This window comes from Oceanobacillus indicireducens (assembly GCF_014647195.1).
Taxonomy (GTDB): Bacteria; Bacillota; Bacilli; order Bacillales; family Amphibacillaceae; genus Oceanobacillus; species Oceanobacillus indicireducens.
Window position 1 is genome coordinate 228463 of the sequence record NZ_BMOS01000001.1, and the last position, 57671, is coordinate 286133.

66 protein-coding genes and 1 pseudogene (1 of these 67 running past the window's edge) are annotated in these 57671 nt (G+C 40.1%); 63 read left to right on the forward strand and 4 right to left on the reverse strand.

The features are described 5' to 3' along the window. The 3 genes from IEX94_RS19580 to recG form a co-directional block, all read left to right on the forward strand. Positions 1-356, forward strand: a 356-nt coding sequence (locus tag IEX94_RS19580; protein ID WP_229782518.1) for an ACT domain-containing protein, incomplete at its 5' end; no start/stop codon positions are given. 19 nt (positions 357-375) lie between these two features. Next, positions 376-1251 (forward strand): L-serine ammonia-lyase, iron-sulfur-dependent, subunit alpha, encoded by an 876-nt coding sequence (sdaAA, locus tag IEX94_RS01100; protein WP_188855685.1) that lies wholly within the window; start codon positions 376-378, stop codon positions 1249-1251. A 14-nt stretch (positions 1252-1265) separates the two neighbouring features. Continuing rightward, positions 1266-3299, forward strand: a complete 2034-nt coding sequence (gene recG / locus IEX94_RS01105; RefSeq protein ID WP_188855686.1) for an ATP-dependent DNA helicase RecG — start codon at positions 1266-1268, stop codon at positions 3297-3299. 136 nt (positions 3300-3435) lie between these two features. Here the strand turns inward: recG and IEX94_RS20205 are convergent, their stop codons facing one another. Further along, positions 3436-3768, reverse strand: coding sequence for a tyrosine-type recombinase/integrase (locus IEX94_RS20205; protein WP_188855771.1), 333 nt, complete (start codon positions 3766-3768; stop codon positions 3436-3438). Positions 3769-3783: 15 nt separating this feature from the next. Between IEX94_RS20205 and IEX94_RS01115 the strand changes: the two genes are divergently transcribed. Beyond that, the gene (locus tag IEX94_RS01115) at positions 3784-3921 is read left to right on the forward strand and encodes a hypothetical protein (protein WP_188855687.1); all 138 of its coding nucleotides are present in this window, start codon (positions 3784-3786) and stop codon (positions 3919-3921) included. Here IEX94_RS01115 and IEX94_RS01120 read toward each other — a convergent pair. Beyond that, complete coding sequence (locus IEX94_RS01120; RefSeq protein WP_188855688.1) at positions 3905-4330, reverse strand: ferritin-like domain-containing protein; 426 nt, start codon at positions 4328-4330, stop codon at positions 3905-3907. The genes IEX94_RS01115 and IEX94_RS01120 overlap by 17 nt on opposite strands. 196 nt (positions 4331-4526) lie before the next feature. Further along, complete coding sequence (locus tag IEX94_RS01125) at positions 4527-4832, reverse strand: hypothetical protein (protein WP_188855689.1); 306 nt, start codon at positions 4830-4832, stop codon at positions 4527-4529. 189 nt (positions 4833-5021) lie between these two features. On the opposite strand from IEX94_RS01125, the pseudogene IEX94_RS20375 reads away from it, so the two are divergent. The 7 genes and pseudogenes from IEX94_RS20375 to rnc form a co-directional block, all read left to right on the forward strand. Next, positions 5022-5264, forward strand: a pseudogene (locus IEX94_RS20375) (DDE-type integrase/transposase/recombinase); the annotation flags it as partial. A 302-nt stretch (positions 5265-5566) separates the two neighbouring features. Then, positions 5567-6142: a transcription factor FapR gene (gene fapR, locus IEX94_RS01130; RefSeq protein WP_188855690.1), complete on the forward strand. Its 576-nt coding sequence runs from the start codon at positions 5567-5569 to the stop codon at positions 6140-6142. A 1-nt stretch (position 6143) separates the two neighbouring features. Further along, complete coding sequence (plsX, locus tag IEX94_RS01135) at positions 6144-7139, forward strand: phosphate acyltransferase PlsX (protein ID WP_188855691.1); 996 nt, start codon at positions 6144-6146, stop codon at positions 7137-7139. A 5-nt stretch (positions 7140-7144) separates the two neighbouring features. Continuing rightward, positions 7145-8083 carry an ACP S-malonyltransferase gene (gene fabD / locus IEX94_RS01140; protein WP_188855692.1) on the forward strand — a complete coding sequence of 313 codons (939 nt, stop codon included), beginning with the start codon at positions 7145-7147 and terminating at the stop codon, positions 8081-8083. Then, a complete protein-coding gene (gene fabG / locus IEX94_RS01145; protein ID WP_188855693.1) occupies positions 8084-8824 on the forward strand; it encodes a 3-oxoacyl-[acyl-carrier-protein] reductase in 741 nt (246 codons plus the stop codon). Positions 8825-8973: 149 nt separating this feature from the next. Beyond that, positions 8974-9210, forward strand: coding sequence for an acyl carrier protein (acpP, locus tag IEX94_RS01150; protein ID WP_156855486.1), 237 nt, complete (start codon positions 8974-8976; stop codon positions 9208-9210). An 82-nt stretch (positions 9211-9292) separates the two neighbouring features. Next, on the forward strand, positions 9293-9985 hold the full coding sequence (rnc, locus tag IEX94_RS01155) for a ribonuclease III (RefSeq protein WP_188855694.1): 693 nt from the start codon (positions 9293-9295) through the stop codon (positions 9983-9985). Positions 9986-10007: 22 nt separating this feature from the next. Here the strand turns inward: rnc and IEX94_RS01160 are convergent, their stop codons facing one another. After that, positions 10008-10232 carry a DUF1128 family protein gene (locus IEX94_RS01160; RefSeq protein WP_188855695.1) on the reverse strand — a complete coding sequence of 75 codons (225 nt, stop codon included), beginning with the start codon at positions 10230-10232 and terminating at the stop codon, positions 10008-10010. A 224-nt stretch (positions 10233-10456) separates the two neighbouring features. Here IEX94_RS01160 and smc point away from each other — a divergent pair, with 224 nt between their 5' ends. The 52 genes from smc to IEX94_RS01420 form a co-directional block, all read left to right on the forward strand. Further along, positions 10457-14023 carry a chromosome segregation protein SMC gene (gene smc / locus IEX94_RS01165; RefSeq protein ID WP_188855696.1) on the forward strand — a complete coding sequence of 1189 codons (3567 nt, stop codon included), beginning with the start codon at positions 10457-10459 and terminating at the stop codon, positions 14021-14023. Between the two features lie 15 nt (positions 14024-14038). Further along, positions 14039-15040: a signal recognition particle-docking protein FtsY gene (gene ftsY / locus IEX94_RS01170; RefSeq protein WP_188855697.1), complete on the forward strand. Its 1002-nt coding sequence runs from the start codon at positions 14039-14041 to the stop codon at positions 15038-15040. A gap of 77 nt (positions 15041-15117) precedes the next feature. Then, positions 15118-15435: a putative DNA-binding protein gene (locus IEX94_RS01175; RefSeq protein ID WP_188855698.1), complete on the forward strand. Its 318-nt coding sequence runs from the start codon at positions 15118-15120 to the stop codon at positions 15433-15435. Positions 15436-15448: 13 nt separating this feature from the next. Further along, positions 15449-16798, forward strand: a complete 1350-nt coding sequence (ffh, locus tag IEX94_RS01180; RefSeq protein WP_188855699.1) for a signal recognition particle protein — start codon at positions 15449-15451, stop codon at positions 16796-16798. A 103-nt stretch (positions 16799-16901) separates the two neighbouring features. Further along, entirely contained in the window at positions 16902-17177 is a 276-nt protein-coding gene (gene rpsP, locus IEX94_RS01185; RefSeq protein ID WP_156855479.1) for a 30S ribosomal protein S16, read from the forward strand. Between the two features lie 9 nt (positions 17178-17186). Continuing rightward, complete coding sequence (locus tag IEX94_RS01190) at positions 17187-17414, forward strand: KH domain-containing protein (RefSeq protein ID WP_156855478.1); 228 nt, start codon at positions 17187-17189, stop codon at positions 17412-17414. 124 nt (positions 17415-17538) lie between these two features. Continuing rightward, positions 17539-17928, forward strand: a complete 390-nt coding sequence (locus IEX94_RS01195; protein ID WP_156855477.1) for a YlqD family protein — start codon at positions 17539-17541, stop codon at positions 17926-17928. Positions 17929-17940: 12 nt separating this feature from the next. Beyond that, a complete protein-coding gene (gene rimM / locus IEX94_RS01200) occupies positions 17941-18453 on the forward strand; it encodes a ribosome maturation factor RimM (RefSeq protein WP_188855700.1) in 513 nt (170 codons plus the stop codon). Then, a complete protein-coding gene (gene trmD, locus IEX94_RS01205; RefSeq protein ID WP_188855701.1) occupies positions 18453-19196 on the forward strand; it encodes a tRNA (guanosine(37)-N1)-methyltransferase TrmD in 744 nt (247 codons plus the stop codon). The genes rimM and trmD overlap by 1 nt, the downstream gene beginning before the upstream one ends. A 176-nt stretch (positions 19197-19372) precedes the next feature. Then, a complete protein-coding gene (rplS, locus tag IEX94_RS01210) occupies positions 19373-19717 on the forward strand; it encodes a 50S ribosomal protein L19 (protein WP_156855474.1) in 345 nt (114 codons plus the stop codon). A gap of 146 nt (positions 19718-19863) precedes the next feature. Beyond that, the gene (lepB, locus tag IEX94_RS01215) at positions 19864-20427 is read left to right on the forward strand and encodes a signal peptidase I (protein ID WP_188855702.1); all 564 of its coding nucleotides are present in this window, start codon (positions 19864-19866) and stop codon (positions 20425-20427) included. 9 nt (positions 20428-20436) lie between these two features. Beyond that, positions 20437-21300 (forward strand): ribosome biogenesis GTPase YlqF, encoded by an 864-nt coding sequence (gene ylqF, locus IEX94_RS01220; protein ID WP_188855703.1) that lies wholly within the window; start codon positions 20437-20439, stop codon positions 21298-21300. Between the two features lie 25 nt (positions 21301-21325). Next, positions 21326-22099, forward strand: a complete 774-nt coding sequence (gene rnhB, locus IEX94_RS01225; RefSeq protein ID WP_188855704.1) for a ribonuclease HII — start codon at positions 21326-21328, stop codon at positions 22097-22099. Between the two features lie 316 nt (positions 22100-22415). After that, positions 22416-24203, forward strand: a complete 1788-nt coding sequence (locus tag IEX94_RS01230) for a TP0910 N-terminal domain-containing protein (RefSeq protein WP_188855705.1) — start codon at positions 22416-22418, stop codon at positions 24201-24203. After that, positions 24200-24475, forward strand: a complete 276-nt coding sequence (locus tag IEX94_RS01235; RefSeq protein WP_156855469.1) for an EscU/YscU/HrcU family type III secretion system export apparatus switch protein — start codon at positions 24200-24202, stop codon at positions 24473-24475. The genes IEX94_RS01230 and IEX94_RS01235 overlap by 4 nt, the downstream gene beginning before the upstream one ends. A 408-nt stretch (positions 24476-24883) precedes the next feature. Continuing rightward, entirely contained in the window at positions 24884-26044 is a 1161-nt protein-coding gene (sucC, locus tag IEX94_RS01240; RefSeq protein ID WP_188855706.1) for an ADP-forming succinate--CoA ligase subunit beta, read from the forward strand. Between the two features lie 52 nt (positions 26045-26096). Then, on the forward strand, positions 26097-26999 hold the full coding sequence (gene sucD, locus IEX94_RS01245) for a succinate--CoA ligase subunit alpha (protein WP_156855467.1): 903 nt from the start codon (positions 26097-26099) through the stop codon (positions 26997-26999). Between the two features lie 67 nt (positions 27000-27066). Beyond that, positions 27067-27972, forward strand: coding sequence for a DNA-processing protein DprA (gene dprA / locus IEX94_RS01250; protein WP_188855707.1), 906 nt, complete (start codon positions 27067-27069; stop codon positions 27970-27972). A 196-nt stretch (positions 27973-28168) separates the two neighbouring features. Next, positions 28169-30247 (forward strand): type I DNA topoisomerase, encoded by a 2079-nt coding sequence (gene topA, locus IEX94_RS01255; RefSeq protein WP_188855708.1) that lies wholly within the window; start codon positions 28169-28171, stop codon positions 30245-30247. A gap of 422 nt (positions 30248-30669) precedes the next feature. Next, positions 30670-31581: a tyrosine recombinase XerC gene (gene xerC, locus IEX94_RS01260; RefSeq protein ID WP_188855709.1), complete on the forward strand. Its 912-nt coding sequence runs from the start codon at positions 30670-30672 to the stop codon at positions 31579-31581. A gap of 25 nt (positions 31582-31606) precedes the next feature. Continuing rightward, a complete protein-coding gene (gene hslV, locus IEX94_RS01265) occupies positions 31607-32152 on the forward strand; it encodes an ATP-dependent protease subunit HslV (protein ID WP_188855710.1) in 546 nt (181 codons plus the stop codon). A 19-nt stretch (positions 32153-32171) separates the two neighbouring features. Beyond that, positions 32172-33566 (forward strand): ATP-dependent protease ATPase subunit HslU, encoded by a 1395-nt coding sequence (hslU, locus tag IEX94_RS01270; RefSeq protein ID WP_188855711.1) that lies wholly within the window; start codon positions 32172-32174, stop codon positions 33564-33566. 27 nt (positions 33567-33593) lie between these two features. Next, positions 33594-34373: a GTP-sensing pleiotropic transcriptional regulator CodY gene (gene codY / locus IEX94_RS01275; RefSeq protein WP_188855712.1), complete on the forward strand. Its 780-nt coding sequence runs from the start codon at positions 33594-33596 to the stop codon at positions 34371-34373. 396 nt (positions 34374-34769) lie between these two features. Next, on the forward strand, positions 34770-35165 hold the full coding sequence (gene flgB, locus IEX94_RS01280; RefSeq protein WP_188855713.1) for a flagellar basal body rod protein FlgB: 396 nt from the start codon (positions 34770-34772) through the stop codon (positions 35163-35165). 2 nt (positions 35166-35167) lie between these two features. After that, positions 35168-35620, forward strand: coding sequence for a flagellar basal body rod protein FlgC (flgC, locus tag IEX94_RS01285; RefSeq protein ID WP_188855714.1), 453 nt, complete (start codon positions 35168-35170; stop codon positions 35618-35620). 44 nt (positions 35621-35664) lie between these two features. Then, positions 35665-35940: a flagellar hook-basal body complex protein FliE gene (gene fliE, locus IEX94_RS01290; RefSeq protein ID WP_505817269.1), complete on the forward strand. Its 276-nt coding sequence runs from the start codon at positions 35665-35667 to the stop codon at positions 35938-35940. Positions 35941-36013: 73 nt separating this feature from the next. Next, positions 36014-37624, forward strand: a complete 1611-nt coding sequence (gene fliF / locus IEX94_RS01295) for a flagellar basal-body MS-ring/collar protein FliF (protein WP_188855716.1) — start codon at positions 36014-36016, stop codon at positions 37622-37624. A gap of 13 nt (positions 37625-37637) precedes the next feature. Beyond that, positions 37638-38645 carry a flagellar motor switch protein FliG gene (gene fliG / locus IEX94_RS01300; protein WP_156855457.1) on the forward strand — a complete coding sequence of 336 codons (1008 nt, stop codon included), beginning with the start codon at positions 37638-37640 and terminating at the stop codon, positions 38643-38645. Then, positions 38638-39387, forward strand: a complete 750-nt coding sequence (gene fliH / locus IEX94_RS01305; protein WP_229782519.1) for a flagellar assembly protein FliH — start codon at positions 38638-38640, stop codon at positions 39385-39387. Before fliG ends, fliH begins: the two co-directional genes overlap by 8 nt. Further along, positions 39387-40706 carry a flagellar protein export ATPase FliI gene (gene fliI / locus IEX94_RS01310; protein ID WP_188855718.1) on the forward strand — a complete coding sequence of 440 codons (1320 nt, stop codon included), beginning with the start codon at positions 39387-39389 and terminating at the stop codon, positions 40704-40706. The genes fliH and fliI overlap by 1 nt, the downstream gene beginning before the upstream one ends. Beyond that, positions 40706-41152 carry a flagellar export protein FliJ gene (gene fliJ / locus IEX94_RS01315; protein ID WP_188855719.1) on the forward strand — a complete coding sequence of 149 codons (447 nt, stop codon included), beginning with the start codon at positions 40706-40708 and terminating at the stop codon, positions 41150-41152. The genes fliI and fliJ overlap by 1 nt, the downstream gene beginning before the upstream one ends. A 5-nt stretch (positions 41153-41157) precedes the next feature. Then, positions 41158-41751 carry a magnesium transporter MgtE N-terminal domain-containing protein gene (locus tag IEX94_RS01320; RefSeq protein ID WP_229782520.1) on the forward strand — a complete coding sequence of 198 codons (594 nt, stop codon included), beginning with the start codon at positions 41158-41160 and terminating at the stop codon, positions 41749-41751. Positions 41752-41782: 31 nt separating this feature from the next. Continuing rightward, a complete protein-coding gene (locus IEX94_RS01325; RefSeq protein ID WP_188855721.1) occupies positions 41783-43216 on the forward strand; it encodes a flagellar hook-length control protein FliK in 1434 nt (477 codons plus the stop codon). Positions 43217-43224: 8 nt separating this feature from the next. Further along, positions 43225-43710: a flagellar hook assembly protein FlgD gene (gene flgD / locus IEX94_RS01330; protein WP_188855722.1), complete on the forward strand. Its 486-nt coding sequence runs from the start codon at positions 43225-43227 to the stop codon at positions 43708-43710. Positions 43711-43737: 27 nt separating this feature from the next. Then, the gene (locus IEX94_RS01335; RefSeq protein WP_188855723.1) at positions 43738-44109 is read left to right on the forward strand and encodes a TIGR02530 family flagellar biosynthesis protein; all 372 of its coding nucleotides are present in this window, start codon (positions 43738-43740) and stop codon (positions 44107-44109) included. An 85-nt stretch (positions 44110-44194) separates the two neighbouring features. Then, a complete protein-coding gene (flgG, locus tag IEX94_RS01340) occupies positions 44195-44989 on the forward strand; it encodes a flagellar basal body rod protein FlgG (RefSeq protein WP_188855724.1) in 795 nt (264 codons plus the stop codon). Positions 44990-45048: 59 nt separating this feature from the next. Next, positions 45049-45267: a flagellar FlbD family protein gene (locus tag IEX94_RS01345; protein WP_188855725.1), complete on the forward strand. Its 219-nt coding sequence runs from the start codon at positions 45049-45051 to the stop codon at positions 45265-45267. Then, on the forward strand, positions 45260-45676 hold the full coding sequence (locus IEX94_RS01350; protein ID WP_156855448.1) for a flagellar basal body-associated FliL family protein: 417 nt from the start codon (positions 45260-45262) through the stop codon (positions 45674-45676). Before IEX94_RS01345 ends, IEX94_RS01350 begins: the two co-directional genes overlap by 8 nt. 29 nt (positions 45677-45705) lie before the next feature. After that, positions 45706-46701 carry a flagellar motor switch protein FliM gene (gene fliM / locus IEX94_RS01355; RefSeq protein ID WP_156855447.1) on the forward strand — a complete coding sequence of 332 codons (996 nt, stop codon included), beginning with the start codon at positions 45706-45708 and terminating at the stop codon, positions 46699-46701. Next, on the forward strand, positions 46694-47872 hold the full coding sequence (gene fliY, locus IEX94_RS01360) for a flagellar motor switch phosphatase FliY (protein WP_188855726.1): 1179 nt from the start codon (positions 46694-46696) through the stop codon (positions 47870-47872). Before fliM ends, fliY begins: the two co-directional genes overlap by 8 nt. 23 nt (positions 47873-47895) lie before the next feature. Next, complete coding sequence (locus IEX94_RS01365; RefSeq protein WP_188855727.1) at positions 47896-48258, forward strand: response regulator; 363 nt, start codon at positions 47896-47898, stop codon at positions 48256-48258. A gap of 6 nt (positions 48259-48264) precedes the next feature. Next, positions 48265-48912 carry a flagellar biosynthetic protein FliO gene (locus IEX94_RS01370; RefSeq protein WP_194461782.1) on the forward strand — a complete coding sequence of 216 codons (648 nt, stop codon included), beginning with the start codon at positions 48265-48267 and terminating at the stop codon, positions 48910-48912. Next, the gene (gene fliP, locus IEX94_RS01375) at positions 48905-49570 is read left to right on the forward strand and encodes a flagellar type III secretion system pore protein FliP (RefSeq protein ID WP_188855729.1); all 666 of its coding nucleotides are present in this window, start codon (positions 48905-48907) and stop codon (positions 49568-49570) included. Before IEX94_RS01370 ends, fliP begins: the two co-directional genes overlap by 8 nt. 30 nt (positions 49571-49600) lie before the next feature. Further along, positions 49601-49870 (forward strand): flagellar biosynthesis protein FliQ, encoded by a 270-nt coding sequence (gene fliQ, locus IEX94_RS01380; protein ID WP_156855442.1) that lies wholly within the window; start codon positions 49601-49603, stop codon positions 49868-49870. A 3-nt stretch (positions 49871-49873) separates the two neighbouring features. Further along, positions 49874-50653, forward strand: coding sequence for a flagellar biosynthetic protein FliR (gene fliR, locus IEX94_RS01385; protein WP_188855730.1), 780 nt, complete (start codon positions 49874-49876; stop codon positions 50651-50653). 1 nt (position 50654) lies between these two features. Next, complete coding sequence (flhB, locus tag IEX94_RS01390) at positions 50655-51743, forward strand: flagellar biosynthesis protein FlhB (protein WP_188855731.1); 1089 nt, start codon at positions 50655-50657, stop codon at positions 51741-51743. Between the two features lie 13 nt (positions 51744-51756). Next, positions 51757-53790: a flagellar biosynthesis protein FlhA gene (flhA, locus tag IEX94_RS01395; RefSeq protein WP_188855732.1), complete on the forward strand. Its 2034-nt coding sequence runs from the start codon at positions 51757-51759 to the stop codon at positions 53788-53790. Then, a complete protein-coding gene (gene flhF / locus IEX94_RS01400) occupies positions 53787-54911 on the forward strand; it encodes a flagellar biosynthesis GTPase FlhF (RefSeq protein ID WP_188855733.1) in 1125 nt (374 codons plus the stop codon). Before flhA ends, flhF begins: the two co-directional genes overlap by 4 nt. Further along, a complete protein-coding gene (locus IEX94_RS01405; RefSeq protein WP_188855734.1) occupies positions 54904-55767 on the forward strand; it encodes a MinD/ParA family protein in 864 nt (287 codons plus the stop codon). The genes flhF and IEX94_RS01405 overlap by 8 nt, the downstream gene beginning before the upstream one ends. Then, positions 55767-56822 (forward strand): protein-glutamate methylesterase/protein-glutamine glutaminase, encoded by a 1056-nt coding sequence (locus IEX94_RS01410; RefSeq protein WP_188855735.1) that lies wholly within the window; start codon positions 55767-55769, stop codon positions 56820-56822. The genes IEX94_RS01405 and IEX94_RS01410 overlap by 1 nt, the downstream gene beginning before the upstream one ends. Positions 56823-56867: 45 nt before the next feature. Beyond that, positions 56868-57350 (forward strand): chemotaxis protein CheW, encoded by a 483-nt coding sequence (locus tag IEX94_RS01415; RefSeq protein WP_188855736.1) that lies wholly within the window; start codon positions 56868-56870, stop codon positions 57348-57350. After that, positions 57347-57671 carry the 5' portion of a chemotaxis protein CheC gene (locus IEX94_RS01420; protein WP_188855737.1) on the forward strand. The gene runs 311 nt beyond the window's last position, so only the first 325 of its 636 coding nucleotides appear in the window; its start codon is at positions 57347-57349; the stop codon falls past the right edge of the window. Before IEX94_RS01415 ends, IEX94_RS01420 begins: the two co-directional genes overlap by 4 nt.

Genomic DNA, 57671 nt, shown 5'->3' on the forward strand with positions numbered 1-57671 from the left:
ACCCGAATACTGCGAGACTCCTCGTCGGTGATGATAAAGACAAGTTAGAACTGGTCGGAATTTCAATTGGTGGCGGAAAAGTAGAAATTACTGAATTGAACGGATTCCAGTTAAGGCTTTCAGGAAACCATCCGGCGATTCTTATTATGCATAACGACCGCTTTGGGACTATTGCATCGGTAACCGAAATATTGGCGAAACACGAAATTAACATCGGACATATGGAAGTGAACCGGAAAGATGTCGGGAAAGAGGCGCTAATGGTCATTGAAGTCGATCAAAATGTCGATGATGATCTATTAAATGAATTACAATCTAGGGAACATATTATCCAGATTTCGAAAATAGAAAGTTAGAATCGAAAGGGGAATGCACATGTTTCGGACAATTGCTGAATTGGTGGAAATTGCAGAGACAAAAGACATACCGATTTCGGAAGTAATGATTCTTCAGGAAATGGATGTTAAAGAGCGTAGCCGTGAAGACATAGTTTTAGAAATGGAAAAGAATTTGCAAGTGATGGAAAATGCTATTGAACGAGCATTACAAGGTGTACAGTCTGTAACCGGGCTTACAGGCGGAGACGCAGTGCTTGTACAGAAATATATGCAAGAGAAAACACCGTTATCTGGACCAATCTTGCTTGATGCAGTCAGTAAAGCGATGGGGACGAATGAAGTGAATGCTGCGATGGGGGTTATTTGTGCTACACCAACAGCTGGGAGCGCCGGATGTGTACCAGGGACACTTTTTGCGGTAAAGAACCAGTTAAACCCGACCCGTGAGCAAATGATCCGTTACTTATTCACTGCAGGAGCCTTCGGTTTTGTTGTAGCGAACAATGCATTTATTTCAGGTGCAGCTGGTGGATGTCAAGCCGAAGTCGGTTCAGCAGGCGCGATGGCAGCGGCTGCAATTGTGGAAATGGCAGGTGGTACCGCTCAACAATCTGCTGATGCCTTTGCGATTACATTAAAAAATATGCTCGGTTTAGTTTGTGACCCAGTAGCTGGATTAGTTGAAGTGCCTTGCGTAAAACGGAATGCGCTAGGTTCCTCTCAAGCGATTGTTTCTGCTGATCTCGCTTTAGCTGGTGTAACAAGCAGGATTCCAGCAGATGAAGTAGTTGGTGCAATGTACCGGATTGGCAGACAGATGCCCTCAAGTCTCCGGGAGACTGGGGAAGGAGGTCTTGCTGATACTCCAACGGGAAGACTTTTAAAGGAAAAAATATTTGGTGTTTCTGTTTAGAAAGAGTGATTGTCTTGCTTAACGAATCAGTAAAAAATGTAAAAGGAATCGGGGAAAAATTTGCCGAAGATTTAAACCTAATGAATGTTTATACGATTGAAGATTTGTTGCATTATTTGCCGTATAAATATGACGTATTGGAAATTTTACCGCTAAGCGAACTAATCCATGAAGATAAAGTAACGATTGTGGGAAGGATTTTATACGAGCCTTCCCTTACTTTTTATGGAAGAAAAAAGTCGCGTTTAGTTTTAACAGTAGATGTTGAGAATGTTGCAATCAAAGCGGTAATGTTCAATCGCGCGTTCGCGAAGAAACAATTGAATGCGGGGGATACTGTTACGCTTACTGGTAAATGGGACGCCCATAGACTACAGATTACCGTCAGTAACTATCGCAAGGGTGCCCAGGAAGATTCGACAGAAATCCAACCGATGTATTCTGTAAAAGGAGACATAACAAATTACCGGTTGAAAAAGGTGATTTCTCAAGCGCTTGAAGATTATGGCGACCAAATAACAGAGATTCTTCCTGAATCCTATTTAACAGCATATAAGCTACCATCCCGGAAAGATGCAGTAGAAATGCTGCACTTCCCGCAAAATCGTGTTCAACTGAAGCATGCACGAAGAAGATACATTTATGAGGAATTTTTACTTTTCCAGTTGAAAATGCAGCTTTTGCGTAAGAAGCATCGAGAAGCAACAGAAGGAAATGCACAAGAATACGATGAAGAAAAAGTGAACAGCTTTATCGAACGATTCCCTTTCAAATTAACAAGTGCGCAAAATTCCTCACTTGAAGAAATTCTCATAGACATGCGTTCTTCATACCGGATGAATCGGTTGTTGCAGGGTGATGTAGGTTCAGGGAAGACTGCTGTTGCAGCCATCTGTCTTTATGCTTCTTTGACAGCTGGAAAACAAGGGGCATTAATGGTCCCGACGGAAATACTTGCGGAACAGCATTATCAATCCTTACAAGAATTGTTCGGGGAGCTTGCGAATGTGCGTCTTCTTACAGGGTCGGTGAAAATGAAAGAGCGTAGAGAGATATTAACTGGACTTGAAGCGGGGGAAGTAGATTTAATCATAGGTACCCATGCATTGATTCAAGATGATGTCCTGTTCCAAGATCTCGGTCTCGTGATAGTCGATGAACAGCATCGATTCGGAGTAGAGCAGCGACGAACGCTAAGGGATAAAGGACTGCATCCTGACGTGTTATTTATGACGGCAACTCCGATTCCCCGTACGCTAGCAATTACGGCTTTTGGTGATATGGATGTGTCCCAAATAAATGAGATGCCAGCTGGGAGAAAAAAAGTAGAAACCCTCTGGGTAAAAGAAAATATGTTTGAGCGTATTTTGAATTTTATAATCAAACATGTGAAAAGTGGCGAACAGGCATATCTCATCAGCCCACTCATCGAAGAATCCGATAAATTGGATATCCAGAATGCCGTCGATCTTTATCATCAATTGGTTGAGTTTTTCCCACCGGAAATAAAGGTTGGCTTAATGCATGGCCGTCTTCCGGCTGATGAAAAAGATGCGGTTATGAAAGAGTATGCTGAAAACAAAATTCAAGTTCTCGTTTCAACAACCGTTGTTGAAGTTGGAGTGAATGTTCCAAATGCCACAATTATGGTTATTTATGATGCTGAACGGTTCGGGTTGGCGCAACTCCACCAGTTGCGGGGGAGAGTTGGAAGAGGCGACAAGCAAAGTTATTGTATCTTGATTGCCGAACCGAAGAATGATGTGGGGAAGGAAAGAATGAGCATTATGACAGAGACAAATAATGGATTTGAATTGGCGGAAAGGGACTTACAGCTCCGGGGTCCTGGTGACTTCTTCGGGAGAAAGCAAAGTGGGATCCCAGAATTTAAAGTGGCCGATATGGTACATGATTATCGGGCCCTTGAAACGGCAAGAAATGATGCAACTTATATTGTCAACCAGGAATTGCTTGAGACAGATGACGAATACAGAAAACTACGGGAGTTGCTCGCAACAGATCCAGACCTTCATACGAAATTAGATTGATTTTTCATAGAATAGCTTCCTTAATTAGATTTCGTATTAAGCATTACTAATAGTAATGCCTATAACCCCTCAAATCCTTTGATACCAAGGGATTTGAGGGTGTTGTTTTTCTAACCACCCCCAAAAGTACCCCCAATTATGAATTTACTACTGAACTAAAAGTATGAACTGCTTGTTGATCGGCGTCTTCATCTGAATGGTCGTACATTCTATTTATTTCCTCGGCAGTGTTTCCAAGACGTTTTGCTACCGTTGCTATTGATACTCTATTATTCAATAAAATAGTAGCGTGGGTGTGTCTTAGCCCGTGCGCTGTTATTCTTTTAATACCGGTATTTTCAATCACTTTACTTAAAGTGTTATTAATGGTCATTTGACTAACAGAAGTTGCTCTGGGGTATGAAATAAAGACAAAATCATTTTCATCTAGATGCTTTACAGAGGATAGTGAAGAGGGTGAAACCAGAATGAAGGGAAGCGATAGATGGACAAAAACCTACTAAAACATTTCAACCATCCATTCTACGAGAAAGCAGACCGAATCACGGATGAAGTGAAGAGAATGCAGATTAGAAAAGCCGACAGAATAGTCGGCAACTACCCAATCAATGGCGATTCATAAAATACAAAAACCAAACTGCATGGTTTTGTTCATCGGCAGCAGCTTGAGTAAATGCTTCTCTAATAACTGGATTATTCGTTTTTCTAGCTATCTCATAATAAAAGTCAACTGTTTCTTGCTCATCTTTAAAAGATGCGAGTATACCACTTCGAAAATCAGCAGCGCATTGTTCTGTTTGTTTTGGAGAGGGTTGATTTCCTGTAAGAGATGCATAGAGGTGGGAAAATGTCTGGTAGTGTCTAATTTCATCATTTCTTATTTCGAGAATGCGATTATTAATTTCAGTATTCGGAGATTGATTTGCCAATTGCTCATAGCAGTGAATTGCACTATATTCACCATTTATAGCTTTGGTTAGTTCATCGACAATTTCCGTATTTTCAGAAGACTGCCTAAGGTAATATTGCACTTTGTGATCACTCCTTTTTATCAATATATGGGTGGATCAATTATATGTATCTTGTCTTATTGAGGTGAGAGCTTTGTTGCATAATTTCTAATACCAAGGGTGCTAGGGCTGCGGTTAAGGTGGTTTCCCAAAATAAACCTTATCCTGGTGTGTTTTAGTCGCGTTGTATTATTCCTGTGTCATATTATGCTCTATTTTAAATTTTAAATATTTCTCCGTCGTGTTCGCCGACTTTTTTGTCGAGGTAGTCAAGGTCGTCTTTAGTTGCTAGATTATTCAGTACTGACAAAGCTTCGGTATAATTTTCAGTTTCCTTCTCCTGATTGTCTTTAATAACTGAAATGTCCTCAGCGTTCTTTACGACTTGTTTGGAAATAGAATCAATTTTTAGATTTATAGATTCTAGATCTTCCTTTGTTGCCATATTCGTTTCAATTGCTGTGATTTTCTCGTTCATGGCTTTTAGTTCTTTTAGTATCAATTCCATTCCATTTTCTTGCATTTGTTCTCCTCCTCTACGCATTTAATCTAGTTGTTTATTCCTCTTTTCTGGGCTCAGATATGATAAATTGGAAGTAGCTTTCCAATTGTTTAATTTCTTCAGGTCCCATACTCATTCGAACTCACTACTTTCTATAGTACTATATTAAATTTTATCATGTTTCCAAAATAGTAACACTTTAATTTTCAAAAATTCAAGGAGATACCTGAAAATTTGATGTTTGCCGTAGATGACAATCCTATTTACATTCTGGCACAACATTACTTTGTAAAGCACGACATTCATTTTGATATCCATAAAGTGATTGGGTTACTCAACGAAGATCCGGTTCCAAAGGAGTATCGCCTTTTAAAGCAAATTATTGAATGCCTCAATCGCACGTTCAAAGACAATTACTGGGCAACAACTGAATTCAGATCACAAGTAGGCACCTTCTATAAAACAATCTCCTTAAACACTGTCGTCCTTGAGTTTTAGTGAAAAAAATGCTACCCTTTAATAAGCATTTGTGTTACTATTAGTACCAAGTCTTAAAGTGAAACTTCATCCAGTGGGGTTTCGACAGGGAATTCCTATTTAGTCGGCGTTTCATTCCCCCATTGAACATTAGTTGAACCAGTCGAGTAGCTACTGGCAGAGGCTCTCACACTTAGAATTAAATAGTTACTTTTTTTGATAGGTGGGAATCCTACAGCCAGTTACACTGCGATAAAGTACGGTGTGGAAGGTGCAGAATGAAAAAAACAAAAGCAGAAAGACAGCAGCTTCTAAAAGAGAAAATCGAGGAAATTCCGTTTATTACAGATGAACAATTGGCAAATGAATTTAATGTAAGCATTCAAACGATCCGGTTAGACCGGATGGAACTCGGTATTCCCGAAATGCGTGAGCGAATTAAGTCCGTTGCGAAAGACCAATGGAATGAAACGATTCGTGCTTTGCAAATTGAAGAAGTGATTGGTGAAATCATTGATTTAGAACTGGATGAGCGAGCAATTTCTATTTTGGATATCTCAAAAGATCTTGTCTTTTCAAGAAACAAGATTGCTAGAGGGCACCATTTATTCGCCCAAGCCAATTCACTTGCGGTAGCTGTAATCAATGAGAAATTAGCACTTACTGCCAAATCGGAAATCACCTTTACCCGCCAAGTAAAGGAAGGTGAGCGGGTTATTGCCAAAGCAACGGTCGAAGGAAAAAATGATAAAGGATTGACAGTTGTTCACGTTACAAGTTATGTAGAACAGGAAGTTGTGTTTACAGGTACTTTTCAAATGTTCCAATCCAATGAGGAAACAGGTGACGAATAATATGAAATTAGCAATAGATGCAATGGGTGGTGACCATGCACCGAAAGAAATCGTCGAAGGTGCAATGGACGCGATTCGTGAGTTTGACGACTTATCGATTACATTAATAGGTGACGAGGCGAAAATCAAAACGTATTTAACAGATTCAAAAAACATCTCAATCATACATACAGAAGAAGTAATTACGAGTGAAGATGAACCGGTACGGGCCGTTCGTCGTAAAAAGGATGCATCCCTTGTATTGATGGCTAAAGAAGTTAAAGAGGGAAGAGCGGATGCTTGTATTTCTGCTGGAAATACTGGTGCCTTAATGAGTGCCGGTCTCTTTATCGTTGGACGGATTCCAGGGATTTCCCGTCCGGCATTAAGTCCAACACTTCCGACTATTAATGGACAAGGCTTCGTGTTTCTTGATGTTGGGGCAAATGTAGAAGCGAAAGCAAGCCATTTGCTGCAGTACGGTATTATGGGATCGATCTATTCGGAAAAGGTAAGAGGAATTAAAAATCCGACTGTAGCTCTTTTAAACGTCGGGACCGAAGACGCTAAAGGAAATGAACTAACGAAGAAAGCCTTTGAATTGCTGGGAGAAGCACCAATTAATTTTATCGGAAATGTCGAAGCTCGTGATTTGTTTGATCATGCAGCAGATGTCGTTGTAACGGATGGTTTTAGCGGGAATGTTGCGTTAAAGACAATCGAGGGGACAGCACAAACTGTTTTTACCTTACTCAAAGAAACGTTTATGTCCTCTTTTAAAACGAAACTCGCTGCAGGTCTTGTGAAAAATGACTTGGGAGCACTAAAAAACCGGTTAGATTACTCGGAATATGGCGGAGCTGGTCTTTTCGGCCTTGCTGCACCGGTCATTAAAGCCCATGGTTCATCAAAAAGCCGGGCGATTGTTAACGCAATACGTCAAGCGAAACATATGGTTGACCATGATGTAACAGAAATGATAGGCGAAGTGGTAGAAACAATGAATGTAGAGGAGTGAGTGATATGAAACGGGTAGCATTTATGTTCCCTGGGCAAGGTTCCCAAGCTGTTGGGATGGGGAAAGAATTTTATGATACGTATCCGGAAGTGAAAGAATTCTTTCACCGAGCGGATGATTTATTAAATAAAGATATTACAGATATTATGTTTAACGGACCTCAAGAAACGCTAACAGAAACGGAAAATGCTCAACCTGCACTCCTGCTTACGAGTGTAGCGATCGAGCAAGTTTTGCTAAAAGAAGGTATTCAACCAATTATGACAGTCGGCCATAGTCTCGGTGAATACAGTGCATTAGTGGCTTCCGGATCCATATCCTTTGAAGACGCCCTCCCCCTTGTTGCGACAAGAGGTCGCTTGATGGAGCGAGCTTTTCCAAAGGGTCAAGGAACGATGGCTGCAGTCCTTGGACTTTCTGAAGAAGAAATCACAGAAGTTTTACGGGGAATTAAGGAGGAAGTAGTTGATCTTGCTAACTTGAATTGTCCTGGACAAATTGTTATTTCGGGTTCTGTAAAAGGCGTTGAAATCGCTGCAGAACAGTTAAAACAAAAAGGTGCAAAACGAGTTCTTCCGCTTAACGTCAGTGGACCATTCCATTCCAGGCTAATGAAAACTGCGAACGAAGAATTTGCAAGTTACTTAGATGGGATTGAGATTAACAATGCAAGCATTCCAGTCTATGCAAATGTCTCTGCTACTCAGGTTACAGCAAAAGATGAAATTAAAGACTTACTCATCAAGCAGCTTTATTCCCCTGTTCAATTTGAAGCATCCATTCGGGCTATGATGACAAAAGAAATCGATGCTTTTGTTGAAATAGGAAACGGTAAAGTATTATCTGGCCTGCTTCGGAAAATCGACCGAAAAACGAAAACATTTGCCGTGCAAGATACGAAATCATTACAGGACTTTTTAGAATGGTACAAGGAGGATGCTTAAATGTTAAAGGGCAAGAGCGTATTAGTAACTGGTGCGTCTAGAGGTATCGGCAGAACGATAGCAATTGAATTTGCAAGGCAAGGAGCCAATGTTGCTGTTAACTATGCAGGAAGTGAAGCGAAAGCAAGAGAAGTAGCTGAAGAACTTAAAAGCTATGGCGTCCAATCGTTCCCGATTCAAGCCAACGTTTCAGACGAAGATAGCGTAAAAGCAATGGTAAAAGAAGTAATTAATGAGTTCGGCAGCTTGGACGTCCTAGTGAATAATGCTGGTGTTACGAGAGATAATTTATTGATGCGTATGAAGGAAGAAGAATTTGACGATGTTATTAACACAAATTTAAAAGGTGTCTTCCTTTGTACGAAAGCCGTAACAAGGCAAATGATGAAGCAACGTGCGGGTAGGATTGTCAATGTTGCGTCGATTGTCGGAGTAAGCGGAAATCCAGGGCAAGCCAATTACGTAGCAGCAAAAGCAGGAGTAATCGGGCTTACGAAGACAACTGCAAAAGAACTAGCTTCCCGGAACATTTTAGTGAATGCAGTTGCGCCGGGCTTTATCTCAACAGATATGACTAATGAACTAAATGATGAACAAAAGGAAGCTATGCTATCGATGATCCCGTTAGATCGCTTTGGTGAACCTGAAGATGTCGCGAAAGTTGTGCGCTTCTTAGCCTCCGATGACGCTAGCTATATCACCGGACAAACGATACATATTGATGGAGGAATGGTGATGTAACAAACAAAGGTGGTAGCGTCATTGCAATAAGTTTCGCAGGCGCCTGGGACCCTGAGATTACTCGCCTCACCGAAGAGCGTTTGTACTTATTTGGTCTTTGCCGGGCAGAGATCGGACGTAGCTATTAACATTGAAGGGAGGTGAACGGTGTGGCAGATGTGTTTGAGCGTGTAAAAGAAATCATTGTTGATCGTCTTGATGTAGAAGAGGAAAAAGTTACGTTGGAAGCGTCATTTAAAGATGACCTTGAAGCGGATTCCCTTGACGTAGTTGAGCTTGTAATGGAGCTTGAAGACGAATTCGACATGGAAATCGCTGATGAAGAAGCTGAGAAAATTAATACAGTGGGTGACGCTGTAAATTATATCAACAGTGTTTCTCAATAATAAAAGAGGGAAGAGGCTGGGATTTTACATGCAATGAGTGTTTTATCCCGGTCTCTTCATATATTTTGAAGAGGTGAGCTGTATGGATTTGAGTGAACTAGAACAACAGCTGCAGATTAATTTTAAACAAAAATCATTGTTACATCAGGCATTTACCCATTCATCCTATGTGAATGAGCATCGTCAAGAAGAGTTTTCGGACAATGAAAGATTGGAATTCCTTGGGGATGCGGTACTAGAGTTGGGCGTTTCCCAATATCTTTATTCCACCTACCAGCAGATGCCGGAGGGGGAATTGTCGAAGTTGCGTGCATCTATTGTTTGTGAACCTTCTTTAGAAAACTTTGCAAGGGATTTACAATTTGGAAAGTATTTACTGCTTGGCAGGGGCGAAGAGCAAACGGGTGGAAGAGATCGTCCTGCCATATTAGCGGACGTCTTTGAAGCGTTTTTAGGTGCATTGTATCTCGATCAAGGTTATGAAAAAGTTCTTGAGTTTTTAGGAGAACATGTCTTTCCGAAAATAAAAATTGGCGCTTTTTCGCATGGGATGGATTATAAAAGCAAGCTTCAGGAATTTGTGCAACAGGATAAAAACCAAAAGGTGACTTATGAAGTTGTAGAAGAAAAAGGACCCTCACATGATCGGGAATTTCTCGTTCACGTAAGTATCAATGGAAAAACAATCGGCGAAGGACTCGGCAGATCCAAAAAGGAAGCCGAACAACGTGCCGCAAAACTTGCGTTGGATCAACTAAATGAACCGAAAAAATAAATCAGTGGGAAAATCCACTGATTTATTTTTTACGAATGGCAGCTAATTCATCGACAAATGCCTGTGATTCTAAAGCGCTTAGTTTGCCTTTGTTGATAATGACCTGGTGTAATAATTTCAAATCATCGTATTTGTCCAAATCATAATCTTCCGCATCAAATAGAGCACGATTAGCAACATTTAAATGATCTGCAAGCTCATGAAGCATTATCGCTAAGTTTTCTTGACTAACCTCGTCAAAAGACATGAAACCCCTCCCGAAATAATAGCCTGAAGCTGTATGATGGATAAAAATATCCATTTAAATATACCAATTCCATCTTAATGTTGCAAATTACGAATAGTATACGCTGGAAAATGTATGCCAGACTTCTTTTGACAAGTAGATTATGATAAAATGAATAAGTTGAAAAACCTTATATATACAAGCGATTTCCTAAAATTTGCTTGTTATATAGTAGGAGAATGAATATGTATTTAAAAAAATTGGAAAGTCTCGGCTTTAAGTCGTTTGCGGAACGAATTTCGATTGACTTTGTTCCAGGTGTAACCGCAGTAGTCGGACCAAATGGTAGTGGAAAAAGTAATATAACCGACGCGATACGTTGGGTGTTGGGCGAGCAATCTGTGAAATCTTTACGCGGTTCGAAAATGGAAGATATCATATTCCAAGGAAGTGATACCCGTAAAGCATTAAATGTTGCGGAAGTGACCCTTGTATTGGATAACAAAGATAAAGCCTTGCCCCTTGACTATGAAGAAGTCAGTGTAACGAGAAGGGTTTATCGTTCTGGGGAAAGTGAATTCTATATTAATAAACAATCCTGCCGATTAAAAGATATTATCGATCTATTTATGGACTCCGGATTAGGAAGAGAAGCTTTCTCCATTATCAGTCAAGGGAAAGTAGAAGAAATCCTTAGTTCGAAAGCGGAAGAAAGAAGAACGATTTTTGAAGAAGCTGCGGGTGTTTTAAAATATAAACAGCGGAAGAAGAAATCAGAATATAAGCTTGCAGAAACACAAGAAAACTTGAACAGAGTGGAAGACATTCTTCATGAAATCGAATCACAACTCGGACCACTCGAGGAACAAAAGAATACTGCAAATCAGTACTTAGCTTTAAAGGACCAATTGAAAGAGAAGGAAATTTCCTTGCTGATCGCAGAAATTGAAACGCTCCATGAACAGTGGAAGACGATCAAGCAACAGCTTGGAACAGAAAATGAGAAACATATCGCATTAAAAGCGGAGATTCAACAAAAAGAAGCATGGATTGAAGAACAGAAAGAACAGAACTTGCAGTTGGATGAAAGAATTGAGGAACTGCAAGGGAAACTGCTCCAATCGACAGAACAACTGGAGAAATTGGAAGGGAAAAAGCAACTCCTCTCCGAACGCAGCAAGCATCACGGAGAAAATAAACAAAAACTGTTGGATGACCAGAAATATACAGAGTCCCAGCTGAGAAATACAGAAGAGCAGTTAAAAGAAGAAGAAGAAAAACGAAAAACGTTCTTAGCCGAAAAGGAAAAAATAAGAGAATCAATTAAAGATCTTGAAACGAAATTGAGTCGAACCGAAGAAACAATAGCAGAACAAATTGAAGAATTAAAATCTGACTATATCGAGCTTTTGAATGAACAGGCTGCTAGTCGCAATGAATTGCAGTCGATTGAAAGACAATCGGAACAATATAATAATAAAAATCAAAGACAAGCTGAAAGGTTCAAAGCATCCCTCGAAGAAAGAAAGAAGCTTGAACAAGTAAGAGAGGAAGCAGAAAAAGAGCGGCAGCGGCAGCAGGAAATTTGTGAGACAAGCGAGCAGAAGATCAAACAGCTTAAGATTGATGTAGAAGCGAATCGCAGACAATTTCAAGATATGCAGAAGAAGCTATATCAAGGTTATCAATATATCGAAAAGTTAAAATCTAAAAAAGAAATGCTTGAAGAAATGAAAGAAGATTTTCAAGGCTTCTTTCACGGTGTAAAAGCAATTCTGAAGGCAAGGGAAAAGGGAGAATTACAGCAGATTGAAGGAGCAGTTATTGAGCTGATTGAAGTTCCCAAAGCTTATATCCTTGCAATTGAAACAGTTCTTGGCGGCCAGGCACAACATATAGTTGTTCCAGATGAAAGAATTGCCCGAACAGCAATTACGTGGTTGAAGAAGACAAATAACGGTAGAGCAACGTTTCTACCACTTACAACCATTCAAGAAAGGTATGTTCCAAGGCAGCTTGTTGAGCGAATGAAAGAACATCATGGATTCGTCGGTATTGCAGCTGAATTAGTAGAGACAACGCCAAATTATCAGCGTGCCGTTAATCACTTGATGGGACATGTCATCATTACCGAGACACTGAAAGATGCAAATGAAATTGCTGGACTAACAGGCAGAAAATATCGGATTGTAACGCTCGAAGGTGACGTTGTCGCTCCGGGTGGGGCAATGACAGGTGGAGCCACCAGGCAAAAGAACCAGTCCTTATTTACAAGAGAGAAGGAACTGGAAGAGTTACGAGATAAATTAACGAGCTACGAACCACGAACCGCAGCTTTTGCCAAACGAGTGGAAGAACAAAAAAGAATCACGGAAGAAAAAGAACGGGAATTGCGGTCTGAAGAACAAACATTGTCGACCGAACAACAGCAATTGCAAGCCTTGCAATCTTCTTTCCATGAAGTAGAATTACAATTGAAATCATTAAATGACAGTCTTTCCCTTTATGATCAGGAAGAGAAACAATATCTAGAAGACACGGAGTATCTGAAACAACGGAAAACGGAACTTGATGATCGGTTGGCAGATTTGAAAGTGAAGCTAAAAGAGGCAGAAGCACAAATTGAACAGTTAACCAAAGAAGAATCTGCTGTTAAAGAAAACAGGGAGTTACTGCAGAACCAATATCATGAACAAAAATTATTGCTTGCAAAACAGGAAGAGCGTTACCGTAACCAATCAGATAAAGTGAAGAGCTTGAAAGAACAAGTTCAAACAACTTCAGCTATGTTGAAAGAGAATATCGAAAAATTATCAGAACTTGATTCGATTCTTGAGAATGAAGAAACGGAAGAAACGATTGATGCAGCCATATCCGAAGAGAAGGTAACAAAGGATACGTTAACAACATCCATTCAGGAACTACGCAGCGATCGGGCCAATCGGACACAAACGATTAGTGACGAAGAGAAGGAACTGCGGGAAGAAAATAAACGTAGTCAGGCAATGCTTGCAACGATTCAACAACATGAAGTGAAAATGAACCGTCTTGATGTCGAGCTTGAGAACCGATTAAATCATTTGCAGACGGAATATACGATAACATTTGAGAAGGCCAAGCAAACTTTTGAGAAATCAACAGATATCCATCAATCGAAACAGGAAGTAGAGCAATTAAAACAACGGATTGCTAATTTAGGTACGGTTAATCTCGGGTCAATTGATGAATACGAGCGAATCCATGAAAGATACACCTTCTTGACCGAGCAACAGACTGATCTCATAGATGCGAAAACTACGCTATACAAAGTCATTGCAGAACTTGATGTAGAAATGATTGAACGATTTGAAACTACTTTTCAGGCGATAAAAGAAGAGTTCGAGACGGTGTTTAAAGAGCTGTTCGGTGGCGGAAAAGCAGAATTGAAGCTAACCGATCCGAATAAGATGTTGGAAACCGGTGTGGAAATCATTGCCCAACCTCCTGGAAAGAAACTTCAGCACCTAGGACTTCTTTCTGGTGGAGAACGGGCACTGACAGCAATTGCGTTATTATTTGCCATTTTAAGAGTCCGGCCTGTCCCTTTCTGTATTCTTGATGAGGTGGAAGCGGCGCTGGATGAAGCGAATGTAACCCGTTTTGCAAAATATGTAAAACTATACAGTGAACAGACACAATTTATTGTAATTACCCACCGGAAAGGCACAATGGAAGAAGCAGATGTGCTATATGGTGTGACAATGCAAGAATCTGGAGTATCCCGTCTCGTTTCCGTAAAACTGGAAGAGACCGCTGATTTAGTCGAATCATAAGGAGGAAAAAGGGACATGAGTTTTTTTGATAAATTTAAAAAACGTTTTAAACAAGATGAAGAAGCTGACCAAGTTCAAGAGAAATATAAAGAAGGCATGAAGAAGACCCAGGGAGTTTTCTCTGGCAGGATTAATGATTTACTAGCACGTTACCGTAAAGTTGATGAAGATTTTTTCGAGGAGTTGGAGGAAGTTCTCATAGCTGCAGACGTAGGTGTCACGACAGTGATGGATTTAGTTGATGAACTAAAGATGGAAGTGAAACGTCAAAATATTAAAGATACAAAAGAGATCAAAGATGTTATTTCGGAAAAATTGGTAGAAATCTATTACGGGGAAGATGACGAGGATATTGAGCGCCTGAATATCCAGGAAAATGAAATGACCGTCATTCTCGTTGTTGGAGTAAACGGTGTTGGGAAAACGACCTCTATCGGTAAGCTTGCTCATCAGTTGAAGCAAGAAGGGAAAAAAGTAATGATGGCAGCAGGCGATACATTCCGTGCGGGAGCTATTGAACAACTAGAAGAGTGGGGGAAGCGCGCTGATGTTGAAGTGATTAAGCAAAGTGCCGGTAGTGACCCAGCAGCTGTGATCTATGACGGTATCCGTGCTGCCAAATCGCGTAAAGCGGATGTACTTCTATGTGATACCGCAGGCAGACTGCAAAATAAAGTTAATTTAATGAATGAATTAGAGAAGATCAAGCGCGTTATTGAAAGGGAGGTTCCTGGAGCGCCGCATGAAGTATTGCTAGTTCTTGACGCAACAACAGGACAGAACGCCTTAAACCAGGCGAAGACTTTCTCAGGTGCGACAGATGTATCTGGCATCGTTTTGACGAAGCTGGACGGTACAGCAAAAGGTGGTATCGTACTTGCTATCCGAAATGAATTGAATATCCCAGTTAAATATATCGGCCTAGGAGAACAAATAGGTGATTTACAAGAATTTGATGCTTCCTTATTTGTTTATGGTCTATTTGCTGATATGTTAGAAGAAAGTGCGGAAAAATAGGACGTTTCTTGACAGTTAAGCAATCCATTCGTTATGATTACTTGTAAAGAGATTTCACTTAACAAGGGGCGTTGCCATTGCTGGAAAAAACAATGCGCATTAATTTTTTGTTTGATTTTTATCAAGATCTTTTAACGTCAAAACAAAAAAAGTATATGAAATTATATTATTTGGAAGACCTTTCACTAAGTGAGATTTCGGAAGTGTTTTCCGTATCACGTCAAGCAGTTTATGACAATATTAAACGAACGGAAGCAATGCTCGAATCCTATGAAGAAAAGCTGAATTTATATGAAAAGTTCAGCAAGCGGACGAAGATTATGAACGAGTTGGAACAAATTGCATCCGATGAAGAAATAAAACAGTTAGTCAACAAACTAAAAGAATTGGATTAGGAGGATACCTTCTATGGCATTTGAAGGCTTAGCCGAACGCCTGCAAAGTACGATCAAGAAGATAACGGGAAAGGGCAAGGTTTCTGAACAGGATATTAAAGAAATGTCCCGCGAAATCCGGCTCGCCCTTCTTGAGGCTGATGTAAACTTTAAGGTTGTTAAAGATTTAATCAATCGTATCAAGGAACGGGCAGTTGGCCAGGAAGTAATGGAAAGTCTTACACCCGGACAGCAAGTTATTAAAATTGTCCGTGATGAATTAACTGAATTAATGGGTGGAGAAAACAGTAAAATTGCTGTAGCTGACCGTCCGCCAACTATTATTATGATGGTTGGTTTACAAGGTGCAGGTAAAACAACAACGACAGGAAAGCTTGCCAACCTCTTACGGAAAAATTATAATCGTAAGCCGATGCTTGTAGCGTGTGACGTCTATCGACCGGCTGCGATCAAGCAACTGGAAACCCTTGGTAGTCAATTGGATATGCCTGTTTTCTCTCTAGGAACAGAGGCAAATCCGGTAGATATCGCCAAGCAGGCAATTGAAAAAGCGAAAGAAGACCATCATGACTATGTCATTATTGACACGGCTGGTCGTTTACACGTGGACACGGAATTAATGACAGAACTTGGGGAAATTAAGAAAATCGCAAACCCAGATGAGATATTCCTTGTTGTTGACGCCATGACTGGTCAAGATGCAGTTAATGTTGCAGAAAGCTTTAATGATCAGCTGGATATTAGCGGAGTTGTATTAACGAAACTCGACGGGGATACCCGAGGCGGTGCTGCATTATCCATTAAAGCAGTCACCGATAAGCCGATTAAATTTGCGGGTATGGGGGAAAAACTTGATCAGCTTGAACCTTTCCATCCTGAACGAATGGCTTCTAGAATTCTCGGAATGGGTGACGTCTTATCATTAATCGAGAAAGCCCAGACGAATGTTGATGAGAAACAGGCGAAAGCGTTAGAGGAGAAAATGCGTTCCATGTCTTTCACCTTTGACGACTTCCTGGAACAAATGGATCAAGTAAAACAAATGGGACCACTTGACGAACTATTAGGCATGCTGCCAGGTGCTGGCAAGATGAAAGGGTTGAAAAACGCCCAAATTGATGAAAAACAGCTCGCACAGGTTGAAGCAATCGCTAAATCCATGACGAAAAAAGAGCGTCAGGAACCGGGTATTATTAATGCCAGTAGGAAGAAGCGAATTGCAAAAGGTTCTGGTACAACCGTTTCCCAGGTGAACCGGTTGCTCAAGCAATTTGATGAAATGAAGAAAATGATGAAGCAAATGACTAATATGCAAAAAGGGAAAAAAGGTAAAGGTGGCGGCTTCAAACTGCCATTTATGTAAAACAACGAAATTATTTTTGATTGTCATGTAAAAACCCTTTACAGACTAAATATTTTCTGTTAGAATTTGAAATTGTGATTAACTATTATTGGAGGTGCAATCAATGGCTGTTAAAATTCGTTTAAAACGTATGGGTTCTAAAAGAAATCCATTTTACCGTATTGTTGTAGCAGATTCCCGCTCACCACGTGATGGACGTCAAATCGAACAAATCGGAACATATAACCCGGTAGTTAGCCCGGTTGAAGTTAAAATCGATGAAGAAAAAGCACTTAAATGGTTAGGTAATGGTGCTAAACCAAGTGATACAGTCCGCAATCTGTTTTCAACAGAAGGCATCATGCAAAAATTCCACGAGCAAAAAAACCAAGCAAAGTAGTGTGATACCATGAAAGCCCTAATCGAAACTATTGTCACTTCCCTCGTTGATTATCCAGAGGATATCAGCGTTACAGAAAGGGAAGAGGAAACGAAGATCGTTTATCATCTCAAAGTACATGAAGATGATGTTGGCAAAGTGATTGGCAAGAATGGACGTATTGCAAAAGCGATTCGAACCGTTGTCTATGCAGCAAAAACGGAAGAGAATAAGCGGATTTATTTGGATATCATGTAAAAAAGGGAAAGGGACCAGTGGTTCTTCTTTCCCTTTTGCACATTCTAACTGATCACGGATTAACCCTCTTTTAAAATAATATCCATAAATTATTTGGTAAAACTCCTGGAAGTGAGGGAAAACAGTGAAAATTATTAAAAGAGTTGAAGTGAGACAAATCATTACCGAAAAGAGCAAAGAGAAATTAAAGGCTCATTTATTTGATCAGAAAATGCGACTTGAACAAGAGTGTCAACAGTTACTTTTTGAGAAACGAAAAATGCTTAATAAAAAAGGCGCTCATAAGCAAGAAGTTGAGCGGAAATTCCATCAAGAAGTTCAGAAACGGAAAGAGAAAATCGAACTAATTGAATTTAAGGAAGAGCAGCTCGAAGTCTTAGATTTAGGAAGTGAGATTGTCGAAGGGGAAGTTGAATCTCTTGTTGAAGTAGGTATTGGGACAAATTGGGAAGAATTAATGAAGCAACAGGCAATAGTTATAAAAGATAATATTGTTGTACGAATAGAAGAGTAGGTAGGTGCAGATATGGCTGACAAAATGTTTAATATTGGAAAAATCATCAACACACACGGTGTTCGAGGAGAAGTGAAAATAAAGCGGATTACTGATTTTGAAGAGCGGTTTAGAACTGGAGAAACCGTTTATATAAAGGACAAAGAAACGACGCTTCCACTCATTATTGCCAGTCATCGGATACATAAAGGATTCGATCTGATTACTTTCGAAGGTATGGATAACATCAATGATGTGGAAAAATATAAAGGACATTATTTACAGATCCATGAAGATCAGCAGACAGAGCTTGAGGAAAATGAATATTATTATCATGAAATTATCGGGTGTACTGTATATACGACTGCTGATGAAAAGCTCGGTACAATTAAAGAAATACTTGCACCAGGCGCAAACGATGTCTGGGTTTTACAGCGCCCTGGTAAGAAAGATGCCTACATCCCTTATATTGAGTCTGTTGTGAAACGAGTAGATGTTCAAGAAAAAAGCATTTTTATTGAACCGATGGAAGGACTGCTTGATTAATGCATATCGATATTTTGACATTATTCCCGGAAATGATGGAAGGGGTCTTCCAATCATCCATCTTGAAAAAAGCCCAGGAAAAAAATAAATTTTCGTATAATCTTGTTAACTTTCGAGATTACACGACGAATAAACATCGTAAAGTAGATGATTACCCTTATGGCGGAGGTGCTGGCATGGTACTTACGCCGCAGCCAGTATTTGATGCAGTAGATGCATGTCTGGAAGACAAAGCTACAAAGCCTCGAATTGTGCTCCTCTGCCCCCAAGGTGAACGTTATACGCAACAGAAAGCAGAAGAACTGGCGAAGGAAGAACACCTTATCTTTATTTGTGGACATTATGAAGGCTATGATGAAAGAATTCGGACAGGGCTTGCAACAGATGAAATCTCTATTGGGGATTATGTATTGACTGGTGGCGAGCTTGGGGCGATGGTTATTGTTGACAGTGTCGTTCGTCTTTTGCCTGATGTGCTTGGAAATGAATCCTCTGCAGTTGAAGATTCATTTTCAACAGGGTTATTAGAACATCCTCATTACACAAGACCTGCGACATTTCGCAACATGTCGGTTCCCGATGTTTTACTTTCTGGAGATCATGCAAAAATTGCAAAATGGCGAAAAACGGAGTCCCTAAACCGCACTCTTGAACGGCGCCCAGACCTCCTAGAAAACTATTCCTTTACAGAAGAAGAAAAGCAGATTCTAGACGAAATCAAACAAAATAAATCAATAGAATAACAAGACTGCGGACCCCCAGTAGAACAACTTCACAGCTGAATCCAAATGTTTTTAGAAAATGTGTTGAATACTATACGGATTTATGCTATATTAGTTGTTGTGTTTATGCACGTATAAACGATGTTCCGCTGTTCCTTTAGAGAATGATGAACATTGGTTTGGAAGGAGTGAAGCAAATGCAAGAATTAATTGCAGAAATTACAAAAGATCAGCTTCGTACAGATCGTCCGGAATTCCGTCCGGGAGATACCGTGAAAGTTCACGTTAAAGTTGTTGAAGGTACACGTGAGCGTATTCAGATTTTCGAAGGCGTCGTTATCAAACGTCAAAACGGTGGTATCAGCGAAACATTCACAGTAAGAAAGATCTCTTACGGTGTAGGTGTTGAGCGTACTTTCCCAGTACATTCACCGCGCGTTGACAAGATTGAAGTAACTCGTAAAGGTACTGTACGCCGTGCTAAGTTATACTACCTACGTAATCTACGTGGTAAAGCAGCGCGTATTAAAGAACGCCGCTAATTACAGAAATAATAAAAAGAAAGGAGCTTGAGCACATGTTCAAGCTCCTTTTTTAATGCTCTAGTCGCTTATTCAATGTTATAATGAACATACTTATTGTTCAAACTTAATAAGGATAAGGAAATGTGAGTGTCGGAGGAGAACAGATGGCAAAGAAGAAGAAAAATGAATGGGTAGAATGGACGAAAGCATTATTGGTAGCACTTGGCCTCGCTTTTATTGTGCGGATGTTTTTATTCGCACCAATCATTGTAGATGGTCCATCGATGCTACCAACATTACATGACCGAGATCAGATGATCGTAAACAAATTCAGTTATTATTTTCATGATCCGGAACGATTTGATATCGTCGTATTTCACGCATCCTCACAGAAGGACTTCATTAAAAGAGTCATAGGTCTTCCAGGCGAACATGTAGCAGTAATTGATGATGTACTGTATATTGATGGAGACCCTGTGGAGGAGAACTTTTTACCAGAAAACGACAGCGATGCAAACACCTTCGACTCTGTCCGTAATGATTTCTCTTTGGAGGAAATCCCAGGCAATTACGAGGTTATACCGGAAGGGCATGTATTGGTGCTTGGAGATAATCGAGGAAATTCCACCGATAGTCGCATGATTGGACTAATTTCAATGGATCAAATTGTAGGGAAAACCAGTTTGATTTACTGGCCGTTTGATCGAATTCAATTTGTAGGAGAGTAGGTGATCGCCATGCAAGTACAGTGGTTTCCAGGCCATATGGCAAAGGCAAGACGCGAAGTTGAAGGGAATTTAAAACTTGTTGACTTCGTTATAGAGTTGCTCGATGCAAGGGCCCCCTTATCATCAGAAAATCCGATGTTGCACCAAATCGTGCAGAATAAGGATAAAATGGTTGTGCTTATGAAGCGAGATCTCGCAGATCCTAACGTTACTGCAGCATGGCTTACTTATTATAAAGAAAGAAACATTCCTGCGGTCGCTGTAGATGCTAGTAATAGAGATGATATGAAACAAGTCGTTCAGCTTGCGAAACAACTCGGAAAAAAGAAAATAGATCAGCTTGTGGCAAAGGGAATGAAAGCCCGACCGCATAGGGCTATGATATTGGGTATCCCAAATGTCGGCAAATCGACGTTAATTAACCGCCTGGCGAACAGAAAGGCGGCTAAGACAGGGGACCGGCCCGGCATTACGAAACAACAGCTCTGGATAAAGATTAAGAAGGATTTCGAGTTACTTGATACACCTGGAATTTTGTGGCCGAAATTTGAAGATCAAGTTGTCGGCTATCGGCTTGCCTCAATCGGCACAATAAAAGACCAAGTGATTTCCTTACAGGACATCGTCGTCTTTGTTATTAAATTTTTACAACGAAAGTACCCTGATTTGTTACTAGAACGTTATGGCGTAGAAGCAGACCTTGATGACATGGTTGAAATATTTGAGCGTATCGGTAAAAAGCGCGGTGCACTGGAAAGCGGGGGCGAAGTTGATTTTGATAAAGTATCGGAATTAGTACTACGTGACCTGCGCAGTGGTAGAATAGGGAGAATTTCATTGGAAGATCCGGATGACGTAAGTATGGAAGAATAATGATGGATAGAAATAAGGTGTAAGTATGAGAGAGAAATCAATAGCTGTTATAAGACAGCTGTTTGAAAATGGGGAAATAACGGAAGAAATAGTCGAACAGTTAAAGCAGGATGATAGAAAAGGAGTCCAAGCACTCGTCCGAAAACATGCAAAATTACAGGAAAAGAAACAACAGCAAATCACTGACTTCAAAGAAATGTGTTATTTTGAAAATGAAGCAAGAAATAACGGCCGAGAGCTTGTCGCGGGAGTCGACGAAGCGGGCCGAGGACCGCTTGCTGGTCCAGTCGTTGCGGCATCCGTCATCTTACCACAAGATTTTATGCTCCTCGGTTTAAATGATTCAAAACAACTTTCGGAAAAAGATCGTGATTACTTTTATGCAATTATTAAAGAACAGGCGATCAGCTATCATATTGCAGTTATCTCCAATGAAACAATCGATCAAATGAACATTTTAGAGGCGACTAAGCTCGCCATGTACGAAGCGGTTCGAGGTTTGGAGAAGCAGCCGAACCATATATTAATTGATGCTGTCCAGTTACCCGAACTCAAGATGTCGAGTGAAGCTATTATTAAAGGGGATGCGAGAAGCGTTTCAATCGCGGCTGCAAGTATACTTGCTAAAGTTACACGTGATCGTCTGATGAAAGAAATACATAATGAGTTTCCAATGTATGACTTTAATTCTAATATGGGTTATGGAACGAAAAAACATCTGGAAGGATTACAATCATACGGCATATCTCCCTATCACCGGAAATCCTTTGCCCCAATCCGTGAATTTATCACGTATTAACGGTCTGTATTATCCCCACTTCTAAACATAAGAGAAACCCAATATTGAAGGACGGGGATAAACAGTCCGTAAATCCCTGATTCTGTTCAACTAACATTCAGTGGGGGGAAAAGATCCCTCACTGAATGAAGTTTCACTTTACCACGTATTAACGGTCTGTAATACCCCTCCTCTAAACATGAGGGAAACCCAATATGTGGAGGACGGGGATAAACAGTCCGTAAATTCCTGATTCTGTTCAACTAACATTCAGTGGGGGGAAAGATTCCCCACTGAATGAAGTTTCACTTTATCGGTTAAAAAGGAGGTTTCTCCAATGCAATTGTCGCAAATACTAAATTCAAATACATTAGGGCTTAACCGCACTGAGCGACAATCCCTTCGTCCTGGGCAAATCATCCAAGGTGAAGTATTGAAACTTTATCCTGAAAATAAAGCGGAAATTAGACTTGGTGGAAATCGTTTGATTGCAAGTTTACAAGTTGGTTTAGAGCTTGGTGGAAGCTATCATTTTCAGGTGGCTTCCACCGCTGGCTCGCTCCAGCTGCGTGTACTTGGCGAACAGTTAAAAAGGGATGATAAAGTTGATTTGTCCAAGCTTTTAAGGCAATTGGGAATAAAAACGACTAAGCACAATCTGCAATTATTGCAGCTTCTTATGCGCTATTCGGTTCCTTTTGATAAAAATGAATTTCAACAAGCAATAGAACTCTTAAAGGGTGAAAAAAATAAAACCCATGCAACAGCTGCATTAGTGGAAATGCTCGCAAAAAAATTGCCAATGACTGAAACAATTCTCCAGTCGTTCGTTACAAGTAAAACTGTGACGGTCTCAGAGCAACTGAATGTTGTATTACAACAGGCTAACAATTTGTCATCCACCTTAAGAACTGATATCGCGCAACGTATAGAGGGAAACATTATAAGATTAACTGAGGCTCCACTTCCCTTTCATGAAGCATTAATGAAGGAAATAAACAATCAGAATTCTGCGGATAACCAAACGTTATTCCGCACTTTACAAGGGTTAGGTGTAATTTCACCAAAAGTCGATTTTGCCGATTGGGTTAAGGAATGGAATAACTTCCTAAACATGCGGGCTAGTTCGCTAGAAAAAGGGCAAACGAGCCCAAGTCTTCCGTTCCGGATAAATGAAGAAGAAGTCTTTCAGTTATTTAACCGTTTGGCTGGGGAAAGAAATCGATTCCTTGGTGCAGTACAACAGTTTTTAAATCGCTGGGAACCGCAATTAAAATTATTGCAGGCATCCGGGAATACGATGCCGAGAGAATTAATTTCTGAAGTTCGACAAGACATAAATGAGACATTTTCCCCTTTATTAAACCGGCAACTGGCGGGAGGGACGGAAAAAGACGTTCTAGCAGTATTTCGGGGAATTCAGTCGCTCGGAAGCAAAGAAAATTTATCTTTATTAACTTCGCTCAGTAAACAAGCTAAAGATTCTGTGGAATTTCTTAACCTCGCGCCTAAGGAAAGATTCCTTGAACAAGTCCGCCAGTCCATTACCATGCTCGGGTTAAACTATGAGAATCGATTAGTAACAGAGAAAGAGCCAGGAAATCTAAACGATACATTAAAAGGGCTGCTTCTCCAGCTTGCGTCAAGTGAAGATAATTCGGGATCCCAGCATCAGACTAAATTACTGCACTTGATTCAAGGCTTGCAATTGCAGAGTGTGAATGAGACACCGACGAATATCCAGGCGATGTTACAAGTGCCGGCTGAACGTCTCGGACTTGTTAAAGATTTGATGATTGAACTGGAAGGAAAGAAAAATGATGAGGACAAAATCGATCCTGATTATTGTCGTATCCTTTTTTACTTGGAACTCGGAAATCTTAAAGAAACAGTTATTGATGTAAATATTCAGCAACGGTCGGTTTCATTGACGGTCTTTAATAATACACGAGGCATCCCGGGGATTGCCAACTTATTTAAAGATAAGCTTGGTGAAAATCTAGCAAACTTAAATTACCGTTTGACATCTATTACTTTTAAAAAGCTGGAAGAAAAAGAGAACCTACCAGCTATTATGGATGAGAAATTGTCAGATAGCAGACAGGGAGTTGATTTTCGCATATGACTGAAAAGCGTAGAAGAGCGGTTTCATTGAGTTATAAACAGGATAAGCACAACGCTCCTATTGTCAGTGCTGCAGGGAAAGGTTATGTAGCCGAAGAAATTATAAAACTTGCGGAAGAGCATAATGTACCAATTGTCGAGGATGAGAGTCTTGTAGAGTTATTAGCTGAATTAAATGTAAATGAAGTGATACCTGAAGAACTTTATCAAGTTGTCGCGGAAGTATTTGCATTTATTTATCAAGCAGATCGCGAATATGCTGATAAATCGTAAAGTGAAACTTCATTCAGTGGGGAATTCTTTACCTCCCCATTGAATGTTAGTTGAACAGAATCAGGCATTTACGGGCTGTATATCCCCACCTTGACATTTTGAGTTTCCCTTATGTTTAGATGAGGGGGATATTACAGACCGTTAATACGTGATAAAGTGAAACTTCATTCAGTGGGGAATTCCTTACCTCCCCACTGAATGTTAGTTGAACAGAATCAGGCATTTACGGGCTGTATATCCCCGTCCTTCACATATTTGGTTTCCCTTACGTTTAGCCAGGGGATATTACAGACCGTTAATACGTGATAAAAATATGCAAGATTATTAACCGACTTTCGCATATTTCTTGTGAAAACGGTTTTAATTTTATACAATGGAAGTGCATTTATTATGTTGGGAGGATGAAAGATGAACATTCATGAGTATCAAGCCAAAGGACTACTACGTGAATTTGGCGTGAAGGTTCCTAGAGGATATGTTGCGTATACTGTTGATGAAGCAGTGGAAGCAGCTGAAAAGCTAGGAACAGACGTTAACGTAGTAAAGGCACAAATCCACGCGGGTGGACGAGGCAAAGCCGGAGGGGTAAAAGTAGCTAAAAATATGGAAGAGGTTCGTACATATGCAGAGGAAATCCTAGGCAAAGTTTTAGTTACACAACAAACTGGACCAGAAGGCAAGGAAGTGAAACGGCTTTTAATTGAAGAAGGTTGCGATATCCAAAAAGAATACTATATTGGTGTCGTCTTAGACCGAGCAACTTCCCGTGTTGTCATGATGGGCTCTGAAGAAGGCGGTACGGAAATAGAGGAAGTCGCAGAAGCAACACCAGAAAAAATCTTCTATGAGGTTGTTGATCCGGTAGTAGGACTCATGCCTTATCAAGCCCGCCGTATGGCATTTAATATGAATATTCCTCATGATTTAATAAACAAAGCGGTCGGTTTCATGACTGCATTATATGAAGCTTTTGTAGCAAAAGACTGCTCGATTGCAGAGATTAATCCACTCGTTACAACTGGTGACGGGAATGTTCTTGCACTCGATGCTAAGCTGAATTTTGATGAAAACGCACTTTATCGCCAGCCAGAAGTGCAAGAACTTCGCGACTTGGATGAAGAAGATGAAAAGGAAATCGAAGCAAGCAAACATGACTTGAGCTATGTTTCCCTTGATGGGAATATCGGATGTATGGTGAATGGTGCAGGGCTTGCGATGTCTACCATGGACATTATCAAATATTATGGCGGCGAACCGGCTAACTTCCTCGATGTTGGTGGTGGTGCAACAGCTGAAAAAGTTACCGAAGCATTTAAAATCATACTTTCTGACGAGAATGTAAAAGGTATTTTTGTTAATATCTTTGGTGGCATTATGAAGTGTGATGTTATCGCTGAAGGGGTTGTGGCTGCTACAAAGGAAGTTGGCTTGCAAATTCCTTTAGTAGTCCGTTTAGAAGGAACAAACGTAGATTTAGGTAAGAAAATTCTAAATGAATCTGGCTTAAATATCACTTCTGCAAGTTCTATGGCGGATGGAGCGCAGAAGATTGTTTCTCTAGTTAAATAATTCGAAATCAATCTATGAAAATTGGAAAATAGAGAAAGGGCGGACAAACTAAATGGGTGTATTTGTTAATAAAGATACAAAAGTAATTGTCCAAGGCATTACCGGTGGAACAGCTAGATTCCACACGAAACAAATGCTTGAATACGGGACAAAAATCGTAGGAGGAACTTCACCGAAAAAAGGTGGTTCAGAAGTGGAAGGTGTGCCTGTTTTTAACACCGTTCAGGAAGCGGTTGATGCGACAGGTGCGAATGCGTCTGTAATCTATGTACCAGCACCGTTTGCGGCTGACGCAATCATTGAGGCAACGGATGCTGAACTTGATTTAGTCATCTGTATTACAGAGCATATTCCAGTACTTGATATGGTAAAAGTGAAGCGTTATATGGAAGGGAAGAAAACTCGTTTAATCGGCCCGAACTGTCCGGGTGTTATTACAGCTGACGAGACAAAGATTGGAATTATGCCTGGATATATCCATAAAAAAGGCCATATCGGAGTTGTTTCTCGCTCGGGAACACTTACTTACGAAGCAGTACATCAACTGACACAGGCTGGTTACGGTCAAACTTCCGCTGTTGGTATTGGCGGGGACCCAGTTAATGGTACTGACTTTATTGATGTCCTTGATGCCTTTAATAAGGATCCAGAAACAGAAGCAGTGATTATGATCGGGGAAATCGGCGGAACTGCTGAAGAAGAAGCGGCAGAATGGATAAAAGATAATATGACGAAACCAGTAGTCGGCTTTATTGGTGGAGCAACTGCACCCCCAGGAAAACGGATGGGACATGCTGGTGCTATCATCTCCGGCGGAAAAGGTACAGCCGAAGAGAAGACCCGCGTCATGAAAGATTGTGGCATTACTGTTGCTGATACACCTGCTGTTATGGGTGAAACAATGATTAAAGTATTGGAAGAAAAGGGCTTAGCTGAAAAGTGTAAAACCCTTTAATAAAATGAAAGAGGGCTGAAAGTATACTTTTAGCCCTCTTTACTAATAAAATAAGGATGTGAGGACAGTGAAGAATATTCGTTATCGATTGATTCATGTCCATCTGACGAATATAGCAAGCAGGAAAATGATTTATCGTTTTATGCTGAAAGATCCAACTCTAGCCTCGCTTTATGAAATGACCCCAACAGAATTAAACCTGCATTTTTCTCTTCGTATCGACACAGCAAATAAGCTCCATGCTCGCCTAAAAGATCCCGAATTAAAAAAACGCTTTATTGACGTGATAAAGCAATATAAGATCATTACAATAGTTGACGAGGACTATCCATCCATGTTAAGAAAAATAAAAGATGCTCCGCTTGTACTCTATGCTTGTGGGGATATATCTTTATTAAAGCAAAGTAAAATATTAAGTGTCATCGGTTCCCGCAAACCATCCAACGAGGCAATCCCGAAAATGGAGCATATCCTTCGTCCGTTGGTGCGGGATGAGTGGGTAATCGCAAGTGGTATGGCGAAGGGAATAGATGGCTATGCTCATCAACTTACACTCGACCATCACCAGAAAACAATAGCTGTTTTGGGTGGTGGCTTTGAATATATTTACCCGAAGGAACATATTACATTATTTAATGAGATAAGGAGAAGTGGCCTTGTTATTAGTGAATATCCTCCTTTTGTAAGACCAGCGAAGCACCATTTTCCAGAAAGGAACCGGATTATAAGTGGAATATCCTTTGGCACACTGGTGATTGAAGCGATGGAAAGAAGCGGGACGATGATAACGGTTGAACAGGCGCTTGATCAAGGAAGAGAAGTCTTCGCCGTTCCAGGATCACCCCTCATTCCTCAAACTAAAGGCTGTCACCTCCTTATTCAAGAAGGAGCCAAACTAACGCAACATGCCAGTGACATTCAAGAAGAATGGCTATCACAACAACAATTAGACAACTACAAAGTTGTGCGTTGACTCTCAGAAATTCTACTGGGGGCCCTCGAAAAGCGAATGTAGTTCCTTCTATTATAATGTCACATTTTAACCATTTAAACGTTGATTTTTTAAAAATGTAAATAGTATTTTTAGATAATAAGTTTGACAAAAGTTCAGTAAGTCATTAGTATAAGTGAAGATTTCATTTTTAAACCTCATCTTAGGAGGAAATGTTATGTCAGATTACTTAGTGATTGTTGAGTCGCCAGCAAAGGCGAAGACAATCGAGCGGTATTTAGGAAAAAAATATACTGTAAAAGCTTCAATGGGACATGTCCGTGATTTGCCAAAAAGCCAAACGGGTGTAGACGTTGAAAATGACTATACCCCCAAATATATAACAATCCGTGGTAAAGGCGAAGTGTTAAAAGAACTGCGCAAAGCCGCGAAAAAAGCAAAGAAAATATACCTGGCAGCTGACCCGGACAGAGAAGGGGAAGCAATCGCATGGCACCTAGCCCATGCCTTAAAAGTTGATGAAGACTCCGATTGCCGTGTTGTGTTCAATGAAATTACAAAAGACGCAATTAAAGAGTCATTTAAACACCCACGATCAATTGATCATGATTTGGTTGACGCACAACAAGCAAGACGAATACTCGACCGGCTCGTCGGTTACAATATCAGTCCTTTACTATGGAAGAAAGTGAAAAAAGGATTAAGTGCAGGAAGAGTTCAATCTGTCGCATTGAAAATGATCATTGACCGAGAAAAGGAAATCGTTAACTTTAAACCAGAGGAATATTGGACGATTGAGGCATTATTTCAAAAAGACAAAGAAACATTTGAAGGTAATTTCTACGGCGTGGACGGAAAAAAGCAGGAATTAAAGTCTGAAGAAGATGTGCAAAACATCCGGAAAAAACTTACCGAAGATTATTTCCGTGTAGAAAAAGTAAATAAACGGGAACGAAAAAGGAATCCTGCTAAACCGTTTATTACATCATCCTTGCAACAAGAAGCAGCAAGAAAGCTGAACTTCAGAGCAAGAAAGACGATGATGGTTGCCCAGCAGCTTTATGAAGGGATCGATTTAGGGAGGAAGTCTGGCGGGATTACAGGACTTATCACTTATATGCGTACAGATTCCACCAGAATTTCTGAGACAGCGAAAGAAGAAGCGAAAGGCTATATTGAAGAGAAGTATGGAAAAAAATTTATAGGTTCACAAAAAGGTTCAGCAAATAAACCGGGAGCACAAGATGCCCATGAAGCAATTCGCCCGACGTCCGTAATGCGTGATCCCCGTTCTTTAAAAGAGGTACTCTCTAATGATCAGTACCGACTTTACAAACTAATTTGGGAAAGATTTATTGCGAGTCTTATGTCACCTGCAGTAATGGATACTGTGACTGCTCATTTACTAAATAATGACGTTGAATTTAGAGCAACTGGTTCCCAAATCAAGTTCGAGGGCTTTATGAAAGTTTATATCGAAGGTACCGATGATAATAAAAAGGTGGAAAATAAGTTACTTCCAGATCTGGAAGAAGGAATGAAGATTGAAGCAAAAGAAATTGATCCGAAGCAACACTTCACACAACCACCGCCGCGATATACAGAGGCACGCCTCGTCCGTGCAATGGAAGAATTAGGGATTGGTAGACCGTCTACCTATGCACCTACCCTTGACACGATTCAGCGAAGAGGCTATGTGTCTATTGATAATAAAAGATTCATTCCAACAGAGCTTGGAACAATTGTAAATGACGCTGTAGAAGAGTTTTTTCCAGAAATAATCGATGTAGATTTTACAGCTGAAATGGAAAAAGATTTGGATGCAATTGAAGAAGGTAAAACAGGCTGGGTGGAAGTAATTGATAACTTCTACAAAGACTTTGAGAAGCGTCTGGATTTCGCTGAGAAAGAAATGGAAAAAATCGAGATTAAAGACGAACCCGCTGGTATTGAATGTGAGAAATGTGGCCATGAAATGGTCTATAAAATGGGAAGATACGGTACGTTCATCGCTTGTTCGAATTTCCCGGATTGCCGTAATACGAAGCCAATATTAAAAGAAATCGGTGTAGACTGTCCGAAATGTAAAGAAGGAAATATTGTTGAGCGTAAATCGAAAAAACGCCGAGTATTCTATGGCTGTGACCGATTCCCAGAATGTGATTTCGTATCTTGGGACAAACCAATCGCACGTCCTTGTCCGAAGTGTGAATCTTTACTAGTTGAAAAGAAAGTGAAAAAAGCAACCCAAGTACAATGTACAAATTGTGATTATAAAGAAGTCGAACAAAGCTAGCTGTTCATTCCGATGAGCAGCTTTATTTTTTTGCTAAAATTATGAATACATAAGGAATAGAATGGTAATAGTGATAATAACGAAAGAATCTTTATTATTTCATTAGATTAATTTTGTAAAATGTGAGATACTATACAACGGTAAAAATTTAGACTCTTATCTAATAAATCATTCACAAAATGTTCACCAAATTGTATTTTTCAAAATAAATTAAAATACTCTTGATTGACTATATATTATCCTAGGCATATAATTGTTTAGTGGCGGGCATGATTCGGGCTTAGAAGCGGAAAGATAAGTCAAATTATTTCGATATGCAGTAATATAGACCGATTCTGAATTTTGTTTTTATTTTGGTAAATTAATTGATTTCGAACATAGGCTATGTTATTATTTATTCAGGAAAATGATGGGGTGAAGAATTGGAGGATTTTGTACAAAAAAGTCAAGGATTTGTAGCATATCTTCAAATAGAAAAAAATGCTTCCCCTTATACAATTAAATATTATCAAGATGATCTGCAATCCTTCTTTCGTTTTTTAAAGGGGGAAGGGATAACGAGCCTTAAGGACGTTGATCCACAAGTTGTTCGTGTTTATTTAACCCAATTGTTTAACCAGGCGTTGTCAAGAAAATCCGTATCACGAAAAATATCATCCCTTAGAAGCTTCTATAAATATTTGGAAAGGGAAGATGATACGTACACGAATCCTTTCGTTCATATTCATTTGCCAAAACAGGAACGCGCTGTTCCCGGATTTTTATATATGGAGGAACTGGAGAAACTGTTTGAAGTAAATGATATGGCTGACCCATTAGGTCAACGTGATCAGGCATTACTGGAAATTTTATATGGAACAGGGATACGGGTTAGTGAATGCCAAGGCTTACTGCTTGAGGATATCGATTTTTCTGTAGGGACGATATTAGTAAGAGGTAAGGGGAGAAAAGAAAGGTATGTACCCTTTGGCCGATTTGCAGAGATTGCTCTCGAAACATATTTGACAGAGGGCCGGGTATTATTGTTGGAGAAGGCGAAAAGTAATACGGATGCCGTTTTCTTAAATGCTAGAGGAGCGCCCCTTACAACAAGAGGGATTCGTCTCATCTTGGATAAAATGGTGGATAAAGCGGCATTAACAATTAATCTCCATCCACATAAATTACGTCATACATTTGCGACTCATCTACTGAATGAAGGGGCAGATTTGCGTACTGTGCAGGAATTATTAGGTCATGAAAATTTGTCTTCCACCCAAATCTATACGCATGTTACAAAAAGTCATTTGCGCGATATTTACATGAAGACACATCCGCGGGCAAATGATAAATAGTTAATCGGGACGCGAGGTGAAGAAGATGTCAAATGAGATGCATGCTACAACCATTTTTGCCATTCAACATAATGGAAGTTGTGCGATATGTGGAGACGGTCAAGTTACATTAGGAAATGCAGTAATTATGAAACACCGGGCGAAAAAGGTCCGTAAATTATATAATGAGCAAGTATTGGCTGGATTTGCAGGTTCAGTAGCGGATGCATTCACCCTTTTTGAAAAATTCGAGAGCTACTTAAATGCATATAACGGTAATTTGACCCGAGCAGCTGTCGAACTTGCTAAAGAGTGGCGCAGTGACCGGGTGCTCCGGAAGTTAGAAGCCATGCTGATTGTTATGAATAAAGAAAGTATGTATCTTGTATCAGGAACAGGAGAAGTAATTGAGCCCGACGATGGGATTCTTGCAATCGGTTCAGGAGGAAACTATGCATTAAGTGCTGGTAGAGCTCTTGTGAGACACTCGAATAGTTTGTCTGCTGAACAAATAGCGAGAACTGCTCTTGAGGTGGCTGGAGAAATTGATGTATATACGAATGACCAACTCACCTTAGAGGTACTCAATTAATAGGAGGTATTTCCAAAGTATGGGAATGGAGCTTACTCCAAGACAAATTGTTGAACAATTGGATAAATACGTTATCGGGCAAAAGAGTGCAAAACGATCTGTTGCCGTTGCCCTCCGGAATCGTTATCGACGCATGCAACTGGACGATACGATTAAAGAAGAAATTGTGCCGAAGAATATTTTAATGATTGGTCCTACTGGTGTAGGTAAAACCGAAATTGCCCGCAGACTTGCGAAAATGGTAAGAGCGCCTTTCATTAAAGTTGAAGCAACGAAATTCACAGAAGTCGGTTATGTCGGTAGAGATGTGGAATCGATGGTTCGGGATCTCGTTGAAATGTCCGTCCGCATGGTGAAAGAAGAAAAGCTTGTGAATGTGCAAGAAGCAGCCGAGAAGGAAGCGAATAAACGATTGGTTAATTTGCTCGTTCCGCAAACTAAGAAACAGACACAGATGAAGAATCCTTTTGAAATGCTTTTCACAAACCAACCAGCAAGCGATGATGTGGGTACAGATGATCCTAAAGACGCGGAAATCAGGAGTAAGCGTGAGCAAGTTGAGCGAATGCTTGCCCTTGGAGAAATGGAAGACAAAATCGTTACGGTGGAAATTGTTGAGACACCACCTTCCATGTTTGATATGCTGCAAGGTTCGGGTATGGAGCAAATGGGGATGAATATGCAAGACGCCCTTGGACAATTCATGCCAACGAAAAAGAAGAAGCGTAAACTGCCGGTCCGTGAAGCAAGGGAAGTGCTAACGCAACAAGAAGCACAGAAACTTGTCGATATGGAAGAGGTTGCTCAAGAAGCAACAAAGCGTGCAGAACAGACTGGAATTATCTTTATCGATGAAATCGATAAAGTAGCTGGTGGCGGGAATGAGCAAGCAAACGTCTCCCGGGAAGGTGTCCAGCGGGATATCTTACCGATAGTTGAAGGATCCACAGTCGTTACAAAGCATGGTCCAGTTAAAACAGACCATATTTTATTCATTGCTGCAGGTGCCTTCCATATGTCGAAACCATCTGATTTAATTCCTGAGCTTCAGGGGAGATTCCCGATTCGGGTGGAATTGGAGAAGCTATCAGTAGAAGATTTCAAGCAAATACTGACAGACCCTTCAAATGCGCTGACAAAGCAGTATGAAGCATTATTACAAACGGAAGAAATCAAGATAGTATTTAAAGAGGATGCCATTGAGCGTCTCGCCGAGGTTGCTTACCAAGTCAACCAAGATACCGATAATATCGGGGCACGGAGACTTCATACTATTCTAGAGAAGTTATTAGAAGATTTATTATTTGAAGCTCCAGATATTACAATGGAAACAATTGAAATAACTTCGGCGTATGTCGATCAAAAATTAGGTAATATTGTAAAGAACAAAGACTTAAGTCAATTCATCTTATAAAATAAAAACACAAATGGAGGATTTCTAATGAAACTATTAGACAGAGCAAGAAAAATTAATGCAATGTTACAAAAAACAGCAGGTAAATCAGTAAACTTCAATGAGATGTCCGCAACATTACGTGACGTAATTGGTGGCAACATCTATATCGTAAGCAGAAGAGGAAAACTTCTTGGGGTTGCGGTAAGTCAAGAGGTTGAAAATGAACGTATGAAGCAAATGCTAGAGGAAAGACGTTTTCCTGAAGATTATACGCAAGGTTTATATAATGTTCATGAAACAACAGCAAACCTTGACATTAACAGTCCGCAAACGGTTTTCCCTGAAGAGAACAAAGAGCTCTTTAAAGATGGGCTGACAACAATTGTTCCAATTCTTGGTGGGGGAGAGCGCCTTGGAACATTGATTCTCGGACGTGTAGAAAATGCATTCAATGATGACGATTTACTTTTAGCTGAATATGGTGCAACAGTTGTCGGAATGGAAATTCTCCAAGAGAAATCTGAAGAAATTGAAATGGAAGCAAGAAGTAAAGCTGTTGTTCAAATGGCTATCAGCTCCCTTTCTTATAGTGAACTAGAAGCGATCGACCATATCTTTGAAGAATTGAACGGTAATGAAGGTCTACTCGTTGCAAGTAAAATTGCCGACCGTGTAGGTATTACTCGTTCAGTGATTGTGAACGCACTTCGTAAGCTGGAAAGTGCTGGAGTAATCGAGTCTCGTTCATTAGGTATGAAAGGAACATATATTAAAGTTTTAAATGATAAATTCTTAGTTGAACTTGAGAAATTACGTTCCAGATAAGTTGATGTTAAAATCAATAAACAAATGGAAAACATGAAGAAAATGTTTTCCGTTTGTTTATTTTTTGTCAAATTTACTTATAGGTACATAAAGGTTTTAATTCGTTTCAACTGATTCCTTTGACACATGCATAAAGAACTGTGTTATAATAAGTTGTCGAACTTTGATTGGATTTCTATGCAAATAAAACGAATTTACTTATCTGTTTTCTGTCGAATGTCGATATAAACAAGTAAAAAATACTTTGGACCTAGTCTTTTATAACTATTTTGTCGAATTGTGTTAGAAAAACATGAAAAAGATAGACATTATATAGGAATTAAATTACAATATTCGTAGTAGTAATTTATTAGTTGACCGAACCAATAGCAAATTGGACATAGGAGGAAAAATCGTATGGATTTATTTGGCGGAACCATTTCGAATTTGGAAAGTTCGCTAGATTATGCTTCGGCTAGAAACCGGACGATTTCCAACAACATCGCAAATGCAGACACCCCTGGATATAAGTCGCAGGATGTTGTTTTTAAAGATGTGCTTAGTGATGAAATGAACAACCAAATTCAAGCGAAACGAACACACCCACGGCATATTCCGTTTTCTAGTTCAAAAGGACCGAATCACCAAGTGGTTACCAATAAAAACACAATGTATCAACATAACGGGAACAATGTGGATATTGACAAAGAAATGACGGAACTCGCAAAAAACCAAATCTATTATAATGGTTTGATCGATCGGATCAACGGAAAGTTTGGCAGCTTGCAAACAGTTATAAGAGGAGGTAATTAAAGTTGTCGATCTTCCATAGCATCAATACGAGCGGCAGTGCATTAACTGCTCAGCGTCTTAGAATGGATGTTGTTTCATCAAATATCGCAAACAGCGAATCGACCAGATCCAGAGTGGATGAAAATGGTGAGTGGGAACCGTATCGCAGAAAGATGGTTTCCTTTCAAAATGAAGGAGCAAGCTTCCGTTCCCATCTACAGGCTGCAAATAATAAAGCGAATGGTACAGAAGGTGTGCGAGCTTCCGTAATTACAGAAGACGAAACACCTTTTAAGATGGCTTTTAATCCAAATCACCCAGATGCTGATGAAGCAGGCTACGTAGCAATGCCAAATGTAGATCCATTACAAGAAATGGTTGATCTTATGAGTGCCACTAGGTCTTACGAAGCGAACATAACCGCTTTGAATGCAAGTAAAGGACTACTTATGAAAGCACTCGAAATTGGAAAATAGAAGTGTAAGGAGCAGGTAATATGAATATTCAGCTCAACCCCCATATGAAGGTACAGCCGGACATGTCAGTGAATAATCGGGCCACTCCGGCAGAAGCCCAAGCAAATTTTGCAAACACGTTAAAAGGTGCTATCGAGAATTTAAATGAATTGCAAGTTGAATCCGATAAAATGACAGATAAACTCGCTTCAGGAGAGGTACAAGATTTGCATCAAGTAATGATAACAGCTCAAAAAGCGAGTATCACACTTGAGACGACGGTAAAATTACAGCAAAAAGCAATTGATGCCTATAACGAAATAATGCGGATGCAAATATAATGGAAAACGACTATCGAAGAATATACATAGTATGTAACTATTTGATAAGCAGTGTATAGTGGTGGAGGATTTTATGAAGGAAAAGTTATTGAAATGGAAAGAGTCATTTACAGCGTTTTGGAGAAATCGTTCAAAACAGCAAATGATATACATTGGATCGGCCGCAGGTATCCTTATCGTTATTATCGGCATCTCTTTTTACATGTTTAGCTCGAATGAAAGATTTGTGCCATTATATTCTAATTTATCCATTCAGGAAACGAGTCAAATAAAAGCTGAACTTGATACAAGAGGTGTGCCCTATGAGTTAAAGGATAGCGGTACGACCATAACCGTACCTGAAGACCGAGTAGATACATTACTTGTTGAACTTGCCGGACAAGGGCTACCGAGTAGTGGGAATATCGATTATTCTTTCTTCAGTGAAAACTCATCTTTCGGGACTACAGAAAATGAGTTTAATATGATGAAACTAGATGCGATGCAAACGGAATTAGCGAATTTAATTACAAGTATTGATGGCATCCAAAGTGCAGAAGTAATGATTAATCTGCCGGAACAGACTGTATTTGTTGGCGAGGATACAGGGGAAACAACTGCAGCGATTGTGCTCGAAACGCAACCGGGCTATCAGTTTGAAGAACATCAGATTCGTGCCCTTTATCATTTAGTATCAAATGCAGTTCCGAATTTATCAAAAGAAAATATTGGGATCATGAATCAGTATTTTGAGTACTATGACCTTGATAACAATTCACAATATGCAGTTCAAAATGCCCATGACTATCAACAAACCGTGAAAAAAGAAGTGGAACGTGATGTCCAGCGTAGGCTGCAACAGATGTTAGGGGCAATGGTTGGGCTTGATAACGTGATTGTGTCGGTTACCGCAGATATCGACTTCACACAGGAAAATCGGGTAGAAGAATTAGTTGAACCGGTTGATATTGAAAACATGGAAGGCCTTCCGGTGAGTTTAGAAACTATTCAGGAATCCTACACGGGAGACGCGGGTGAAGGTGGTGTCCCTGGAAGTGGTGAGAATGATGTGACAAACTACCCAGGCGCTGTAGCTGGAGAAGATGGAGATTATGAGTTTGATAAGGAAGCAATCAATTATGAATTTAATCGAATTCGTAAAGAAATTGTGGAAAGTCCCTATAAAATTCGTGACCTTGGTATTCAAGTAGCAGTCGATCGTGTGAAAGAAGGAGATGAAGAGAATCCGCAATTTCTGACGCAACAGGAGCAAAATGCGGTAGAAGAAGGAATATCATCGATCCTTGCCTCCATTCTCAACACGTCAATCGACACAGAAGACGGCGACGAGGTAGACCCAGAGGATAAATTCTCCATTGTCTTTCAGGAATTCTCGGGTAATCCGATTGTAGAAGAAGCAGAAAGTGCCGCTATTCCTACTTGGGTTTATATTGTTGCGGGAATTTTATTCTTACTCATTCTGGTGTTAGTCGTATTACTAATACGGAATAGACGAGAATCTGATCCGGAAGCAGTAGAAGTAGAAGAAGAAGCTCCGCGTAGAGAAGTTACGCAAAAGGTTCCTGATTTACCCGAACAAGATGAATCGGAATCAGTTGTTCGCAGGAAGCAATTAGAGAAGATAGCCGAGGAAAAACCGGAAGACTTTGCTAAATTATTAAGAAGCTGGATTGGCGAGGATTAGGAGGAAAGTGTTCATGGCAAGACAGAAACTTACCGGGAAACAAAAAGCGGCGATTCTATTAATCTCGTTAGGTCCCGATGTTTCCGCTCAAGTTTATAAACATTTAACGGAAGAAGAAATCGAGAAGCTAAGCTTGGAGATCTCTTCCGTTAAACGGGTGGATTCGGAAATGAAAGAAGAAGTTATTGAACAATTTCATCAAATAGTAATCGCTCAGGATTATATTACGCAGGGTGGTATCGGTTATGCGAAAACGGTTCTTGAAAAAGCTTTTGGTAAGCAGGAGGCTACTTCTATTATCAATCGCCTTACCTCATCCCTACAGGTAAGGCCTTTTGATTTTGCTAGAAAGGCAGATCCCCAGCAAGTGCTTAACTTTATTCAAAATGAACACCCTCAGACAATTGCATTAGTGCTGTCTTACCTAGAACCGGAACAATCGGGACAAATTCTTTCCGAACTGCCGCAAGACGTACAGGCAGATGTCGCACGAAGAATCGCAACGATGGATTCCACTTCGCCTGAGATCATTGCTCAAGTAGAGCGAGTGCTAGAGAATAATCTGTCGGCATCATTAACGGAGGATTATACACAAACGGGTGGCATCCAAGCAGTAGTAGAAGTGCTGAATGGGGTTGATCGTAGTACAGAACGGACTATTCTCGACACTTTAGAAGCACAAGATCCAGAGCTTGCTGACGAAATTAAAAAACGTATGTTTGTCTTTGAAGATATCGTTATTCTGGATAACCGGGCAATTCAGCGTGTTATCCGAGAAGTCGAAAATGATGACCTCCGTCTTGCATTGAAGGTTGCAAGTGAGGAAGTGAAAGGTGTTATTTTCACTAACATGTCCGAACGGATGGCGGAGACCTTTAAAGAGGAAATGGAATATATGGGGCCGGTTCGTTTACGTGATGTGGAAGAAGCCCAAATGAGAATCGTTGCAACAATCCGCAGACTAGAAGATATTGGTGAAATTGTTATCGCGAGAGGTGGAGGTGACGACATCATTGTCTAGAGCGATGGAATCAAATGAACTTCCAAAACGAGAAATTAAAGTTAAGCCGATAGAATATGTGAGAAAACAGTCGTCAGAAAAAGAATCAGAAGAAGCAATCGAAAACGTGTTAGCGAATCTTCAACAAGCAGAAGAAGAGCTAGAACAAATAGAGCAACGGAAGGCGACGATGCTTGCCGAGGTACAGACAGAAATCAACAAAGCGCGGGAAAACTGGGAAGAAGAAAAAGCCGTACTCATGGAAGCTGCCAAGAAGGCTGGGTACGAAGCTGGTTTCCAAGCGGGAAAGAAAGCAAGTATAGAACAGTACGAATCTCTACTAGCTGAGGCCAACAACATTGTCGATCTTGTTAAAGTTGACTATCAAAAGACTTTAGAGCAGACAGAAGATGCCATTACCGACATTGCTATTCATACAGCAGAAAAAATTCTTGGTGAAAAACTGAACGAATCACCTGAAAAATTCTTAGAAATTGTCAGGCTGGCATTAAAGGAAATCAACGATCAATCCATTGTATCCATCTATCTTCATCCTAATAATTATGAAACTGTGTTGGCGCAAAAGACTGAACTGACGCGGATGCTAGAGAAGGATACGAAACTATCCCTATACATAGATGAAGAGTTACCGGAAAATAGTTGCATCATCGAACACCCTTTTGGGCAAATCGATGCATCCATCGACACCCAGCTCGAAGCAATCCGCAACGCCTTAAAAGAATTAGTAATGGAGCATGAATGATGATTGTAGAAGACTATATTCAAGCGATTGAAAATGCTGATCCTTATAAACGCTATGGTAAAGTTTCACGTGTTGTTGGAATAATGATTGAATCACTCGGACCTGAAGCAAACATTGGAGAGGTCTGCTATATCCATTCTGCGACAAAGAAACGGAACCCGATACTAGCAGAGGTAGTAGGATTTAATAACGAGAATATTATCCTCATGCCATACAGTGAAGTGACTGAGATTGGTCCGGGATGTTTAGTCGAATCGACCGGCAACCCTTTAACGATTAAAGTGGGAAGAGGGTTGATAGGTACAGTGGTAGATTCGCTCGGTAACCCGCTTGATGGTTCTCCGTTACCTAAGGGATTGTCCAGTTATTTGACGGAACAAGCGCCACCAAACCCACTAGAAAGACCGCCGATTCATGAGGCGAATCAAGTCGGTGTTAAAGTTATTGATGCCCTGCTTACGATGGGGAAAGGTCAACGTGTCGGTTTATTCGCAGGAAGTGGTGTGGGAAAAAGTACTTTACTAGGCATGATTGCTAGAAACAGTAATGCAGATATTAATGTCATTGCATTAATCGGCGAGCGAGGCAGAGAAGTGCGAGAATTTATCGAAAAAGATTTAGGCCCAGAAGGTTTGGCAAAATCTATCGTAGTTGTCGCCACATCTGATCAGCCTGCACTTATGCGAATTAAGGGTGCTTATACTGCTACCGCTATTAGTGAATATTTTCGGGAACTTGGTTTTCAAGTTAATTTACTAATGGATTCTGTTACCCGTGTCGCCATGGCGCAACGGGAAATTGGGCTTGCCGTCGGTGAACCGCCGACAACGAAAGGATACACCCCGTCTGTGTTTTCCATCTTGCCCAAATTGCTGGAACGAACAGGTACGAATGCATTAGGTGCAATTACTGCATTTTACACCGTTCTTGTCGATGGAGACGATATGAATGAACCGATCGCGGATGCTGTTCGAGGGATTTTAGACGGACACTTTGTAATGGACCGGAAATTAGCGGAGCGCGGCCAATATCCCGCAATTAATGTATTGAAATCAATCAGCCGTGTCATGAACCAAATAGCAAGTCGAGAGCACAAGCAAGTGGCCAGTGAGATACGTTCTTTGATGGCGACATATGAAGAAAATAGTGAATTAATCCATATCGGAGCGTATAAGAAAGGCTCCAACCAAGAGATTGATCGTGCTATTACGTATTATCCGAAAATCCAGCATTTTTTAAAGCAAGATGTCCAGGAAGATAATACTTTAGAAGAAGCGATTGATATGATGAGCCAGATCATTAATGGAGGAATGTCCTGATGTCACAAACCGTCTCATTAACAAAATTATTGAATGTTCGAGAAAATGAGAAAAAAGTTGCGCAGAAAGCATTTTTAAATTCACAGGAAGCTTTTGAAAAAGTAGCTACAAAGCTATACGAGCTTCTCAAGAAAAAGGAAATGGCAGAAGAATCCTATGATGAATTTATTCAAGATCAGACACCAGTTGAACGTATTAAAGAACAGATTACGTATATTGAGAATCTGAATGATGCAATCATCCATTTGCAAAGAGAAGTTCAACTTGCAAGATCACAAATGGAAAAGAAACAACAGCATTTAACAGATGCTCATATCGAGGTTAAGAAATTCGAAAGTATTATCGAAAATCGAAAAAAACAGGAAACAGACAGAAGAGCAAAGCTAGAAAAAGCGTTTATGGATGAAATTTCAATCAACCAATACTTAAGCAATCAAAATAGGTGAATTAAATGGCCAGTAACATGAACTATGAAAAAAAGAAAATGAATCCAGTCCTATGGCTGTTATTTGCGGTCATTATACCTCTTTTCATCGTTATTGTAATTATCGTCGTCATCTTAAACTTTGCCGGATTCAGTGTTATGGATTGGACAAAGGAGAAGGGTAGCGAGCTCCCTGTTATATCAAATTTTATAACAAGCCCAGAAGAGGATGCTTTAGAAGAGGAGATTTCCCGTTTAACGGAAGAACTGGAAACACAGACGAACGAACTCGAACAGATGGAGACGTATATAGCTGACTTAGAAACAACGATTGATCAAATGGAACAAGAAGCAGAACAAGAGGAATTGGGCAGCCCACCAGACGAGCCCGCTGAGCAAGAAGAGGAATCTGTAGCGGGGGAAACAGATAAATCCTTAAGAGATATGGCAAAAACATTTGAAAAAATGAAAGCAGCAAGTGCTGCAGCCATTCTCGCTAAAATGGATGAAGAACAAATTGTTCTGATTCTAAATGAGATCCCAAGCGACGCGCGAGGCGATATTTTGCAAGCAATGGAAGCGGAACTTGCTGCCAAACTTGCTGCTAAGATGCTGAATTAATGAATGAACATCTTTGAAGGGAGGTGAGAAAATGGAAGCGAATATGACGTTATGGCAATGGGTCGCTTTTATGGATTATCCAACTAAAGTAGGATCATCACCTGCCGAGTCGGATGAATTACAAAATGGCTCTGATTTTACGTACATGCTTGACGAGAAACTGACAGATTTGACAAAGACGAAGCAGGAGAATCGGACTGATGAGACGTCTGTGGAACAAGATGATTTACTTGAAATGCTGCGTTCCTTTTTCACGAAGCTAGATAAAGAAGACTTATTATCTATACTTGATGAGCTGGAAGAAACCGATGGTGTCTCTTGGGATGGAATGTTAACTGTTGAGGAAAAAGCTGATACGGAGCCTTCCACTAAGAAAACGGAAGATGACCCGCAAATAGTCAAGGAGACTGATGAAAAGGCAGATCTTGTTGAAACAATTCTAACCTTGATTCATGCATTGCCTACAGAAAAAAGGGAAGAGTTTATCGGTAAATTCACTGGGCAAATGGAGCAGGTATCTGAAACGGATTTTGCACGAATATCAGGAGATTTACCATCAAACTTAACAAACAACATATCAGTAAATCCTCCTGTTGACATGGCGGAACTAGAGAAGGAAGTCAATGAATTGTTCGTGGAAATTGAACAAAAACTCTCGCTGATTGAGACACAAGAAGATGTAGCAAGAGTCGCTCCGAAAATTCTTGAGTATTTAATGGCTTGGCAACAACTGAGTGAAAAAGCAGGTAACCAAACTGAATTATTGCCGTTTGTAAAAAGAGAAACTAATAACCAAACACCGGCAATTTGGCAGGATCTTGTAAAGCTTTATCAACAGAAGATGAATTTTCATACAAAAAGTGTATATGCACTTGAATCAAAAGTGACGAACACAGATATCATCCGGTGGATCGGTAATGCTTTCGAAATGACAGTCCACAAAGAACAGCCAGTTACAACTGCTCAGGCACAGCCTGTGCAAATGCCAATTTCACAAGTGGAGCAAATGGTTATCCATCTGCCGTCAAACTCGGATAACAATCAAGCAGGAAAAGCGTTGATAGAACAGTTCAACCGATTGATTGATTCGAAGAGCATAGTCTTCCAGCAACCAAAAGGACAGCTTGCGATCACATTAAAACCGGCTAACCTTGGAGAAATGCTCGTACGCTTTACCCAGGTTGATGGGGAAATGATTGTAAAAATCATGGTTACAACGAATGCTGCAAAGAAAATGCTTGAAGCAAACGGACAACAATTAAGGCATATGTTCGCACCGCATCAAGTTGTGATTGAAAGAAATGAGACACTCGTACAACAATCACAAGCAACTTATAAAGAAGAAGGACAAGCGGAGGGACATGAGCAAGATGATCAATCAACTTCTGATCATAAGGAAGAAAAGGATGAAAATGAAACATTTGCAAGTCTTTTTGATGAATTGATTTTAAATGAGAAAGTGTAGGTGAAGATATGTATAAAGTTGATCCATCCTTCTACTTATCCAATCAACCGAATACAAGGGAGCCTAAGCCGGATCTTGATAAAGAGGGTTTTATGAAGATTCTAATCACACAGCTTCAGCAACAGGATCCAACTGATCCGATGGATAGTAAGGAAATGGTGGCGCAAATGACACAGCTTTCTTCTTTAGAACAGATGATGAATATGTCGCGTTCCATTGAAATGCTCGTCCAAAGCCAACTCGTTTCACCTGTGATTGAATACAGTCATATGATTGGGAAGTTTGTCTCTTACGAATTGGATAATGAAGACTCGGAAGAAGAAACTGAAAATAAAATGAAAACGGGCCGAGTTGTTGGAGTCAGTCAAAAAGATGGCTGGGCAATACTTGAACTTGAAAATGGCGATAAAGTATATGCGGACGCTGTTAGAGAAGTAAGAAGTGAAGGTGAAGATACAGGTAAAGACGAAGGTAAAGATGAAGGTGAAGATTAAATAGGGATAAAGAGGATGTGAATGGTTATGGATCACCGTATACACCAAATACCGAAGCAAGCATTACATTTTCCTAAATCCATTCCGGCAAAGCAGCAGACTTCGAATGTTTCTTTTAACGATATTTTAACAGAACAGCAGAAGTTGAAAGTAAGTAAACATGCTTCTGATCGAATAAAGGAAAGGAACATCGATATCCCAGAGGAACTTTGGCAAACCATAGGGGAAAAAGTGCAAGAAGCAAGACAAAAAGGTATTACTGATTCATTAGTGGTATTGAATGAAGCAACTCTATTAGTCAGCGCAAAGAATAATACTGTTGTAACTGCGCTTGATCGGCAGGAAGCGGGTAACCGAATCTTCACAAATATTAATGGAACGATTTTAATTGATGAGTAGGCTGGACCATATTGGAAGCCCAATAAGCTATCGACTGATTGACATAGCTTAATAAAAATAATGCATATTAAAGGAGAAATTAATTATGTTACGTTCTATGTATTCAGGTATTTCAGGTATGAAAAACTTTCAAACGAAACTAGATGTCATCGGGAATAATATCGCCAACGTCAGTACTTCAGGATTTAAAAAAGGGCGGGTTACATTTCAAGAAATGATGAGTCAAACGACAGCATCCGGACAAGCAGCAACAGCAACACGGGGTGGAAAGAACGCTTCCCAAGTCGGTCTCGGTTCCCAACAAGGAACAATTGATAATATCCATACCCAAGGATTCCGTCAAACGACGAATAACCCACTTGACCTTTCTATTCAAGGGGATGGGTATTTTGCAGTTGAAGCTAATGGAGAAACCTTTTACACAAGAGCCGGAAACTTCTATCTGGATGACCAAGGATATGTTGTGAACGCTGATGGAATGTATTTGCAGACAGTGGATGGCGAACGAATTGAAATACCAGATAATGTTCAAAGCTTCAATATATTAACAGATGGTACTGTTGAGTATATCGATGCTGAAGGCGAGCGGCAAAATGCCGGTCAAATTGCAGTTGCCATTTTCTCGAATCCATCTGGATTAGTAAAAGATGGAAATAACTTATACAGAGAATCGGGAAGTTCTGGACCAGCGACCCTCGTGGCACCAGAATCAGATCAGAGTACATCAGCAATCATCAGCAACTCCCTCGAAATGTCTAACGTTGACTTAGCAGAGGAGTTTACGGAAATGATTACCGCTCAGCGTGGTTTCCAGGCGAATACGAGAATTATTACGACATCTGATGAGATTCTCCAAGAAATGGTAAATCTAAAACGATAATAAGGAGGAGCGGGGTGACTTACTAAGAGGTTCGTCACTCCCGCCAAATTTATGAATTTATGATTGAATTAAAAAAGTTAAATGATGAGTCATTTGCCTTAAATGCAATCTTAATTGAGCAAGTCCAAGCACTTCCAGATACGACAATCACACTAATCAACGGCAAAAAGGTAATTGTCCAAAACACAGTAGCTGAAGTACTCCACTTAATTAAAATGTTTTATAAGGAAATCGGCTTGCAGGAAGTTTACAAACAAGTAGGTGACCAAAATGAGTAGATTAGTAAAAGTTATGATCACATCTCTCGCAGTCTTATTAGTCGGAGCAATTTCCGCTTTGATTGTTGTATTGAATGTACAAGGGGCAGATGAAGAAAAAGAGCTGACGATTGATGAAGTTGTAAAATATTCTTATGAGACACCAGAAATCGTCACGGATCTGCAGGACGGGACGTTTGTCAGAATTCAATTTCAAATTGTAACAGACGGCAAAGCTGCTCATGAAGAAATAAGTTTACGAGATTTCCAACTAGTGAATATACTGATTAAGGAACTCGCTGTCATGGACGTGGAAACATTCAAAACAGGACTAGGTGATCTCGAGGCAACAATTAAAGATAGTTTGAATGAAGTAATGACAGAAGGATCGATCACCGATGTATACACAATTGATAAAATACTGCAGTAAGAACTCCTCAGAAGGAGGTGTGGAACAAGATGGAAGAAATACTGTCTCAAAATGAGATTGATGTGTTGCTTTCGGCAATCACATCCGGAGAAATGGATGCAGAAGAATTAAAGAAGGAAGAAGAAGAGAAGAAGATTCGTGTCTATGATTTCAAACGGGCATTACGGTTTTCAAAAGACCAGATTCGCAGTATTTCCAGGATCCATGAAAACTATGCCCGCATGCTGACAACTTTTCTATCTTCGCATTTACGAACCTATGTACATATAGCTGTAACCTCCGTTGATCAGGTGCCATATGAAGAATTTGTCCGGTCCATATCCTCGCTGACCGTATTAAATCTATACAGCATGTCGCCATTAAAGGGAAATTTGCTTATTGAAGTCAATCCGAATGTCGCCTATGCGCTACTTGATCGAACCTTAGGTGGAAAAGGAACTACTGTTTCAAAAACGGATAGTTTAACAGAAATTGAAGTTATTTTACTGAAGCAAATATTTGAAAAGGCAACTTATAATCTGAAAGAAGCATGGTCAACTTTGATTGAAGTTGAACCGGTTCTTGAAGAGTTTGAAGAGAATCCACAATTCATCCAAATGGTCGCACCGAATGATACAGTTGTCGTTGTATCCATGTCGGCGGCAATTGGGGAAACGACAGGCATGATTAATCTATGTATCCCACATACTTTGCTGGAACCGATTATTCCCAAGTTATCGGCTCATTATTGGATGGATAATACCGCAGCAGAGCCGGATGAGAATGCCTACCGGAAATTAAGCAATAATTTACAAACTGCTGAAGTGGATGTTCGTGCTATTCTCGGGGAGACAACCATTTCGATCAATGAATTTTTAAAGTTGCAATCAAATGATATTATCGCGCTTAACCAGCAGATTGAAAATCCATTGTTGCTTACAGTGAATGAGGAACCAAAATTTTATGTTCAAGCGGGTAAGCAGAAGAGAAAGATAGCTGTTCAAGTACTAGAGGAAATTAAAAAGGGGGTTAACGCCCATGAATGATGGTATGTTATCTCAAGATGAAATTGATGCACTTCTCAATATAGGTACAGAGAAGGATGATAAACAAGAACCCGGCAACGATACTTACTTATCCGATATAGAGATTGATACAATCGGAGAAATTGGAAATATCTCCTTTGGAAGTTCTGCCACAACCTTATCGACATTACTCAACCAGAAGGTAGAAATAACTACTCCATCTGTAAGTATTATTGAAAATGAGGAATTGGAAAAAGAATTTACTTTCCAGCCGGTTAGTATCCAAGTTGATTATACAAAAGGCTTTACAGGAAGGAACATCCTTGTCATAAAAGCAACGGATGCAGCGATCATTGCCGATATTATGCTAGGTGGAGATGGGAAAGAGCCGGATGAAACACTTCCAGAAATATATATAAGTGCTGTCCAAGAAGCAATGAATCAAATGATGGGAACAGCGGCCACTAGCATGTCTACCGTTTTCAATAAAAAAGTGGATATATCTCCACCACAGATTATTGAAGGTTCAATCGAATCGGAAGCGAAAGAGATTTTCCAAGAAGATGTTTATGTCAAAATATTTTTCCGTCTCATTGTTGGTGACTTAATCGATTCAAACATGATGCAGCTCATTCCATTAGGTTTTGCTAAGGAATTAGTGGCTGACTTGCTGTCGGGTACTGCGGAAGAGCAATCCGCTGCCAAACAAGAATCGGCTGCAACGAGCACTGTGGAATTACCCACAAGAGATGCGTTTAAGTCTGAGGATGGACATCAAGCACAGGAACCTACCCGGAAACCGGAAGTGCAAAAGAAACAAACTCAACCAACCGAATCCCAATATCTTGGCAATGCATTCGATCAAGAGCGTGCAGCAATCGAACAAGCAACGTTCTCTGAATTCGAACCTGCACCACTTTCACAAAATGAGCAGAATAACTTAGATATGTTACTCGATATCCCTCTTAAAGTGACAGTGGAGTTAGGAAAGACGAAGAAAACGATAAGGGATATTCTCGATTTATCGCAAGGTTCTATTGTAGAATTGGATAAACTTGCGGGAGAACCAGTTGATATTTTAGTTAATGGAAAGTTGATTGCAGAAGGCGAAGTTATTGTGATTGAAGAGAACTTCGGTGTACGGGTAACCGACATAATCAGTCAATCCGACCGAATAATGAAACTTAAATAAATTTATTGTAGGAGGATTAGAAAATGGCTAATAAAATTTTAATTGTTGATGATGCAGCATTTATGCGTATGATGATAAAGGATATTTTAGCGAAGAATGGTTACGAAATTGTTGGGGAAGCCCAGGACGGGAAAGAAGCAGTAGAAAAGTATAAGGAGTTACAACCCGATCTTGTAACGATGGATATTACAATGCCTGAAATGGATGGAATTACTGCGCTAAAGGAAATCAAAAGTATTAATCCAGATGCTACGATCATTATGTGTTCAGCTATGGGGCAACAGGCGATGGTTATTGATGCAATTCAAGCGGGAGCTAAAGATTTTATCGTAAAACCATTCCAGGCTGACCGTGTATTAGAAGCTATCCAAAAAGCTTTGAGCTAAGCGTCTATGTCTATGAAACCTATCGTTACGTTTTCTATAATCTTTTCAGTTTTCTTATGCGGCTTGTTTGGGGATATCAGTTATATACATGCTGAGCCGGAATATGTTGATGAATGCCTGGAAAATCCGGAACGCTGTGAAGAACAAGTGACAGAAGACGAAAGTAATGAAAATACCGAATTACTGCAACAAGAAGAACCTGGTTCCTTATTCTTTCAAATTGTTCGCTTAGTGTTTGCGTTATTGCTTGTCGTAGGATTAATCTATGTTTTTCTCTATTTTTTAAAGAGAAGAAATAAAATCGGCAATCGTATTAAGAGTTTGGAAAATGTTGGAGGTATTCCAGTTGGTCAGAATAAAACGGTCCAACTAATCCGTTTAGGCAACAAACTTTATCTGATTGGGGTTGCTGAAAATATTACCTTACTGGAAGAGCTTGATGATCCGACTTTAATGGAAGAGATTATGAGAGCGAAAAAAGAACAAGAGAGCGAACTGGATGCTAGTAATATACTTTCTTCAATTCTGAAAAAGAATCAGAAAGAAAAGGTGGAAGAGGATCGATTTAACCGCCTGTTCAATCAAGAACTGAATCGTCTGCAAAAAACGCGAAAATCTATTATCGAAAGAAATAAGGAAGATAGAAATGAATGAATTTATTGAGATATTTTCCAGTTCAGATCCCACAAATATATCGACTTCTGTTCGCTTGATTTTATTGCTGACGGTTTTTTCACTGGCACCAGGGATTTTAATTCTTATGACTTCTTTTACACGTATTGTCATTGTGCTTTCATTCGTTCGCACATCCCTCGCGACACAGCAAATGCCGCCCAACCAGGTGTTGATTGGTTTAGCACTATTTCTATCGTTCTTTGTCATGGCGCCTACCTTTCAAGAGGTTTATACCGAAGCACTTGACCCATTGTTCGCGGAGGAAATTACAATGGATGAAGCTTATGAGAATGCCAGTGTACCCATGAAAGAATTTATGTCAAAGCACACCCGGCAAAAAGATCTTGCGTTATTTTTAAATTATTCAGAGGCTGAACCGCCGGAAACTATACAAGATATTCCATTAACGACATTGATTCCGGCCTTTGCAATTAGTGAACTGAAGACTGCTTTTCAGATGGGATTCATGATTTTCATTCCATTTCTCGTTATAGATATGGCAGTTGCTAGTATTTTAATGTCCATGGGAATGATGATGCTTCCGCCGGTAATGATTTCACTACCTTTTAAAATTCTTTTATTTGTGCTTGTTGACGGTTGGTATTTAGTCACCCATTCGTTACTTACAGGGTTTTAGCGTGAATTTACTGGAGGAAGGTGTTCTATAATGACGAGCGAATTTGTTTTAGCACTTGCTGAGCGTGGTATCTATACAATTTTACTTGTAGCAGGTCCACTGCTCATACTCGCCCTAGCGGTGGGATTATTAGTCAGTATTTTCCAGGCAACAACACAAATTCAAGAACAGACATTAGCCTTTATTCCGAAGATCGTTGCAGTATTAATCGGGCTTATTTTTTTCGGCCCATGGATGTTGACAACGATGGTGGAATTTGGTGCCGATATATTTCAAAATTTAAATGTACTTGTAGGGTAAGCAATGCTTGAATTAATTGATTTAAACCGACTGCCAATATTATTACTTGTTTTTGTTCGTTTGTTGTCATTTTTTATCGTTATTCCATTATTTTCTTATCGGACGATTCCAATGCCGTTCCGCATTGGATTCAGTTTCTTTTTAGCACTCATACTTTTCCAGACAATTGATACATCCATTTTAGCGCTGGATCATACATATATTTTTCTTGTAGTGAAAGAGGCGCTTGTTGGCTTGCTGATTGGATTGATAGCTTTTATCATTGTCTCGGCATTGCAAGTTGCCGGGGGATTTGTTGATTTCCAGATGGGTTTTGCAATCGCCAATGTCGTAGATCCGCAAACAGGTGCACAAAGTCCGCTAACGGGACAATATTTTTATATGATTGCCCTCTTATTCTTACTTGCCGTGGATGGACACCATTTGATTATTGATGGAATTTTTACAAGTTACGAATTCGTGCCAATCGATGCTTATCTTCCGCTTCAGGAGGAATCGATTGCGGAATTTATTATTCAGTCATTCAATTATATGTTTATTATTGCTTTTCAAATGGCTATTCCCATCGTCGGCACGCTATTTCTTGTGGATATTGCGCTTGGTATTATTGCACGTACTGTACCGCAATTGAACGTATTTGTTGTCGGATTGCCGCTGAAAATATTTGTCAGCTTTATGGCGATTTTAATTTTCTTAGCCCTTTTTATGACTGCGGTAGAGAATTTATTCGGTACGATGCTTCAAACGATGCGGCAATTATTGAGGATTTTCGGAGGTGCGTAGCATGCGGTTGACAATGGATTTACAGTTTTTTGCTGGAGAAAAAACTGAAAAAGCGACCCCAAAAAAACGTCAGGATGAACGGAGAAAGGGACGGGTTGCGAAAAGCCAAGATATTAATACGGCTATATTACTCGCACTTTGCTTCTTGGCTCTGTTCATTTTTGGCGGTTTTATTCTTGAAACGATGCTGACGTTCTTCATTCAAGCATTTACAAACTTCATTCATTGGGATGTGACGATTGAATCAGTTGCTACGGTCTTGAATGGGGCAACACTTGAAGCCGCGAAAATGCTTGCACCGATCATGCTGATTGCCATAATTGCTGGATTCGCCTCCAACCTTATCCAAACGAGAGGTGTATTGTTTTCAACGGAACCATTAAAATTTGATTTGAAGCGAATCGATCCGATTCAAGGTGCGAAACGGATTTTTTCAATTCGTGCTTTAGTTGAACTTTTAAAATCCCTTTTAAAAATCACTTTTATTGGTGCGATCACCTTCAGCGTAATTTGGATGTATAAAGATGAGGTTCTCATGCTAATGTTTACAAATGCAGAGAGTGCGCTTGCATTGTTTGGAAGAGTCGCAATTATAATGGGCTTCTCTGCTACTGTCGCACTTCTTTTCTTAGCGGTACTCGATTATTTTTACCAGAGATTTGACTTTGAAAAAAATATGCGGATGTCGAAACAAGATATTAAAGATGAGTATAAGAATATGGAAGGTGATCCGCTGATCAAATCGAAAATTAAAGAGAAACAACGCATGATGGCGACGAGACGTATGATGTCGGAGGTTCCAGAAGCGGATGTTGTTATTACGAACCCGACCCATTTTGCGATTGCTCTGAAATATGATGAAGATAAAGCAAGTGCACCTTACGTGCTTGCTAAAGGTGTGGATCACACTGCGCGGAAGATCAGAGAAATTGCCGAACAACATGATATAGCAACTGTAGAAGATAAACCTCTTGCACGATCACTCTATAGCATCGTTGAAGTTGGGGAAACAATCCCGGAAGAGTTCTATCAGGCTGTTGCGGAAATATTGGCATATGTGTATCAAATGGATAATAAAGCAAGATCTTGAGGAGAGACACTGAATGAAGGTAAGAGATTTATCTGTACTAATTGGAGTTATTTTAATTATTATGATGCTCGTCATCCCGCTTCCGGGTGGCGTTTTAAGTGTACTTATACTTGTGAATATTACGATTTCCTTGACTGTTATCCTTGTGGCGATGAACACAACGGAAGTCCTTCAGTTCTCTGTTTTTCCGACGCTTCTCCTATTAGTCACTCTATTTCGGTTAGGTTTAAACGTGTCGACAACAAGAGCAATCCTTTCAGAAGGTGATGCGGGAGGGGTTGTAGAAACATTCGGCTCTTTTGTAATTGGTGGTAATCCGCTTGTCGGGTTTGTCGTCTTTATTATTCTAGTTATTATTAACTTTTTAGTTATTACAAAAGGTTCAGAACGGGTATCTGAAGTAGCAGCCAGATTTTCTTTGGACTCGATGCCTGGTAAGCAAATGAGTGTTGATGCAGACCTGAATGCCGGACTAATTACGGAACAAGAATCAAAAGAACGCCGGAAAAAGATAGAAAGGGAAGCAGATTTTCACGGATCAATGGACGGTGCCAGTAAATTCGTAAAAGGCGATGCAATTGCTGGAATTATCATTGTTATTATTAATATCGTTGTTGGAATTATTATCGGGATGCTCCAGATGGGATTATCCTTAAATGAATCAGTTGAATTGTTTACTAGACTCACAGTGGGTGACGGGTTGGTCACTCAGATTCCAGCCCTCCTTATGTCAACGGCAACTGGAATTGTTGTTACCCGTGCAAGTGACGGGGAAAATTTAAGTACGGATGTGGTGAATCAAATCACTCAATATCCTAAACTTTTATACGTAGCTGCTGGAACAGTTTTCCTGCTCGGTTTAACACCGATCAACTTCTTTCTAACGACAGCACTTGCAAGTCTATTATTTTTCACCGGTTACATAATTGATAGAAAACCGGCTATACCGGATGAACTGGATGAGGAAGAAGTGGATGAGGCGGAAAGTGCCAAGCTGCATACACCGGAAAATGTTGTGAATTTAATTAACCTTGATCCGATTGAATTCGAATTCGGTTATGCACTGATCCCACTTGCCGATGCGAATCAAGGTGGAGATTTGCTAGAAAGAGTGATTATGATTCGTAGACAGCTGGCAATTGAACTTGGGATGGTTATCCCAGTCGTGCGAATTAGAGATAATATTCAACTGAATCCAAATGAATATCGATTGAAGATCAAAGGAAATGAAGTGGCAAAAGGCGAGCTGATGCTGGACCATTATTTAGCGATGGCACCTGATATGGATGACGATGGAATTGAAGGAATTGATACGTTGGAACCGGCCTTTGGTCTCCCTGCGAAATGGATTACGGAGGAACATAAGGATGAAGCTGAGCTTTCCGGTTATACCGTTGTAGACCCCCCATCTGTCGTCTCAACCCATATTACAGAAGTGATCAAACAGCATGCCAATATCTTGCTAGGTAGAGAGGAAACGAAACAGCTTATCGATCACCTGAAAGAGACGAACCCGATTTTAGTTGATGAGGTTACTCCTGAGCCGCTTGCAATCGGTGATGTGCAAAAGGTATTGGCAAAACTGCTTCGGGAAAATGTCTCCATCCGTAATCTGCCGGTCATATTTGAAACATTGGCCGACTTTTCCAAGATGACGAATGATACGGAATTACTCGCGGAATATGTTAGACAATCCTTGTCGGCGCAACTGACGGAACAGTACGCAAAGCCCGACCGTACTCTTACCGTCATTACGGTATCCGGTAAAGTGGAGAAGTTGCTCGCAGAAAGTATTCAGCATACAGAGCATGGGAATTATTTATCTCTTGAACCTGATAAACAACAAGAAATAATTACAGCGATTCATCAGGAAGTGGAGAAGCTGACACTTCAGGAAGATACAGCAATTGTTTTGTGCTCGCCTGCAATCCGAATGTATCTAAAGCAATTGCTTGATCGGTTCTTGCCGCAAGTTGTTGTATTGTCTTATAACGAATTGGAACCGGATGTCCAGGTGCAAAGTGTAGGGGTGGTGAATATTGCGTGAAGATAAAAAAATATATAGCGGACACTATGCCTGAAGCGATGAATGAAATAAGAAAAGACTTCGGCCGAGAAGCGGTCATTCTTCAATCAAAAGAAATTAAACAAAAAGGCTTCCTCGGTCTGTTTCAAAAGAAAAGGATTGAGGTCATCGCCGCGCATGATCCAGATCCCATCAAGCGTGGCTCAAAGCCGCTGGAAGCTAAAGAGATTAAAATGGAACAAACGAGTAAAACTCAATCTGATCTGCAAACAATAGAACCGGTACTTAAAGAAATTAGGAATCTAAAGAATTTAATCGAACTGGAAGCGGCAAAAGATGAGACGAAGCTTCCAGCATTATATCAACTTGCGCTTCAGCAACTTCTCGATCAGGAAGTGGAAAAAACACTCGCTGAAGCAATTATTGAAAAGACAATTAGCTTCTTAGCAGATGAGGGAAGTGAAGTGACGGAAACGAATATTGCGAATGCACTGAAACAAGTCATTCGTAATGAATTGAATGGACTGTCCTTTCAAGGTATCACAGGTGAACAGCAAATTGTTCAATTTGTCGGGCCGACTGGGGTTGGTAAAACAACAACGATTGCTAAGATTGCAGCCAAGCTTATACTACAAGAAAAAAAGAAGGTTGCTTTTATAACAACCGATACGTATCGTATTGCTGCGGTGGAACAATTAAAAACGTATGCCCGTATTTTAAATGTTCCATTGGAAGTTGCTTACCAAGTTGATGATTATAGGCAAGCGATTGAAACGTTTACGGATTATGATGTGATTCTTGTCGATACAGCCGGAAGGAATTTTCGTGAAAAAGCTTATATCAGTCAACTTAAAGAGATGTTGGAAGATGTACCATCTATTGCAACCTATCTCGTATTGGCGCTCACCACTAAACCAAAAGACGTACAGGACTTATTTGAACAGTTTCAGGACATTCCCCTTACAGAAATGATTTTCACGAAAATGGATGAAACGACACAGTATGGCAGTATCCTTTCGATCGCCTTAAATAACCGCATCGGCATCGCATACTTAACCAATGGACAAGATGTTCCCGATGACTTAGTGAAACCAACTCCAACTTTAATCAGCGATCTGATTGTGGAGCAAGAAGATGACTGACCAGGCGAAAAACCTAAGGATGAAAATGGAGCAATCTCACTCGAGACATGAAGCGAAGACAGTTGCTTTCATTAGTGGTAAAGGGGGAGTCGGGAAGTCTAACATTGGTTTAAATTTCTCCCTAGAGCTGGTCCGGCGAAATAAAAAAGTAGTTCTAATTGATCTTGATGTCGGTATGGGGAATATAAATATTTTACTCGGCCTTCAGCCTAAATATACAATTGTTGACATGTTCACGGAAAGGTTATCAATCACTGAAATAATCGAGCAAGGTCCGCAAGGTTTATCTTATATTGCAGGTGGCACAGGGCTTAGCGGATTTTTAGAGATGAAACAGACGGAAAAGAACTATTTCTATAAGCAGTTTGAACAGTTAACAGAGATGTATGATTATATAATTTTCGATATGGGTGCGGGTATCACGGAAACGAGTCTATTTTTCATTCTAGCTGCCGACGAATGTATTGTAGTTACGACAGGGGAGCCAACTGCAATAACGGATGCCTATAGTATGATTAAACAGATTACAATTAATGGAGGAAGCATGCCACTACACTTAATTTTAAATCGAGCCAGGTCGCATGGAGAGATGAATTCTTTAAAGCAGCTGCAACAAGTTATTAAACAGTTTCTTCAAATTGATGTGCATCCGTTAGGTATCATTCCTGAAGATAAGCATGTAGTGCAGGCAGTTATGCAGCAAGTGCCTTTTTCAATATTAAATGAGAAAGCACCGGCTGCACGATCAATTAAACAAATTACGGAAAGCTATCTGAATAAGGAGAAGGCCGTTCCAGTAACGGATGGACGGGCTTTCCTTCAAAAATTAAAAAATCTGCTAAGAGGTAAATTTTAATGGAAAGAGTTCGTGTACTTGTTGTTGACGATTCAGCTTTTATGCGAAAGATGATTACAGACATATTAAACAGCGATGATCGTATTAAAGTAATCGACACAGCAAGAAACGGTAAAGATGGAATTGAAAAAATTAGAAGACTTAAGCCGGATGTCGTCACGATGGATATTACGATGCCAGTTCTTGATGGAATTTCAGCACTAAAGGAAATAATGACGACTATGCCAGTACCAGTCATTATGTTATCGAGCAAATCAGATTATGGCACAGAGCATACGATAAATGCGCTAGATAATGGTGCTGTTGATTTTATTATGAAGCCTTCAGGGGAAATTTCCTTGAATATCGAAACGATTCAAGAAGAAATTATTTCTAAAGTAATTGCAGCAAAAGACGTAGGGATTCCACCGGCGCGGTCGGTTAAAGATAATCCCAGTCCGACATCATTAAGTTCTTATTTACCACCGACAAGAAAAGCACGAGATTATTCATTGATTGCTATTGGAACATCTACAGGTGGTCCAAGAGCTCTACAGCGAATCATATCGGATTTACCTGGAGACTTTCAAACACCGATACTTATCGTACAACACATGCCTCCACATTTTACAAAGTCGCTGGCAGAACGATTAAATAAGCTAACAAGTCTTCAGGTGAAAGAGGCGGCAGATGGTGATGTCATAAAGCCGCGATTCGTATATATCGCACCTGGGGATTTCCATATGGTAGTAGAGGAAATTGGGACGGAGTATAGGCTAAAGTTAACAAAGGACCCGCCAGTGAATAACCATCGTCCCTCCGTAGATGCCCTGTTCTATTCTCTAGCCAATCATAAGAACTTGAATAAAACAGCAGTTGTCTTAACGGGGATGGGAAGTGATGGTGCAAGCGGCATTAGACAGATTAAACAAGTGGACAAGCAAGCATTTGTTATTTCTGAATCAGAGGAAAGTTCCGTTATTTATGGTATGCCGAAAGCTGCTTATGAAACAGGATTAGTTGATCAAGTGTTACCTTTGCATCAAGTAGGACATTTTCTCGGCAAAATAACATAGATTCTAAAATATTTGTGATAGAACTAGAGCAGGAGATGAAAAAACATGGAACATTCTACAGGGAATTATCTAAAAGTCATTGTTTTTCAGTTACAAGATGAAGAATATGCTTTACCGGTTGAATATGTCAGTGCAATTGAAAGAATCCAGCCAATCACACGTGTTCCCCGTGCAGAAGAATTTGTCAAAGGTGTTATTAATTTACGGGGTGTTATTATTCCAATTATTGATTTACGGTTACGCTTCGGAATGGTTGAAACGGAACTGACAGAAGAGAATCGCATCATTATTGTGAAAAAGAATGGATTTGAAGTCGGTTTAATTGTTGATACAGCAAGTGATGTAATCGATCTTGCATTAGATGAAATGGAACCAAATCCAGAGGTTGTCGGTTCGGAAGCAGCTGATTATATTGACGGAGTGAGCAAAATTGAGGATCGATTGCTTATTCTGCTTGACCTGAAGAAGATTCTCATTTCTGACCAGTATACGCAAGCGGTGAAAGAAGAAGGGCAGAAACCCTTATGAAATATAGGGATCTATCTACTTTCCAACTCGATGTACTACGGGAAGTAGGAAATATTGGAGCGGGAAATGCTGTCACCGCACTATCCCAATTATTAAACCGCAAGATTGAAATGACCATCCCATCGGTTAATGTTGTTTCTTTTGATGAAATGATGGAATTGATCGGCGGTCCGGAGAAAAAAGTTGTCGCTATTTTATTTCGTATCTATGGTGATGCACCAAGTAATGTGTTTTTTGTTTTATCCGTCGAAGAAGCCGAGTTGCTCATCCGCACGATGACAAATAATCCGACTTATAAACTTAAAGAGGATATAGGTAAGG

Coding starts and splice junctions, on each gene's coding strand:
- fliQ (WP_156855442.1), top strand. CDS start 49,601: ATGACGAGCGAATTTGTTTTAGCACTTGCTGAGCGTGGTATCTATACA.
- rplS (WP_156855474.1), top strand. CDS start 19,373: ATGCAAGAATTAATTGCAGAAATTACAAAAGATCAGCTTCGTACAGAT.
- hslV (WP_188855710.1), top strand. CDS start 31,607: ATGTCAAATGAGATGCATGCTACAACCATTTTTGCCATTCAACATAAT.
- flhB (WP_188855731.1), top strand. CDS start 50,655: ATGCGGTTGACAATGGATTTACAGTTTTTTGCTGGAGAAAAAACTGAA.
- IEX94_RS01230 (WP_188855705.1), top strand. CDS start 22,416: ATGCAATTGTCGCAAATACTAAATTCAAATACATTAGGGCTTAACCGC.
- IEX94_RS01190 (WP_156855478.1), top strand. CDS start 17,187: ATGAAAGCCCTAATCGAAACTATTGTCACTTCCCTCGTTGATTATCCA.
- sucC (WP_188855706.1), top strand. CDS start 24,884: ATGAACATTCATGAGTATCAAGCCAAAGGACTACTACGTGAATTTGGC.
- IEX94_RS01370 (WP_194461782.1), top strand. CDS start 48,265: ATGTCTATGAAACCTATCGTTACGTTTTCTATAATCTTTTCAGTTTTC.
- rnc (WP_188855694.1), top strand. CDS start 9,293: ATGGATTTGAGTGAACTAGAACAACAGCTGCAGATTAATTTTAAACAA.
- fliE (WP_505817269.1), top strand. CDS start 35,665: ATGAAGGTACAGCCGGACATGTCAGTGAATAATCGGGCCACTCCGGCA.
- flgG (WP_188855724.1), top strand. CDS start 44,195: ATGTTACGTTCTATGTATTCAGGTATTTCAGGTATGAAAAACTTTCAA.
- topA (WP_188855708.1), top strand. CDS start 28,169: ATGTCAGATTACTTAGTGATTGTTGAGTCGCCAGCAAAGGCGAAGACA.
- sdaAA (WP_188855685.1), top strand. CDS start 376: ATGTTTCGGACAATTGCTGAATTGGTGGAAATTGCAGAGACAAAAGAC.
- IEX94_RS01365 (WP_188855727.1), top strand. CDS start 47,896: ATGGCTAATAAAATTTTAATTGTTGATGATGCAGCATTTATGCGTATG.
- sucD (WP_156855467.1), top strand. CDS start 26,097: ATGGGTGTATTTGTTAATAAAGATACAAAAGTAATTGTCCAAGGCATT.
- fabD (WP_188855692.1), top strand. CDS start 7,145: ATGAAACGGGTAGCATTTATGTTCCCTGGGCAAGGTTCCCAAGCTGTT.
- codY (WP_188855712.1), top strand. CDS start 33,594: ATGAAACTATTAGACAGAGCAAGAAAAATTAATGCAATGTTACAAAAA.
- plsX (WP_188855691.1), top strand. CDS start 6,144: ATGAAATTAGCAATAGATGCAATGGGTGGTGACCATGCACCGAAAGAA.
- IEX94_RS01160 (WP_188855695.1), bottom strand. CDS start 10,232: ATGTCTTTTGACGAGGTTAGTCAAGAAAACTTAGCGATAATGCTTCAT.
- rnhB (WP_188855704.1), top strand. CDS start 21,326: ATGAGAGAGAAATCAATAGCTGTTATAAGACAGCTGTTTGAAAATGGG.
- fliG (WP_156855457.1), top strand. CDS start 37,638: ATGGCAAGACAGAAACTTACCGGGAAACAAAAAGCGGCGATTCTATTA.
- IEX94_RS01350 (WP_156855448.1), top strand. CDS start 45,260: ATGAGTAGATTAGTAAAAGTTATGATCACATCTCTCGCAGTCTTATTA.
- rpsP (WP_156855479.1), top strand. CDS start 16,902: ATGGCTGTTAAAATTCGTTTAAAACGTATGGGTTCTAAAAGAAATCCA.
- IEX94_RS01345 (WP_188855725.1), top strand. CDS start 45,049: ATGATTGAATTAAAAAAGTTAAATGATGAGTCATTTGCCTTAAATGCA.
- rimM (WP_188855700.1), top strand. CDS start 17,941: ATGGCTGACAAAATGTTTAATATTGGAAAAATCATCAACACACACGGT.
- ftsY (WP_188855697.1), top strand. CDS start 14,039: ATGAGTTTTTTTGATAAATTTAAAAAACGTTTTAAACAAGATGAAGAA.
- hslU (WP_188855711.1), top strand. CDS start 32,172: ATGGGAATGGAGCTTACTCCAAGACAAATTGTTGAACAATTGGATAAA.
- fliP (WP_188855729.1), top strand. CDS start 48,905: ATGAATGAATTTATTGAGATATTTTCCAGTTCAGATCCCACAAATATA.
- fliI (WP_188855718.1), top strand. CDS start 39,387: ATGATTGTAGAAGACTATATTCAAGCGATTGAAAATGCTGATCCTTAT.
- IEX94_RS01335 (WP_188855723.1), top strand. CDS start 43,738: ATGGATCACCGTATACACCAAATACCGAAGCAAGCATTACATTTTCCT.
- IEX94_RS01235 (WP_156855469.1), top strand. CDS start 24,200: ATGACTGAAAAGCGTAGAAGAGCGGTTTCATTGAGTTATAAACAGGAT.
- trmD (WP_188855701.1), top strand. CDS start 18,453: ATGCATATCGATATTTTGACATTATTCCCGGAAATGATGGAAGGGGTC.
- fliF (WP_188855716.1), top strand. CDS start 36,014: ATGAAGGAAAAGTTATTGAAATGGAAAGAGTCATTTACAGCGTTTTGG.
- IEX94_RS01405 (WP_188855734.1), top strand. CDS start 54,904: ATGACTGACCAGGCGAAAAACCTAAGGATGAAAATGGAGCAATCTCAC.
- smc (WP_188855696.1), top strand. CDS start 10,457: ATGTATTTAAAAAAATTGGAAAGTCTCGGCTTTAAGTCGTTTGCGGAA.
- fliY (WP_188855726.1), top strand. CDS start 46,694: ATGAATGATGGTATGTTATCTCAAGATGAAATTGATGCACTTCTCAAT.
- flgB (WP_188855713.1), top strand. CDS start 34,770: ATGGATTTATTTGGCGGAACCATTTCGAATTTGGAAAGTTCGCTAGAT.
- IEX94_RS01320 (WP_229782520.1), top strand. CDS start 41,158: ATGGCCAGTAACATGAACTATGAAAAAAAGAAAATGAATCCAGTCCTA.
- fliJ (WP_188855719.1), top strand. CDS start 40,706: ATGTCACAAACCGTCTCATTAACAAAATTATTGAATGTTCGAGAAAAT.
- ylqF (WP_188855703.1), top strand. CDS start 20,437: ATGCAAGTACAGTGGTTTCCAGGCCATATGGCAAAGGCAAGACGCGAA.
- fapR (WP_188855690.1), top strand. CDS start 5,567: ATGAAAAAAACAAAAGCAGAAAGACAGCAGCTTCTAAAAGAGAAAATC.
- IEX94_RS01410 (WP_188855735.1), top strand. CDS start 55,767: ATGGAAAGAGTTCGTGTACTTGTTGTTGACGATTCAGCTTTTATGCGA.
- IEX94_RS01325 (WP_188855721.1), top strand. CDS start 41,783: ATGGAAGCGAATATGACGTTATGGCAATGGGTCGCTTTTATGGATTAT.
- IEX94_RS01115 (WP_188855687.1), top strand. CDS start 3,784: ATGGACAAAAACCTACTAAAACATTTCAACCATCCATTCTACGAGAAA.
- ffh (WP_188855699.1), top strand. CDS start 15,449: ATGGCATTTGAAGGCTTAGCCGAACGCCTGCAAAGTACGATCAAGAAG.
- flhA (WP_188855732.1), top strand. CDS start 51,757: ATGAAGGTAAGAGATTTATCTGTACTAATTGGAGTTATTTTAATTATT.
- IEX94_RS01415 (WP_188855736.1), top strand. CDS start 56,868: ATGGAACATTCTACAGGGAATTATCTAAAAGTCATTGTTTTTCAGTTA.
- flgD (WP_188855722.1), top strand. CDS start 43,225: ATGTATAAAGTTGATCCATCCTTCTACTTATCCAATCAACCGAATACA.
- fliR (WP_188855730.1), top strand. CDS start 49,874: ATGCTTGAATTAATTGATTTAAACCGACTGCCAATATTATTACTTGTT.
- lepB (WP_188855702.1), top strand. CDS start 19,864: ATGGCAAAGAAGAAGAAAAATGAATGGGTAGAATGGACGAAAGCATTA.
- fliM (WP_156855447.1), top strand. CDS start 45,706: ATGGAAGAAATACTGTCTCAAAATGAGATTGATGTGTTGCTTTCGGCA.
- IEX94_RS01125 (WP_188855689.1), bottom strand. CDS start 4,832: ATGCAAGAAAATGGAATGGAATTGATACTAAAAGAACTAAAAGCCATG.
- fabG (WP_188855693.1), top strand. CDS start 8,084: ATGTTAAAGGGCAAGAGCGTATTAGTAACTGGTGCGTCTAGAGGTATC.